Source organism: Nisaea sp. (assembly GCF_040217065.1).
Lineage (GTDB): Bacteria > Pseudomonadota > Alphaproteobacteria > Thalassobaculales > Thalassobaculaceae > Nisaea.
Window position 1 is genome coordinate 56,553 of the sequence record NZ_JAVJNX010000011.1, and the last position, 57,671, is coordinate 114,223.

51 protein-coding genes (1 of these 51 only partly in view) are annotated in these 57,671 nt (G+C 62.4%); 29 read left to right on the forward strand and 22 right to left on the reverse strand.

Annotated elements, in window-relative coordinates; all coding sequences use genetic code 11:
* The first annotated feature begins 11 nt into the window (after positions 1-11).
* Positions 12-683 (forward strand): TRAP transporter small permease, encoded by a 672-nt coding sequence (locus RH950_RS18515; RefSeq protein ID WP_350059229.1) that lies wholly within the window; start codon positions 12-14, stop codon positions 681-683.
* A 3-nt stretch (positions 684-686) separates the two neighbouring features.
* Positions 687-2,063 (forward strand): TRAP transporter large permease, encoded by a 1,377-nt coding sequence (locus RH950_RS18520; protein WP_350059230.1) that lies wholly within the window; start codon positions 687-689, stop codon positions 2,061-2,063.
* Between the two features lie 43 nt (positions 2,064-2,106).
* Here RH950_RS18520 and pseB read toward each other — a convergent pair whose 3' ends face one another.
* The 5 genes from pseB to RH950_RS18545 form a co-directional block, all read right to left on the reverse strand.
* The gene (gene pseB / locus RH950_RS18525) at positions 2,107-3,135 is read right to left on the reverse strand and encodes a UDP-N-acetylglucosamine 4,6-dehydratase (inverting) (RefSeq protein ID WP_350059231.1); all 1,029 of its coding nucleotides are present in this window, start codon (positions 3,133-3,135) and stop codon (positions 2,107-2,109) included.
* An 84-nt stretch (positions 3,136-3,219) separates the two neighbouring features.
* Entirely contained in the window at positions 3,220-4,431 is a 1,212-nt protein-coding gene (gene pseC, locus RH950_RS18530) for a UDP-4-amino-4,6-dideoxy-N-acetyl-beta-L-altrosamine transaminase (RefSeq protein ID WP_350059232.1), read from the reverse strand.
* 4 nt (positions 4,432-4,435) lie between these two features.
* The gene (locus tag RH950_RS18535) at positions 4,436-5,773 is read right to left on the reverse strand and encodes an HlyD family type I secretion periplasmic adaptor subunit (protein ID WP_350059233.1); all 1,338 of its coding nucleotides are present in this window, start codon (positions 5,771-5,773) and stop codon (positions 4,436-4,438) included.
* A 42-nt stretch (positions 5,774-5,815) separates the two neighbouring features.
* Positions 5,816-8,128, reverse strand: a complete 2,313-nt coding sequence (locus tag RH950_RS18540) for a type I secretion system permease/ATPase (protein ID WP_350059234.1) — start codon at positions 8,126-8,128, stop codon at positions 5,816-5,818.
* Between the two features lie 161 nt (positions 8,129-8,289).
* Positions 8,290-8,580, reverse strand: a complete 291-nt coding sequence (locus RH950_RS18545) for a hypothetical protein (RefSeq protein ID WP_350059235.1) — start codon at positions 8,578-8,580, stop codon at positions 8,290-8,292.
* A gap of 163 nt (positions 8,581-8,743) precedes the next feature.
* Here RH950_RS18545 and RH950_RS18550 point away from each other — a divergent pair, with 163 nt between their 5' ends.
* Both RH950_RS18550 and RH950_RS18555 read left to right on the forward strand, forming a co-directional pair.
* Complete coding sequence (locus RH950_RS18550) at positions 8,744-9,562, forward strand: sulfotransferase (RefSeq protein ID WP_350059236.1); 819 nt, start codon at positions 8,744-8,746, stop codon at positions 9,560-9,562.
* Between the two features lie 113 nt (positions 9,563-9,675).
* Positions 9,676-13,212: a glycosyltransferase gene (locus tag RH950_RS18555; protein ID WP_350059237.1), complete on the forward strand. Its 3,537-nt coding sequence runs from the start codon at positions 9,676-9,678 to the stop codon at positions 13,210-13,212.
* A 1,419-nt stretch (positions 13,213-14,631) separates the two neighbouring features.
* Here the strand turns inward: RH950_RS18555 and gmk are convergent.
* Both gmk and RH950_RS18565 read right to left on the reverse strand, forming a co-directional pair.
* Entirely contained in the window at positions 14,632-15,285 is a 654-nt protein-coding gene (gene gmk / locus RH950_RS18560) for a guanylate kinase (RefSeq protein WP_350059238.1), read from the reverse strand.
* Positions 15,282-16,196, reverse strand: coding sequence for a YicC/YloC family endoribonuclease (locus RH950_RS18565; protein WP_350059239.1), 915 nt, complete (start codon positions 16,194-16,196; stop codon positions 15,282-15,284). The genes gmk and RH950_RS18565 overlap by 4 nt, the downstream gene beginning before the upstream one ends.
* Positions 16,197-16,279: 83 nt before the next feature.
* Between RH950_RS18565 and RH950_RS18570 the strand changes: the two genes are divergently transcribed.
* Positions 16,280-17,047, forward strand: a complete 768-nt coding sequence (locus RH950_RS18570) for an SDR family NAD(P)-dependent oxidoreductase (RefSeq protein WP_350059240.1) — start codon at positions 16,280-16,282, stop codon at positions 17,045-17,047.
* Positions 17,048-17,084: 37 nt separating this feature from the next.
* On the opposite strand, the gene mltG is transcribed toward RH950_RS18570, so the two are convergent.
* The 5 genes from mltG to fabD form a co-directional block, all read right to left on the reverse strand.
* Entirely contained in the window at positions 17,085-18,053 is a 969-nt protein-coding gene (gene mltG, locus RH950_RS18575) for an endolytic transglycosylase MltG (RefSeq protein ID WP_350059241.1), read from the reverse strand.
* A gap of 6 nt (positions 18,054-18,059) precedes the next feature.
* The gene (fabF, locus tag RH950_RS18580) at positions 18,060-19,325 is read right to left on the reverse strand and encodes a beta-ketoacyl-ACP synthase II (RefSeq protein ID WP_350059242.1); all 1,266 of its coding nucleotides are present in this window, start codon (positions 19,323-19,325) and stop codon (positions 18,060-18,062) included.
* 72 nt (positions 19,326-19,397) lie between these two features.
* The gene (locus RH950_RS18585) at positions 19,398-19,634 is read right to left on the reverse strand and encodes an acyl carrier protein (RefSeq protein WP_028465581.1); all 237 of its coding nucleotides are present in this window, start codon (positions 19,632-19,634) and stop codon (positions 19,398-19,400) included.
* Between the two features lie 245 nt (positions 19,635-19,879).
* The gene (fabG, locus tag RH950_RS18590) at positions 19,880-20,620 is read right to left on the reverse strand and encodes a 3-oxoacyl-[acyl-carrier-protein] reductase (RefSeq protein ID WP_350059243.1); all 741 of its coding nucleotides are present in this window, start codon (positions 20,618-20,620) and stop codon (positions 19,880-19,882) included.
* A 38-nt stretch (positions 20,621-20,658) separates the two neighbouring features.
* On the reverse strand, positions 20,659-21,606 hold the full coding sequence (fabD, locus tag RH950_RS18595; protein WP_350059244.1) for an ACP S-malonyltransferase: 948 nt from the start codon (positions 21,604-21,606) through the stop codon (positions 20,659-20,661).
* A gap of 304 nt (positions 21,607-21,910) precedes the next feature.
* Between fabD and rpsF the strand changes: the two genes are divergently transcribed.
* The 16 genes from rpsF to RH950_RS18675 all read left to right on the forward strand — a co-directional run bounded on the left by rpsF (position 21,911) and on the right by RH950_RS18675 (position 38,920).
* A complete protein-coding gene (gene rpsF / locus RH950_RS18600; protein WP_350059245.1) occupies positions 21,911-22,390 on the forward strand; it encodes a 30S ribosomal protein S6 in 480 nt (159 codons plus the stop codon).
* Between the two features lie 3 nt (positions 22,391-22,393).
* Positions 22,394-22,648, forward strand: coding sequence for a 30S ribosomal protein S18 (rpsR, locus tag RH950_RS18605; RefSeq protein WP_350059246.1), 255 nt, complete (start codon positions 22,394-22,396; stop codon positions 22,646-22,648).
* Positions 22,649-22,709: 61 nt separating this feature from the next.
* Positions 22,710-23,690, forward strand: a complete 981-nt coding sequence (locus tag RH950_RS18610; RefSeq protein WP_350059247.1) for a DUF2232 domain-containing protein — start codon at positions 22,710-22,712, stop codon at positions 23,688-23,690.
* A gap of 67 nt (positions 23,691-23,757) precedes the next feature.
* Positions 23,758-24,351 carry a 50S ribosomal protein L9 gene (gene rplI, locus RH950_RS18615; protein ID WP_350059248.1) on the forward strand — a complete coding sequence of 198 codons (594 nt, stop codon included), beginning with the start codon at positions 23,758-23,760 and terminating at the stop codon, positions 24,349-24,351.
* 215 nt (positions 24,352-24,566) lie between these two features.
* Positions 24,567-26,078 (forward strand): replicative DNA helicase, encoded by a 1,512-nt coding sequence (locus tag RH950_RS18620; protein ID WP_350059249.1) that lies wholly within the window; start codon positions 24,567-24,569, stop codon positions 26,076-26,078.
* Positions 26,078-27,214: an alanine racemase gene (alr, locus tag RH950_RS18625; RefSeq protein ID WP_350059250.1), complete on the forward strand. Its 1,137-nt coding sequence runs from the start codon at positions 26,078-26,080 to the stop codon at positions 27,212-27,214. Before RH950_RS18620 ends, alr begins: the two co-directional genes overlap by 1 nt.
* A gap of 46 nt (positions 27,215-27,260) precedes the next feature.
* A complete protein-coding gene (locus tag RH950_RS18630; RefSeq protein ID WP_350059251.1) occupies positions 27,261-28,034 on the forward strand; it encodes an MlaE family ABC transporter permease in 774 nt (257 codons plus the stop codon).
* A 16-nt stretch (positions 28,035-28,050) separates the two neighbouring features.
* Positions 28,051-28,854 (forward strand): ABC transporter ATP-binding protein, encoded by an 804-nt coding sequence (locus RH950_RS18635; protein WP_350059252.1) that lies wholly within the window; start codon positions 28,051-28,053, stop codon positions 28,852-28,854.
* Positions 28,855-28,868: 14 nt separating this feature from the next.
* On the forward strand, positions 28,869-30,275 hold the full coding sequence (gene radA, locus RH950_RS18640; protein ID WP_350059253.1) for a DNA repair protein RadA: 1,407 nt from the start codon (positions 28,869-28,871) through the stop codon (positions 30,273-30,275).
* A 3-nt stretch (positions 30,276-30,278) separates the two neighbouring features.
* Entirely contained in the window at positions 30,279-30,947 is a 669-nt protein-coding gene (locus RH950_RS18645) for a CvpA family protein (protein WP_350059254.1), read from the forward strand.
* Between the two features lie 58 nt (positions 30,948-31,005).
* A complete protein-coding gene (gene purF / locus RH950_RS18650) occupies positions 31,006-32,478 on the forward strand; it encodes an amidophosphoribosyltransferase (RefSeq protein ID WP_350059708.1) in 1,473 nt (490 codons plus the stop codon).
* A gap of 25 nt (positions 32,479-32,503) precedes the next feature.
* Positions 32,504-33,208: an SDR family NAD(P)-dependent oxidoreductase gene (locus RH950_RS18655; RefSeq protein WP_350059255.1), complete on the forward strand. Its 705-nt coding sequence runs from the start codon at positions 32,504-32,506 to the stop codon at positions 33,206-33,208.
* A complete protein-coding gene (locus RH950_RS18660) occupies positions 33,186-34,145 on the forward strand; it encodes a glycerophosphodiester phosphodiesterase (RefSeq protein WP_350059256.1) in 960 nt (319 codons plus the stop codon). The genes RH950_RS18655 and RH950_RS18660 overlap by 23 nt, the downstream gene beginning before the upstream one ends.
* An 81-nt stretch (positions 34,146-34,226) precedes the next feature.
* Positions 34,227-35,219, forward strand: coding sequence for a zinc transporter ZntB (locus RH950_RS18665; RefSeq protein WP_350059257.1), 993 nt, complete (start codon positions 34,227-34,229; stop codon positions 35,217-35,219).
* Positions 35,220-35,244: 25 nt separating this feature from the next.
* The gene (locus RH950_RS18670; protein WP_350059258.1) at positions 35,245-37,725 is read left to right on the forward strand and encodes a mechanosensitive ion channel family protein; all 2,481 of its coding nucleotides are present in this window, start codon (positions 35,245-35,247) and stop codon (positions 37,723-37,725) included.
* 16 nt (positions 37,726-37,741) lie between these two features.
* Positions 37,742-38,920 carry a BaiN/RdsA family NAD(P)/FAD-dependent oxidoreductase gene (locus RH950_RS18675; RefSeq protein WP_350059259.1) on the forward strand — a complete coding sequence of 393 codons (1,179 nt, stop codon included), beginning with the start codon at positions 37,742-37,744 and terminating at the stop codon, positions 38,918-38,920.
* Here the strand turns inward: RH950_RS18675 and RH950_RS18680 are convergent.
* Positions 38,917-40,137 carry an MFS transporter gene (locus tag RH950_RS18680; RefSeq protein ID WP_350059260.1) on the reverse strand — a complete coding sequence of 407 codons (1,221 nt, stop codon included), beginning with the start codon at positions 40,135-40,137 and terminating at the stop codon, positions 38,917-38,919. The two genes, RH950_RS18675 and RH950_RS18680, sit on opposite strands and share 4 nt — an antisense overlap.
* A gap of 265 nt (positions 40,138-40,402) precedes the next feature.
* On the opposite strand from RH950_RS18680, the gene RH950_RS18685 reads away from it, so the two are divergent.
* Positions 40,403-41,140: an SPOR domain-containing protein gene (locus RH950_RS18685; RefSeq protein ID WP_350059261.1), complete on the forward strand. Its 738-nt coding sequence runs from the start codon at positions 40,403-40,405 to the stop codon at positions 41,138-41,140.
* 47 nt (positions 41,141-41,187) lie between these two features.
* Here the strand turns inward: RH950_RS18685 and RH950_RS18690 are convergent, their stop codons facing one another.
* From RH950_RS18690 to RH950_RS18710, 5 genes are all read right to left on the reverse strand, one after another.
* Positions 41,188-41,502, reverse strand: coding sequence for a hypothetical protein (locus RH950_RS18690; RefSeq protein WP_350059262.1), 315 nt, complete (start codon positions 41,500-41,502; stop codon positions 41,188-41,190).
* An 87-nt stretch (positions 41,503-41,589) separates the two neighbouring features.
* On the reverse strand, positions 41,590-43,029 hold the full coding sequence (locus RH950_RS18695) for an amidase (RefSeq protein ID WP_350059263.1): 1,440 nt from the start codon (positions 43,027-43,029) through the stop codon (positions 41,590-41,592).
* 83 nt (positions 43,030-43,112) lie between these two features.
* Positions 43,113-44,528 carry a ribosome biogenesis GTPase Der gene (der, locus tag RH950_RS18700; RefSeq protein WP_350059264.1) on the reverse strand — a complete coding sequence of 472 codons (1,416 nt, stop codon included), beginning with the start codon at positions 44,526-44,528 and terminating at the stop codon, positions 43,113-43,115.
* 90 nt (positions 44,529-44,618) lie between these two features.
* On the reverse strand, positions 44,619-45,962 hold the full coding sequence (locus RH950_RS18705; protein WP_350059265.1) for an outer membrane protein assembly factor BamB family protein: 1,344 nt from the start codon (positions 45,960-45,962) through the stop codon (positions 44,619-44,621).
* Between the two features lie 13 nt (positions 45,963-45,975).
* Complete coding sequence (locus tag RH950_RS18710) at positions 45,976-46,620, reverse strand: tetratricopeptide repeat protein (RefSeq protein ID WP_350059266.1); 645 nt, start codon at positions 46,618-46,620, stop codon at positions 45,976-45,978.
* A 259-nt stretch (positions 46,621-46,879) separates the two neighbouring features.
* On the opposite strand from RH950_RS18710, the gene RH950_RS18715 reads away from it, so the two are divergent.
* From RH950_RS18715 to RH950_RS18735, 5 genes are all read left to right on the forward strand, one after another.
* Complete coding sequence (locus RH950_RS18715) at positions 46,880-47,218, forward strand: DUF2794 domain-containing protein (protein WP_350059267.1); 339 nt, start codon at positions 46,880-46,882, stop codon at positions 47,216-47,218.
* Between the two features lie 4 nt (positions 47,219-47,222).
* Entirely contained in the window at positions 47,223-48,608 is a 1,386-nt protein-coding gene (locus RH950_RS18720; protein WP_350059268.1) for a CoA transferase, read from the forward strand.
* A gap of 99 nt (positions 48,609-48,707) precedes the next feature.
* The gene (locus tag RH950_RS18725; RefSeq protein WP_350059269.1) at positions 48,708-48,989 is read left to right on the forward strand and encodes a hypothetical protein; all 282 of its coding nucleotides are present in this window, start codon (positions 48,708-48,710) and stop codon (positions 48,987-48,989) included.
* Positions 48,990-49,216: 227 nt separating this feature from the next.
* Positions 49,217-49,573, forward strand: a complete 357-nt coding sequence (locus tag RH950_RS18730) for a hypothetical protein (RefSeq protein ID WP_350059270.1) — start codon at positions 49,217-49,219, stop codon at positions 49,571-49,573.
* Positions 49,574-49,583: 10 nt separating this feature from the next.
* Positions 49,584-50,144: a hypothetical protein gene (locus tag RH950_RS18735; RefSeq protein WP_350059271.1), complete on the forward strand. Its 561-nt coding sequence runs from the start codon at positions 49,584-49,586 to the stop codon at positions 50,142-50,144.
* A 77-nt stretch (positions 50,145-50,221) separates the two neighbouring features.
* Here the strand turns inward: RH950_RS18735 and RH950_RS18740 are convergent, their stop codons facing one another.
* On the reverse strand, positions 50,222-50,977 hold the full coding sequence (locus tag RH950_RS18740) for an SDR family oxidoreductase (RefSeq protein WP_350059272.1): 756 nt from the start codon (positions 50,975-50,977) through the stop codon (positions 50,222-50,224).
* Positions 50,978-51,203: 226 nt separating this feature from the next.
* On the opposite strand from RH950_RS18740, the gene RH950_RS18745 reads away from it, so the two are divergent.
* Both RH950_RS18745 and RH950_RS18750 read left to right on the forward strand, forming a co-directional pair.
* Positions 51,204-51,980: an SDR family oxidoreductase gene (locus tag RH950_RS18745; protein WP_350059273.1), complete on the forward strand. Its 777-nt coding sequence runs from the start codon at positions 51,204-51,206 to the stop codon at positions 51,978-51,980.
* Between the two features lie 3 nt (positions 51,981-51,983).
* Positions 51,984-52,886: a DMT family transporter gene (locus RH950_RS18750; protein WP_350059274.1), complete on the forward strand. Its 903-nt coding sequence runs from the start codon at positions 51,984-51,986 to the stop codon at positions 52,884-52,886.
* 87 nt (positions 52,887-52,973) lie between these two features.
* On the opposite strand, the gene RH950_RS18755 is transcribed toward RH950_RS18750, so the two are convergent.
* From RH950_RS18755 to glnT, 3 genes are all read right to left on the reverse strand, one after another.
* The gene (locus RH950_RS18755) at positions 52,974-54,887 is read right to left on the reverse strand and encodes an O-linked N-acetylglucosamine transferase, SPINDLY family protein (RefSeq protein WP_350059275.1); all 1,914 of its coding nucleotides are present in this window, start codon (positions 54,885-54,887) and stop codon (positions 52,974-52,976) included.
* A 445-nt stretch (positions 54,888-55,332) separates the two neighbouring features.
* The gene (locus tag RH950_RS18760) at positions 55,333-56,655 is read right to left on the reverse strand and encodes an amidase (RefSeq protein WP_350059276.1); all 1,323 of its coding nucleotides are present in this window, start codon (positions 56,653-56,655) and stop codon (positions 55,333-55,335) included.
* A 48-nt stretch (positions 56,656-56,703) separates the two neighbouring features.
* Positions 56,704-57,671: the 3' portion of a type III glutamate--ammonia ligase gene (gene glnT, locus RH950_RS18765; RefSeq protein ID WP_350059277.1), read on the reverse strand. 340 nt of this gene lie beyond the right edge of the window; 968 of the gene's 1,308 nt are visible here — the last part of the coding sequence; the start codon falls outside the window, past its right edge; its stop codon occupies positions 56,704-56,706.

Sequence of the window (57,671 nt, forward strand, 5' to 3'; positions counted from 1 at the left end):
GGCTTGCACAAATGATGAAACCCCTCTCCGACCGGATCGAGGAACTCGCGATAGCGGTCATCCTCGGATCGATGACCGTGATCACCTTCGCCAACGTGATTGCGCGCTATGTATTCGACTCGGGCATCCTCTGGGCGCTTGAAGTCACCGTGTTCCTGTTTGGCTGGCTGGTACTGCTTGGCGCCGCATATGCCGTCAAGGTCCGCGCCCATCTCGGTGTCGACGTTGTCACTGCGGGTCTGGCGAAGCCGGTGCGCCGGATCACGGCCCTGATCGCCTGTGCCGTCTGCATTGTCTACGCCTTCCTGCTGCTGAAGGGGTCCTGGGACTACTGGGCGAATTTCGCCAACCTGCCGGCCACGGACGGCCGCTGGTTCCCGACCGGCTTCGAGGACAGTTTCCGCGAAAAGGGCTGGTACGAGACAGAAGACACCCCGATGCCGGACATCCTCGGTTTTCGCCCGCTCGACTGGCTGCAGGACGTGTTCAACGAGGGCGAGACCTACGAGAAGATTCCCCGCCTCGTGCCATACATCATCCTGCCATTCGCAATGGCGCTGCTGCTGTTCCGCTTCGTCGTCACCGGCATCGCCATCTGGCGCGGCCGGGTGGAAGGGCTGATCGCCAGCCATGAAGTCGAGGATGCAGTCGAGGACGCCGCCAAAAAGCTGAAGGATCTCTGATCCATGGAAGTCGCCCTTCTCTTCCTCGCCATTATCGCGTTGCTGCTGATCGGGGTTCCCATCGCAGTCGCCCTTGGCCTGTCATCCGTTCTTTTCCTGCTGGCCTTCTCCGACTCGTCCCTGGCCTCCATCGCGCAGACCCTGTTCAGCGCGTTCGAGGGACACTACACCCTGCTGGCCATCCCGTTCTTCATTCTCGCCTCTTCCTTCATGTCGACGGGCGGGGTGGCGAAACGGATCATCCGGTTCTCCATCGCCTGCGTCGGGCATTTCCCGGGCGGCCTTGCCATCGCCGGCGTCTTCGCCTGCATGATGTTCGCCGCGCTGTCCGGCTCATCCCCGGCGACCGTGGTCGCGATCGGCACCATCGTCATCGCCGGCATGCGCCAGGTCGGCTACACGAAGGAGTTTGCCGCCGGTGTGATCTGCAATGCCGGCACGCTCGGCATCCTTATCCCGCCCTCCATCGTCATGGTGGTCTATGCCGCCGCGGTGGAGGTCTCGGTCGGCCGCATGTTCCTGGCCGGCGTGCTGCCGGGCCTGCTGGCCGGATGCTCGCTGATGGCCGCGATTTACATCATGGCCAAGTGGAAGAACCTGCCGAAAGGGGAATGGGCCGGCTGGCGGGAAATCTACGCCAGTGCCAAGGACGCCTCCTGGGGCCTGCTGCTGATTGCGATCATCATGGGCGGTATCTATGGCGGCGTCTTTACACCCACCGAAGCCGCGGCTGTGGCGGCCGTCTACGCCTGGATCATTGCCACCTTCGTCTATCGCGACATGGGCCCGCTGGCGACGGAAGGCGAGACACGCAACGTCTCCCTGTTCCGGCAGCCCAGTGCCCTGCTGACAGCGCTCTATCATCCGGATACCCGAAAGACGCTGTTCGCGGCCGGCAAGCTGACCGTGACCCTGCTGTTCGTCATCGCCAATGCGCTGATCCTGAAGCATGTCCTGACGGACGAGCAGATCCCGCAGCAGATCACCGAGGCCATGCTGGCCTTCGGCTTCGGTCCGGTGATGTTCCTGGTCGCGGTGAACATCATCCTGCTGATCGGCGGTCAGTTCATGGAGCCCTCCGGTCTGCTGGTGATCGTGGCGCCGCTGGTCTTCCCGATCGCCATGGAGCTCGGCATCGACCCGATCCATCTCGGCATCATCATGGTGGTGAACATGGAAATCGGCATGATCACCCCTCCGGTGGGACTGAACCTGTTCGTCACCTCCGGTGTCGCCGGGATGCCGATGATGTCGGTGGTGCGCGCAGCTCTGCCTTTCCTGGCCGTGCTCTTCGTCTTCCTGATCGTGGTGACCTACGTGCCGTGGATCTCGACGGTCCTGCCGAACGCAGTGATGGGGCCGGAGATCGTTACAAACTGAAAAAGGCAGGCCGCGCCGCTCACCGGTGCGGCCTGCGGAACACTCAGATCGCCGGCATCAGCTTGCTGAGCTCATTGCCGGACAGCCAATCCGTGTTGGTATCGCTTGCATACCGGAATTCGGCGGGCACCATCTTGGCGCCTTCCGACAGATAGGCCTCCATCACCCGGTCGCTCTGGGCCGGGAGGATGACGTAGCGATCCTCCAGCTCCACCGTGGTCCGGGAATCATCTTCCGAGATCATCACCTCGTGCAGCTTCTCGCCGGGCCGGATGCCGACATTGCGCAGCGGCAGGCCGGGCGCCATGGTCTTTGCCACATCGGTGATCTTCATGCTCGGGATTTTCGGCACGAAGATCTCGCGGCCCTTCATCATCTGCATGCTGGACAGCACGAAGTTCACCCCCTGCTGCAGGGTGATCCAGAACCGCGTCATCCGCTCGTCGGTAATCGGCAGGTCCGGCGATTGTTCGGCAATCAGCTTGCTGAAGAACGGAATCACACTGCCGCGCGAGCCGATCACGTTGCCGTACCTGACCACGGAAAACCGGCAACCGTCCGCACCGGAAAGATTGTTCGCAGCAACGAAGATCTTGTCAGATGCCAGCTTGGTCGCACCGTAGAGATTGATCGGGTTTGCCGCCTTGTCGGTCGACAGCGCGATGACCTTTTTCACACCGCTGCGGAAGGCGGCCTTCACGATATTCTCCGCGCCGTAGATGTTGGTCTGGACACATTCGAAGGGATTATATTCGGCCGCAGGCACATGCTTCATTGCCGCCGCATGCACCACGTAGTCGACGCCGCGCATGGCCATCTCCAGCCGATCCACGTCGCGCACATCGCCGATAAAGTAGCGGATCGCCTTGCCCGGGACAGACGGATAGTCCTGCCCCATGTCATAATGTTTCTGCTCGTCCCGCGAGAACACGATGCACCGGCGCATCTCCGACGAGGCCAATGCGGTACGGACGAATTCCTTGCCGAAGGATCCAGTGCCGCCGGTGACCAGAACCGTCTTGCCGTTGAGATCGATATGATCGTCATCGAATGAGAATGGTTGATAGCTCATGCGGTCCAGAGCCTCCCGCTAAGATATTCGAATCACTTTATTTTGCCCTGTTTCCAGCCCGTGTGGAAGGGCCGTCGCACGGGCTCAGATTCCGAGCACTTCCGACAATTCCGCCACCACCCGATCCACATCACTCTCGGCCATTGCCGGGAACAGAGGCAGACTCAGGCAGCGGGCGTAATAGGCGTCGGCACCCGGCAGGGATTGGGTCTGGTACCGGTTCGCGTAATAGGGCTGGCGGTGCACCGGAATATAATGGACCTGGGTGCCGATGCCCCGTTCCTTCAGGGCTGTCATCACCTCTGTCCGGGTCGTGCCGAGCGCCGCGAAATCGATCAGGGCCACGGCGAGATGCCAGGCGGGGTTACATCCGGACGCGACCCGCTGCATCGCCACATGGGGCCCAAGTCCGTCCAGCAGCTCCTGATAGCGTGTCCGAAGGGCGCGGCGCGTTGCGACGAATCCATCGAGCTTGTGCAACTGACTGAGGCCGAGGGCGGCGTTGATGTCGGAGAGCCTGTAATTGTATCCCGGCTCGTGCATCTCGTAATACCAGGGAGCCGGAACGCCGTTCTCGAACCCCATCCGCTTGTTCAGGAACCGGTCGGGCTCACGGACCAGTCCGTGGTTCCGGGCCTGCCGCAGGGACTCCGCAAACCGGTCGCTGTTGGTTGTCAGCATGCCGCCCTCGCCCGTTGCAATGGTCTTCACCGGATGGGTCGAAAACATCGTGATGCCGCCATGCGGGCATGACCCGACCGGAACCATGCCGCCGCCGATCTCATACTCGGCGCCGATGGCATGACAGGCATCTTCCACAAACACCAGCTCCGGGAATTCTCCGGCCAGCTCGTCGATATTCACCGTATGCCCGGTCAGATGCACGGGAAAGATCGCCTTGACGGTGCCCTTGGTCATGCCGGCAATCGCGCGCTTCACGTCTTCAACGCGCATCACGCCGGTTTTCGGATCGACGTCAGCGAAGAGCACATCCGCTTTCACGTATCTGGCCGCATTCGCCGTGGCGAGAAAGGTCACACTCGGGACAACGACGATGTCGCCGAAATCCAGATCAAGCGCCAGCGCTGCCATGTGCAGGCCTGCGGTTCCGCTGGAACAGGAAATGGCATGTTTCGCCCCGACGCGCTCGGCGAATGCCGCTTCATAGGCGTCCACCGTCGGTCCTGTTGTCAGCCAGTCGCCGCGCAGCACCTCGAGAACGGCCTGTTCGTCGGCCTCGTCAATCTGCTGTCTGCCGTAGGGAAGAAAGGATCCGTTCTCTGGCACTTTATTCATCTGATCAGTTTTCCCTCAATCCGAGCTCGAAACTGCGCACCAACGGGGCAAGCAGATATTCGAGCAAAGTCTGGTCACCTGTCGAAATTATCACGGTAGCCGGCATGCCCTGCACAAGCTCGAGCTTTGGCTGTTTTGCCAGGCTTTCCAGGCTGAGAACGATCCGTGCCTCGTAGAAGGGGGGCCCCTGTTCCGGCTGCACGATATCAGCCGACAGGCTGACGAGCTCGCCGTCGATCGGCTGGGTCGTCCGCTGGCTGAAGGATGTCAACCGCACGCTGGCAAGCGCCCCGACTTCAACCACATCGATATCGGTCGGGTCGATCCGCGCCTTGACCACCAGCGTATCGTCCTGGGGCACGATGCCCATGAGCGGCTCGCCCGGGGCGACGACACCGCCGACAGTATGAAACCGCAGGCCGTAAACCCGGCCGTCCTGGGGCGCCCGGATCCTGGTCCGGTCCAGCGCGTCCCGGGCCCCGGTCAGGCGGTCCTTCAGGTCGATCATCTGATCCTGTACCTGACGCAGATTGGTCTCGACTTCCGTCTTGAACCTCTCTTGCGTGTTCAGCAGCTGGAACTCGGTTTCTGCAATGGTCTGTTCGGCCCGTGCAATCAGCGCGTTGCGGTTGCCGATACTGCCTTCCAGCTGCACCGCCGTCCGCTCGAGGGACAGCAGACGCGGTTTGCGCTCCAGACCCTTCTCATACAACACGCGGACATCCGCGATCTCTTCCTGGATCAGCTCGTACTGCCGCGCATCGGCCCGCTGCTGCGCCAACAGCGCGGTAATTTCCTCACGGGTCTTCTGGATGCGGCGGCGGAGCAGTCCGAACTGGCTGTCCCGGGCACTGATACGGGTCTCGAACAGGCGGCGCTGTCCGGCAATGACTTCAGCGACATCCGCGTCCGCCGCCTGCGCCAACAGCTCGGCCGGAAAATTCACCTCGGCCAGATCGTCCCGCTCGGCAACAAGCCGTGCCTGGCTGCCAAGATGTCCCAGGAACTGTTTGTGGAGCAGCTCGTACTCGACGCGCACCCGCGTATCGTCCAGCTTGATCAGGACCTCGCCTTCATGAACCACGTCTCCGTCGCGGACATTGATGGCCTCGATGATGCCGCCTTCCAGATGCTGCAGGGTCTTCTGGTTCGACGACACCTGCAGCTGGCCCTGCGCAATCGCGCCGCTGCCGAGTGGCGCCAATGCGGCCCAGATGCCGAAGCCGCCGAAAAACAGCATCAGAACCATGAACCCGACCCAGACGACCGGCCGCCAGGCTTTCGGATTTTCGGCCTCCGACAGGTCGAAGGCATCGCTCAGGTCGTTTGCGGCATTCGACATCTATGGTTCCTGACAACGGTCATTCGTCTTGGGTCTGACCTGTTATGGCTTGGCGCGAGGGCGCGCCGAAATGGATTGTATGTCCTCGATATTGAGGGCTGCGACCGGTTTCACGTTCGGCGGCGGTGGCGGCGCCAGCGGACGAGCGGCTTTGGGCTGCTCGACGATTTTCTCCGGGCGTGGTCCCTGGGTATTGGCCGGAACCGGCGCCGGGCGCGCAGGACCCGTCGGCGGCGGTTGCAGGTGCACCGTTGTCTCCATTTTCGGCGGCCGCACCATCGGACCGGACTCGTCGACCGGTGTCGCCGCGCTGGCCCCGGCAGCCGGACGTGCCGCCAGAATTTCCAATGCCTGTGCCGAACCCTGACCGAGTTTCGGGCGCACTCCGTGACCGGTGCCCGGGTGCAGTGTCGGCGGCGTTGTCTTGCCGGACCGGGCCCGGCGGGCGGACGGCAGGTCCTCGACACGCGGCGGCGGCGGCAGGTTCGCCCGGCCGGGCACGCCACGCTGCGCGGGTCCCGGGCCGGCCGGCGGCGGTGCCGCTTCTGATTGCTTCGGTTCTGCCGATCCCGGCATGCGGCGCCGTTCCACCGGCAGATCGCCTTGCCCGGTCTTATCCGTGGCCTGAGGTGCGGCCGGCGGTGGCGCGGCGGATGCAGGCGCCCCTCCTCCCATTCCGGCACTGGCCAGGACCTCGTCGCGGGAGCCGTATTTGTTGATCATGCCGTCCTGCAGCACCAGCAGCTTGTTCATGTTCGCCAGGGTCTGCACCCGGTGCGTGATCATGATGACGGTCGCGCCACGCGCTTTCAGGACGTTGACCGCATTCGCGAGAGCTTCATCCCCCTTGGAGTCCAGGTTCGAGTTCGGCTCGTCCAGAACCACGATCGACGGATCACCGTAGAGCGCCCGGGCAAGGGCGACGCGCTGTCTCTGACCGCCGGACAGAATCGCCCCGGCATTGCCGATATCGGTGTCATAGCCGTTCGGCAGTTGCAGGATCAGCTCATGCAGCCCGGCGAGTTTGGCCGCCTCGATCACCTTCTCCGGTTCCGGATCCGAATCGAGACGCGCGATGTTTTCCGCAATGGACCCGCCGAACAGTTCGATATCCTGCGGCATGAAGCCGACATACTTGCCGAGGCTGCCCGTGTCCCAGTTGAAGATATCGGACCCGTCGAGCCGGACATGCCCGACATGCGGCTTTTCCACCCCGACGATAAGGCGGGCCAGAGTGGACTTGCCGGCGGCGGACGGGCCGACGACGCCGAGCGCCTCGCCCGGCTTCACCTCCAGGGTGATGCGTTGGAGGATCGGTCGCGGCGCACCGCGCGGCTGATAACCGACATTTTCGAGGACCAGATGCCCTTTCGGAGCCGGCAGTTCCATACGATTCATGCCGGACTGGGCATTGACCAGCGCCGCTTCGATGGTCTTGTAGGCCCCAATCGCATCGACCAGTTGCCGGGCCTGACTGATCCCCATTTCGACCGGCTGCAAGGCGCGCCCGAGAATCAGCGAACAGGCAATCATCATGCCCGGCGTCATGTCGACCTCTGGATCGATAATCTGCAGGACCGCGACGGTCATGATGACCATCTGGATCAGCATGCGGGCGGATTTCGACATCGAACTGAGGATGGCGGCCCTGTCGCTTGCCCTACCCTGCAGGGTGAGAACCTTTTCGTTTTCCCGGTGCCAGCGCGCCATGACGTTCCGGCGCATCCCCATACTCTCGACAACGGCGGCATTGCGCACAGCGGATTCCGCTGCCGAATAGGCCTTGGAGGAAAATTCCTGTGCCGCGTTCAGTGCCGGCCGGGTCACCCGGTCGTTGATGATGCCGAGCACCAGCATGACCACCGCACCGCATATTGCCGCAATCCCCATATGGGGATTGATGAAAAAGATCAGGGCCATGAAAACCGGCACCCACGGCACATCCAGCATGGTCAGCATGCCCGGACCGGTCAGAAACATGCGGAGCGTGCTGAGCGAGCGCAGCGGGTTGCTGTTCGGCTGGCTCCCCCGATCGAGTGCATCGGTAATGATCGAGGACAGCAGGATCGGGCCGATTCGGCGATCGATCCAGCCACTGATCCGGACAAAGGCATAGGCGCGAATCGTGTCGAGCGTCGCCTGGATGCCGAGCGTGAAGGCGGCGATGCCGAGCAGCAGGTACAGCGTCGCCTCGCTGCGGCTGGCCAGAACGCGGTCAAACACCTGGAACATGAAGACCGGCAGCGTCAACATCAGCATGTTGACGGCAAAACTGAACACACCAGCCGACGCCAGGGCCGTGTAGCAGGCTCGCATCAACCGGTTGATGGTTACGGGCTGATCCGCCCCTGCCATTGAGTCACCTCGGTATTGAACGTTCGAACACAACCGCGGGGATCACCACGCGGCTTTTGCCTCAAAATCAATCAATACCATACATGATTCTTCGACGCGAAACATGAAGTTAAGCGCCTAGTTTTTTGATTTTCCGTCAAAAAGGCCGAATGGCGCCGACATCAATCCTCGGTAAATTTCGCGAGGTCGATTTCACCGTGGCGGAACGGCACCCAATATTTGGTTTCCGGGTTGTATTGCAGCCCGTAAATATTCGTGCAGAAAACCTTGGTCGGCGGGGTCTGGCCTTCGCTCTCGGTCCTGGCGGCGTCAACCAGCTCGGCCGGCTTGAAATAGGTTTCCCACGCTGCGGACACATCAGAGCGCTCTTGCTCGGAAAGATCATTCACCTGCATGGCGAGATCCCAAGTCTGCTCAAGGTCGTTCCAAAGGTCGTCGAGATACTTGCCCATCGATCGAAAATCCACAGTTTCATGTGCGGTCTGGCTTATTGGCCTTATATCGGATCGCTTTCAGTAGGTGAAGGCGTAATTTACAGCTTGGCGAGGAGCTTGGCCTTGGCCTATCTAGGCACTCTCCGATCAACCGACAGCCCGTGAGGGTGCCGGAGCAGGTGTGCTCGACAGGATCATCGACAAGTTTTTCGCGCAGCGGGACACGCGTGCGCCGTTGCTGATCGGCGCCACGGGCGGGTCAGGCACGAGGGCGCTGCACGGCGCTTTGCAGGAGGCCGGTTTTTTCGTCGGCACCCGGCTCAACCATGCCGGCGATGCGATGGATTTCGAGCCGTTCCTGGACGACATCATCAACCCGATCCTGCGGGAAACGCGCTCTGTCGATTACCGGCTCGACCACTTGTCCGACGGAATCCGCGCCGCCGCCGAACGCGGCTTCGGCGATGCCCTGAAGAAATACACCGCCGAACTGCCGAAACAGGCCGGGCACTGGGGCTGGAAGAATCCCCGCAGCATGTACATCCTGCCGATCATTGCCGCCGCCTGCCCCGGCATGCGCTTTCTGCATCTGGTGCGTGACGGGCGCGACATGGCGCTGAGCGACAACCAGAACCAGCCCAACAAGCATTACGAGGCCCTGTTCGGGGAGCGCTATGACGGCGCGGCGCCCGCTTTCGCCATCCGGCTCTGGGCGCGTGCCAATACCCAGGTGGCGGACTGGGGCGCGCGGGAACTCGGCAGCCGCTATATGTGCATACGATTCGAGGATCTTTGTGCCGCACCGGGAGCCGTGCTCACCGATGCCCTGACTAGGAGCGGCATCGATCCCGCCCTTGCCGGCCGCGTCGGTGCCGGAGCCGATGCCGTCATCCGCACCCCGTCTTCCGTCGGCCGCTGGCGCACCCTGCCGGAAGACCAGTCCCGGACCCTGACGGAAACGGCTGCCGATGCGCTGGAGAGATTTGGCTATCTGTCCTGAGCCGGGACAAGCGCCGGACGGGGCGGGCAATATCGCCGAACCACACGGTTTGTGATATCCAGACGACCGAGCAAGCGCACCGCGAACAAAGTTCACTGACGAGTCCCTGATCCATGGCATCCAAGTCACCGGCCTCCAGGTCCAAGACCGCCGAGAAATCCACCGCCGTCGTTATTCTCGGCATGCACCGGAGCGGCACATCCGCGCTGACCCGGGTCTGCAACATTCTCGGGGTCGATCTGAGCGACAATCTGCTGCCGCCGGCCGAGGGCAATAACGAGACCGGGTTCTGGGAACATCTCGACGCCGTCGTGACCAACGAGGACCTGCTGGTCGCCTTCGACATGTTCTGGGACGACCCGCGCGCCCTGCCCGACGGCTGGACGGAGACGACGGCGGCCGAGGCCGCCCGCGAGAAGATCCGCGCACTCCTGAAGACGGATTTCGGCACGGCCGGGCTCTGGGGCATCAAGGATCCGCGCATGTGCCGGCTGATGCCGCTCTGGGAGCCGGTCATCGAGGAGGCCGGCGCCGAGCCCGCCTACATCATCATGCAGCGCCACCCGCTCGAGGTTGTCCGCTCGCTGCACCAGCGCGACGGCCTGTCGAACGGCCGCGGCATGGTGCTCTGGCTCCGGCATGTCATCGAATCGGAGCAGGCGACACGCGGCAAACGGCGCGCCTTCATCAGCTACGATGCGCTGATGCAGGACTGGCAGCCGGCGATCGAATCCGTCGCACGCCGGATCGAACTGCCCCTCGACACGGTGACGGACGAGTCCCGCGCCGAGATCGAGACATTCATCCGCCCGGGCCTGCGCCACTTCGCCTTCAACGACACCGAGCTTTACGGCTCCGCCACCCTGGCCCGCTGGACCGGCCGCGTCTTCGCCGCCTGCCGCGCGCTTGAGCAGGACCCGCAGGACGCGGCGGCCCTTGCCGATATCGACATGGTGGCGCGCGAACTGGATCAGGCCGGCCGCTATTTCGACGATATCGTCGCCGAGGCCGCGCCGCGCGAGAAAAAGCAGCGCGCGGAGATCGTCGACCTGCACCGCAAGGTGGCCGAGCGGGAAGCCTGGGCGACGGAGCAGCTCAGCCGCGTCGAGGAACGCGAGACACGGCTGATCGAGCGCGACGCCCGTCTGGTGCAGCGCGACGCCCAGATCGCCAGCCTGTCGAGAGAGCTCGATGCCGGGCTGGAGGCGCAGCGGCAGACCATCAGCGCATTGCGGATCGAGAACTCCCGGCTGCACCGCGAAATCCAGTTCATTGCCCGGACCTGGTCCTGGCGCCTGACCCGGCCGTTCCGCGGCCTGTCCCGCCTCGCCCTCCGCAGCCTCGGCGCGGTCCGCGTCATGACCCACGACATGACGGTCAGCGCCCCGGTTAACGCGGAGCCCCTGGGCGACAACAGGTTCCGGGCCCTGAAGCCCAATCCGCAGCTCGTGCTGGCCTCTCCCTGGCGCTTCTTCCCGCGGGGCTGGGTCGAGATCACCTACGAGATCGACGCCAACCGCATCGCCGCCCCGTTCCTGTTCGCCGATACCGGACAGGGCTTCGAGGAAGCCAACCGGTTCCGCCTGCCGCCGACGCGCAACGGTTTCGGCCGGGCCATCGTCCGGCTGCCGAACCATGTCTTCTCCCTGCGCCTCGATCCGGTGCATTTCGTCGGCCCCTTCAGGATCAAGTCGTTTCGCGTCCGCGAGGTCAGCCGCATCGGGCTCGCTCTGAGCGTGCTCGCCCGCCGGCTGCGCCAGGTCGCCAGCGACCGCGATACCCGCAAACGCGTCTTCGAACGCCTGCGCGAGGTCGTGCGCAAGCGGGACGGCACGGCCCTCTGGCAGGGTCTGGCCCGCGAGGCGACAAACCCGCTGGCGAGCTATACGCACTGGTACGAGACCTATGCCCAGCTTGGTCCGGACGATATTTCGGCGATCAAGCGCCATATCAAGGCGCTCTCGCACCAGCCGCTGATCTCCATCGTCATGCCGACCTACAACACGCCGCCGGCCCTGCTGGAAGCGGCAGTCAAATCCGTCCGCGATCAGCTTTACGAGAACTGGGAGCTGTGCATCGCCGACGATGCCTCGACCTCGGAGGAGACGAAAGCCACCCTCGCCCGGCTCGCCGCCGAGGACGACCGGATCAAGGTGACCTGGCGCGAGAAGAACGGCCATATCTCCGCCGCCTCGAACAGCGCCCTCGAACGCGCGACCGGCGACTATATCGCCCTGCTCGACCATGACGACGAGCTGACGGTGCACGCGCTCTACATGGTCGCGGTCGAGATCAACGAGCATCCGGACGCGGACATCCTCTATTCGGACGAGGACAAGATCGACGGGAACGGCGCCTATTTCGCGCCCTATTTCAAGACCGACTGGGCCCCGGACATGTTCCTCGGCCAGAACCTGATCAACCATCTCGGGGTCTATCGCCGGGCGCTGGTCGAGAAGGTCGGCGGCTTCCGGCTCGGCTACGAGGGCAGCCAGGATTACGATCTCGCCTTGCGTGTGATCGAGCAGACCGAGCCGGAAAATATCCGGCACATCCCGCATGTGCTCTACCACTGGCGCGCGGCCGAAGGCTCGACGGCGCTGGCCGAGGACGAGAAGACCTATACCGGCGACGCCTCGCTCCGGGCCATCCAGGACCATCTCGACCGCTGCGATATCAAGGGCAAGGTCGTGCAGGGCCGGGACGTCTACAGCCAGCGGGTGATCTACGATCTGCCCGAAGCGCTCCCGAAGGTCAGCCTGATCATCCCGACCCGCAACCGGGTCGAGCTGCTGCGCGATGCGGTCGAGGGCATCCGCTCGAAGAACGATTACCCGAACTGGGAAATCATCATCGTCGACAATGGCAGCGACGAGGAAGAGACCCTCGACTATTTCCGCGAGATCGAAAAGGACGACCGCATCCGGGTGCACCGGGACGACGGGGAATTCAACTATTCCCGCCTGAACAACGACGCGGCCCGGCTGGCGACCGGCGAGATCATCGGCCTGGTGAACAACGATATCGAGCCGATCAACGAGGACTGGCTGTCCGAAATGGTCCGCCAGGTGATCCAGCCCGGCGTCGGCGCGGTCGGGGCCAAGCTTTATTACGACAACGACACCCTGCAGCATGGCGGCGTGATCGTCGGGCTCGGCGGCGTCGCCGGGCATTTCGACAAGCGGCTGGACCGGGAAAGCCGGGGCTATTTCGGCCGCGCCATGCTGGTGCAGAATTTCTCCGCCGTCACCGCCGCCTGCCTGCTGGTGCCGCGCGCGATCTTCGAGGAGGTCGGCGGGCTGGACGAGCAGAAGCTGGCCGTCGCCTTCAATGACGTGGATTTCTGCCTGAAGATCCGGCATGCGGGCCACCGCATCGTCTGGACGCCCTATGCCGAGCTGTACCATTACGAGTCTATCAGCCGCGGCGACGACGAGGCACCGGAGAAGAAGGCCCGCTTCAACCGCGAGGCGGAAGTCATGCGGGAGCGCTGGGCGACCGACTGCGAGCACGACCCGTTCTACAACCCGAACCTGACCCTCGACTTCGAACGCCCGGTCCTGGCCGACCCGCCGCGCACGACACGGCCGTGGAACGCGTTTTACGATCCCGAGGATCTGGAAAACGAGGTGAGCAGCGGGGCGGCCTGACGGCGCTCACGCAGGAGCTTCGGCCGTCTGCCCGGCAGCCGACGGTATCCTCCGGGGAAGATCGCCAGCCATGCTCCCCGGCCGGCAGAAAAGACGTCATCCCGGCCAGGGAGCCGGGATCTTCATGATCATCACGCCCAACCTGCCGCCGGGAGATCCCGGATCGGGGTCCGGGATGACGATTGAAAATTAAGGTGTGTGTCCCCGAGATTCCGCCGTCACCGACATCCCTGGCACCAGGCGCACGTCCCTGCCGTCGACATTCAGATGCTCCCGTTCGATCTCGATCCGTGCCGTAAAATCAAAGGGACACGTAAAAATTAAAGGAAAATTAAAGGGACGCACTACTTTTCTTTCCAGAGCAGAACAATCAGAGCGCCATCCCGCGCTCGACCATAGCGAAGGTTTTCGGGCCGGGGAAAATCAGGAGATCCAATTAAGGTGTGCGTCCCTTTAATTGCTCGCAATTAAGGTGTGCGTCCCTTTAATTGCTCGTCCCTTTAATTGCTTTAATTGTGACGCCGGACTTCGAACGCCCGGTCCTGGCCGACCCGCCGCGCACGACACGGCCGTGGAACGCGTTTTACGATCCCGAGGATCTGGAGAACGAGGTGAGCAGCGGGGCGGCCTGACGGCGCTCACGCATGAGATCAGCCAGGGCTCAGGCACCGGAGGGACCCTCAACGAAGGCCTGCCGGCGATGATTGCCGGCCGGCGGAAGTCCGTCATCCCGGCCAGGGAGCCGGGATCTTCACGATCATCAAGCCCGGCCTGCCGGCCGAAAGATCCCGGATCGGGGTTCGGGATGACGATTGGGGAATTAAGGTGTGTGACTCCCTAAATCCAAATATTATATATATAAAATTATTATATAAATAACGAATCCTACCAAGAAAGAGGTTAATACATAAAACAGCGTTGCAATTTCCCACTTAAATTTTTTACCAATAGATTTTTTATTTAACAAATCTACGAAAAACTCTCTCAATAACCAGACACCCCACAGGACAAACAAAAAAAGAAAGAAGTAACCTACATCCCCATGAATTCCACCAAATATTGATTTTTGAAGGTACAATTTTTTAAATGTTAGTTCATGATAAAATTTATTCAAAAAAACAATAACTATCGTTTTTGACGGATCCCAAAAATAAAACGCAGACATGAGAACAAAATAGCGCAATCTAATGCTTTTGCTTAGCAACCAAAACTGGGAAGTTTTGCACCTAAATTCTTCAGTCACCTCTCTTGCCCCCTTCACTTGCATAGCGCAGCACCAGCTGCAGTACGTACTGCAGCACACGCCTGTCCCCCACCAGCAAGTCTGCTGTCACGGACATGCCTGGCATCAGGCGCACGTCATTTCCGTTCACCTGCAGGTGAACGTGGTCCGTTGCGATCTATTGGAATAGGCGCCGCCTACCGCCCTTCCCGCAACAACTTCACGAAATCCGTCAACCCGAGCCGCCGGTCCCGCTTCAGGCGTTCGGCGGTCAGGATGGCGCGGACCTTCGCGACGCTCCTGTCGAGATCGCGGTTGATGATGATGTAGTCGTATTCCCGGTAATGGCTGATCTCGTCCGCCGCCTTGGACATGCGCTGGGCCACGACCTCGGCGCTGTCCTGCGCCCGGCTCATCAGGCGGCGTTCCAGCTCGTGGGTCGAGGGCGGCAGGACGAAGACGCTGACCAGATCGTCCCGGGCCGCGTCGGCGACCTGCTGGGTGCCCTGCCAGTCGATATCGAACAGCACGTCCCGGCCCTCTGCCAGCACCGTGTCGACCGGGCCGCGCGGCGTGCCGTAGTAATTGTCGAACACCTTGGCATATTCCAGGAATTCGCCCCGGTTGATCATCAGCTGGAATTCGGTCTGGTCGATGAAATGGTAGTCGACGCCGTCGACCTCGCCCGGCCGCCGGGGCCGCGTGGTGGCCGAGACGGACATGGTCAGCTCGTCCTCACACTCCAGCAGGCGGCGGGAGATCGAGGTCTTGCCGGCACCGGACGGGGAGGACAGCACCAGCATCAGGCCGCGGCGCTGCATCTCCGGGTAAAGCTCGCTGGAGGCGCTCATTCGACGTTCTGCACCTGCTCGCGGAACTGCTCGACCGTCGATTTCAGCTCGAGGCCGATATTGGTCAGCGCAAGCGAGGCCGCCTTGGAGCAGATCGTGTTGCTCTCCCGGTTCAGCTCCTGGCAGATGAAATCGAGCTTCCGGCCGATCACGCCGCCGGCAGTGACGAGGTCCCGGCAGGCGGCGACATGGGCGTCGAGCCGGTCGACCTCCTCGCGGATGTCCGCCTTGGTCGCCAGCAGGGCCAGCTCCTGTCCCAGCCGCTCCTCGGAGACCGGCGGGGACTGTTCCAGGATCTCGGCGATCTGCTGCTTCATCCGCTCGCGCTGCTGGCCCGGCTGCAGGTCCGCCGTGTCCTTGGCCGCCCTGGACAGCTCGGCCAGCTTGTCGAGATGGGTCGTCAGCATGGTGGCGAGGTGGACGCCTTCTTCCCCGCGCATGGCGGCGAGCGGCTTCAGCACCGCGTCGAGGCCCGCCATCAGCGCCGCGATCAGCGCCTCTTTCTGCGCCACGTCCTGGGCCGGCTCGTCGTCGGCCTCGAGGATCCCGCGCACGGACAGCAGGCTGTCGAGACGCGGCGGCGACGGGTAGATCTTGCCCTCGGCCTCAAGCGTGCTCTGCAGCTCGAGGATCTGCTCGATCAGCTCGCGGTTCACGGTCAGGGCGCGGGAGCTGGTCTGCCGCGACAGCGTGAGCGTCACCGAGAGCGAGCCGCGGCCGATTTTCGCGCCAACCAGCTTGCGGGCCGGAATCTCCAGCGCATCGAAGCCGCCGGGCAGGCGGAAGCGGACATCGAGGCCCTTGCCGTTGACCGACTTGGCCTCCCAGCTCCATTGCCAGGTCGCGGCGCCGCCGTCGGTCTCATGGGTTCCCTCGACACGGGCGTAACCCGTCATGCTGTTGATCGACACGCGCACCACCAGATCTTTGCTATAGGTTCAGGGGGCGCACTATATCCGCGCCCCGTTACGGCAACAAGACACGGAGCGGCCCGATGCGTGCGCCCAGATCAATTCTCATTACCGGTGCGTCCAGCGGATTGGGCAGCGCGCTCGCCGATGCCTACGCGGCACCGGGCAAGACCCTGTTCCTCGGCGGACGGGACAAGGCCCGTCTGGAAGCGGTCGCCAGGGCCGCCACGGCAAAGGGCGCGGAGGTCCACATTGAGACCATCGACGTGACCGAACGGACGCATATGGATATCTGGATCGCCGCGGCACACAGCACGGCGCCCCTCGATCTGGTCATCGCCAATGCCGGGATCTCGGCCGGGACCGGCGATGGCGGGCCGGAGCCGGCGGATCAGGTGCGGCGGGTCTATGCGGTGAATGTCGACGGCGTGCTGAACACGGTGCTGCCCGCCCTCCCCCTGATGCAGCAGCGGGGCGCGGGGCAGATCGGCATCGTCAGCTCCCTCGCCGGCTTCCGTGGGTTTCCTGGCGCGCCGGCCTATTGCGGCAGCAAGGCCGCGGTCAAGGTGTTCGGCGAGGGATTGCGGCCGACCGCCGCCCGTTCCGGCATCGGGGTCTCCGTCATCTGCCCCGGCTATGTCCGCACGCCGATGACCGATGTGAACAGTTTCCCGATGCCGTTCCTGATGGATGCGACCAAGGCGGCAGGCATCATCCGGCGCGGGCTTGACCGGAACAAGGCACGGATCGCCTTCCCCTGGCCGATGCATGCCGTCGTGCAGCTGCTGCAGATCATCCCGCCCTCCTGGATCGACGGGCTGATGGGGCGCCTGCCGACGAAAGCGGGCTGACCGGAGCGCCGCCACCCCTTTGGCCTGCGCATGCCGCTCAGTTCGCGTCGCGGATCTTGCGCCATTTCCGGACATTGCGATTGTGCTCGGCGAGGGTGCGGGCGAAGGCATGGCCGCCCGTCCCGTCGGCAACGAAATAGAGATAATCCGTCTGCACCGGGTTCATCACCGCCCGGATCGATTCTATGCCCGGATTGGCAATGGGCGCCGGAGGCAAGCCCTTGATCACGTAGGTGTTGTAGGGTGTCGGCTCTTTCAGGTCGGCCCGGGTGAGCGGCCGGTCGAGGCCGTCGGGAGCAATACCGTAGGCCACGGTCGGGTCGGATTGCAGACGCATGCCGCGCCGCAGCCGGTTGACGAAGACACCGGCGACCAGGCCCCGTTCCTGCGGCACGCCGGTCTCGCGCTCCACGATCGAGGCGAGGATCACCGCCTCCTCCCGGGTCTGGAACGGCAGGTTCGGTGCACGCATGCCCCACAGCCGGCCGACCGCCTCCGCCATGGAAGACTGCATGCGCTCGACCAGCTCCTGGCGGCTGTCGCCGTAGGAGAAATGGTAGGTTTCCGGCAGGAGTGAGCCTTCTTCCGGCCTGCCGCCATCCCCCGTCAAACCCTCTGTCAGATTCAGCCGGCTCATGACTTCTGCGACGGTCAGTCCTTCCGGGATGGTCAGCCGGCGCACGACGGTCTTGCCGGACGACAGGATTTCCATCACCTGGCGCGGGCTCGCCGATGCCGGGATGAGATATTCCCCGGCCTTCAGACTGCGCGCCTGCCGTGAGGCCCTGGCACCGATGACAAAGACGAAATCACGCCGGATGGCGCCCGCGCGCTTCAACGCCGACGCAATGCCTTCCAGGCCCGTTCCGGACGGAATCACGATGGCGGTGGATACGGCAAGCGGTCCCGGCCCCGTGAACTGGGCATAGAGCCAGCCGCAGCCGACAGCGCCGACAATCGCCAGCGTAAGCAGTCCCCAGAAAGCACGCAGCAGGGCCCGGCCCATGCTGCGTTAATCCACGGCGGAGAAAATCAGGGACGCGTTGGTGCCGCCGAACCCGAAGGAATTGGAAAGCGCATGCTTCACCTTGCGTTCCTTCGCCTTGAGCGGCACGAGATCGACCGGCCCGACATTCTCGGACGGATTCTCGAGATTGAGCGTCGGCGGTATCATGCTGTCGCGGATCGCCAGCACCGAATAAATGGCTTCAACCGCACCCGCCGCGCCGAGCAGATGCCCAATGGCAGATTTGGTCGACGACATGGACGCACCGCCCAGATCGTCGCCCATCAGGCGCTTCACGGCACCAAGCTCGATCATGTCGCCAAGCGGCGTGGAGGTGCCGTGCGCGTTGATGTAATCGATCTGGTCGGTCGCCAGATTGGCCCGCTTCAGAGCGGCCTTCATCGCGCGGAAACCGCCATTGCCGTCGGCGGCCGGGGCCGTGATGTGATTGGCGTCACCGGAAAGACCATAGCCTGTTACTTCGGCGTAGATCTTGGCGCCGCGGCGTTTGGCATGCTCGTATTCTTCAAGAACGACGCAGCCGCCACCTTCGCCCATGACGAAGCCGTCCCGGCCGTCGTCCCACGGACGGGACGCCGTCTCGGGGGCATCGTTGAAATTGGTCGACAATGCGCGGGCCGCGGCAAAGCCGGCAATGCCGAGCCGGCTGACAGCCGCTTCGGAGCCGCCCGCCACCATGACATCCGCATCATCCAGCATGATCAGCCGCGCGGCGTCGCCGATCGCATGGGCGCCGGTCGCGCAGGCCGTGACGACCGCGTGGTTCGGACCGCGGAACTTGAAGCGGATGGAAACATGACCGGAAATGAGATTGATCAGTGCCGCCGGAATGAAGAACGGGCTGATACGGCGCGGGCCGCGCTCCTTAATCAGGTCCTCGGTCTCGGCGATGCTGCTCAGACCGCCAATGCCGGAGCCGATGAGAACGCCGGTACGATCCTGGCTTTCCTCATCCTCCGGCATCCATCCGGAATCGCGCACCGCCTGATCGGCAGCCGCCACGCCGAGAAGGATGAAACGGTCGACCTTGCGCTGTTCCTTCGGCTCCATATAGGCGGACGGATTGAAAAGACCGCCTCCACCTTCGCCTTCCCTGACGATACCGGCGATCTTGGCCGGAAGATCGGAAACGTCGAAAGTATCTATGCCCCCGATACCGGACTCGCTGTTCAGGAGCCTGGACCAGTTATGTTCGACCCCATCGCCGAGGGGCGTAACCAGACCGAGGCCGGTGATTACGACACGTCTCATGCCTTGCACTTTTCCAGACTGCAAACGGGACCCCGGGCGGACGACTCCGCCCGAGGGCATTCGTCGGCTAAATTACTTGGAGGATTCCTCGATGAAGGAAATCGCGTCCTTCACGGTCAGAATCTTCTCGGCGGCATCGTCCGGAATCTCGACGCCAAATTCTTCTTCGAACGCCATGACAAGTTCAACCGTGTCGAGGCTGTCGGCCCCGAGGTCGTCGATGAAGCTCGCGGAATCGACCACTTTGGCCTCATCAACGCCGAGATGTTCGACCACGATCTTCTTCACGCTAGCGGCGACGTCACTCATTTTTGTATTCCTCGAATCTTAAGCTCAACGGTTTGTCAGCGAAACGACTGCGTTCACCGACCTCAATATACCCCATGAAACCAGCGTTTCGTTATGGAGTTCGAAAAAGTTTGGCAGCACGTCTGTAAGCGGCGGCGGGATACCACACTTTTTTTTACTTGCCTAGCATCAGAAACACCAGACACCGGCCCTGCGAACCCCGCCAGGGACAGCCGAATCGGCAACCCCGGACCGGTCCACGGGACCTATAGCATCGCCATACCGCCATTCACATGAATGGTGGCACCGGTCACATAGGCCGCTTCCTCGGATGCGAGATAGACCACCGAAGCGGCAATATCTTCCGGCGTGCCGAGCCGGCCGGCAGGTACCGCAGTCAGCAGCTTTTCATGCTGCGCCTCGTCCAGCGCATCGGTCATTGCAGTCTTGATGAAGCCGGGCGCCACGACATTCGCGGTGATCCCGCGGTTGGCGATTTCCTGGGCCAGGGACTTGGTAAAGCCCACCATGCCCGCCTTGGAGGCGGCATAGTTCGCCTGCCCCGGATTGCCGGTCGCGCCGACGATGGAGGAAATCCCGACGATCCGGCCCCAACGCCGTTTCATCATGCCGCGCATCAGGGCGCGGGACAGGCGAAAGCCGGAGGTCAGGTTGACGTTCAGCACGCTCTCCCAGTCCTCGTCTTTCATCCGCATCATCAGACCGTCACGGGTCACTCCCGCATTGTTGATCAGGATGTCGATTCCGCCGTCGGCGATTTCTTCCGCGGTCTTGGCGAGCGCGGCGATCGAGTCGGCATCGGCGAGATTGGCGGTGACGACGTGGGCGCGTTCACCCAACACGCCCGCGAGAGCCTGCAGCGCCTCCTCACGTGTGCCGGACAGGACGACTTCGGCCCCCTGCGCGTGCAAAGCCTTGGCAATGGCACTGCCGATGCCGCCGCTCGCCCCGGTCACCAGGGCTGATTTTCCATCCAGACGAAACATATGACTTCTCCCTCGCCCACATCAGGGCCGATTGGATCTTAGAGGCTTTCAAGAAATGCCGCGATCTCTTCCGGTGTGCCGACGGCACTGCCCTTGAGCGAGCGATCAATCCGCTTGGCCATACCGGTCAGCACTTTTCCGGTACCGAGTTCGACGATATCGGTAACCCCATGCGCCGCCATCCACAGCACAGATTCGCGCCAGCGCACCATCCCGGTTACCTGTTCGACCAGGCGGATGCGGATCGCGCTCGGATCCTCGAGCTTGTCCGCCAGCACGTTCGCCACCAGCGGGACGACCGGCTCGCGCAGGTCCGTGATCGCCAGGGCCGAGGCCATGGCATCGGCTGCCGGGGCCATCAGTCCGCAATGGAAGGGCGCGCTGACAGGCAGCATGATGCTCTTTCGCGCCCCCTTGTCCGCCGCCGCCGCGACAGCGCGTTCGACCGCCGCCCTGGCGCCGCTGATCACGACCTGTCCGTCGGCATTGTCATTCGCGATATCACAGACGCCGGCGGCACGTCCTTCAGCCGCGATCTCGCGCGCCGTCTCGAGCGAGACGCCGAGCAATGCCGCCATCGCACCCTCGCCGACCGGAACCGCGGACTGCATGGCGTCCCCACGAAGCCGGAGCAGTTTTGCCGCATCCGCAATGTCCAGGGCGCGGGCCGCGGCAAGCGCGGAATATTCACCCAGGGAATGGCCGGCCACGTAACTGGCCAGATCGCTGATCGACTTACCGCTTTCGGCCTCCAGAACGCGCACGACGGCGAGACTGACGGCCATGAGAGCCGGCTGTGCATTGCGGGTCAGGACCAGTTCCTCTTCCGGACCATCAAACATGAGCCGGGACAGGGACTCGCCCAGAGCCTCGTCAACCTGTTCAAATACGGCGCGGGCCTCGCCATAAGCATCGGCAAGCGCCTTGCCCATGCCGACCGTCTGGGAGCCCTGACCCGGAAAGGTAAATGCGCGAACCGTCGTCATATGTGAGATCCTTGTTTTTCGCGGCGTTTCAACACCCTCGCTCACGGCCCGGCCCCCGATCGGGGGATGACTGGTGACGAGAAAGCACCATCTTATTAGCGGCGCCAAAGAGAACGACCCGCCAAAGCTGTGTCAAGCGGAACCGACTGTAGACGTTGCACCCGCTGCGGATTTGTGTATATTCCGCCGGTCTCGCGCTAAGGCACGACGTGCCGGGGCGGGATTTTTACATAACTCCTTGCCGGTTTGTGCCGGCTTAGCAGCGTTCCATGAGGAACGTTCTGATTATCCGTAAGGAGCACAAATGCCTCTCTATGAGAGCGTGTTTATCGCACGCCAAGACATCTCGACTGCGCAAGCCGAGCAGCTGACAACCGAATTCTCCGAGATCATCACCAACATGGGTGGCGAGATCAAGAACACCGAATTCTGGGGTCTCCGCTCCCTGTCGTACAAGATCAAGAAGAACCGCAAGGGCCACTATGTGATGTTGCACATGGATGCCCCGGCCGACGCCATCAAGGAGATGGAACGTCTGATGCGTCTGAATGAAGACGTGCTGCGTTACATCACCCTGCGTCTGGAAGAGCTGCCGGAAGGCCCGTCTGCAATCGTTCTTGCCAAGTCCGAACGCAGCGACCGTGGTGGCCGCGGTGGCCGCCCGGGTGGCGGACGCGACCGTTTCGAACGCGGTGACCGCCCGGAACGGGGCGACCGTCCGGAACGCAGCGATCGTCCGGAACGCGCCGAGCGCGAGTCCATCAGCGAAGCCCAGGGAGACTGATCCATGAGCACTCTTACGATTTCCCGCGCCGCTGTTCGCAAGCCGTTCATGCGCCGCCGCAAATCCTGCCCGTTCGCCGGCCAGCACGCGCCGACGATCGACTACAAGGACATCAAGCTGCTGCAGCGTTTCCTGTCCGAACGCGGCAAGATCGTTCCGAGCCGCATCACGGCCGTTTCGGCCAAGAAGCAGCGCGAGCTGGCGAAAGCCATCAAGCGCGCCCGCTTCATGGCTCTGCTGCCTTACGTGCTCAGCTAACGAGCGTGCCCAGCGAACGGGATTAACGCCAATGCCCGCATTGCGGGCTTGACGAGGCAAGATGTGGTCCAGGTGGTTTCCCATTGGAGCGGCGGCAATCGCAGGCGCGCTCATGTATCTCTCCACGATCCTCGGATCGCTTGGGGCGATTCTGCTTGCGTTTCTGTCTCCGCTTCCATTGTTCGCCCTCGCCTTCGGGCGCGGGTGGCAAGCGGCCATGGTCGCCGCCCTGGCAGCGAGCGCAATTGTCATGCTCGCCGCCAATGCACTGGCCGCCCTGTTCTTTCTGGTCTTCTGCGGCCTGCCCGCAATCCTGCTTTCACGGCAGGCAATGCTGGCACGTCCGCTGAACGACGATCCGAAGAACACGGATCTCGAATGGTTTCCTGCCGGTATGTTGGTCATGTGGCTGACGGCGCTCCCCGCTGCGGGGTTGCTGACAGCCATTGTGGTCACCGGCCTGCAGGGACCCGGTCTCGAAGCCATCGTCAGGATGGAAGTCGAGGCGCTGTTCGAGACTATGGGAACAGCCTTCGAAGGATCACTGGCTCTGCCTCCGGAACAGCTTGCCGCTGCCCGGGAGTTGACCATCGCTGTGTTTCCCGGCGTTGCCGGGTTGCAATGGGCAGCGATGATCCTCGTCAATGGCCTGTTGGCGCAGGGGGTGCTCGCACGCTTCGACGCCAATCTCAGGCCGTCGCCCGACATGCGGGACATCCGTCTGCCGAACTGGGCGCCCTTCCCGCTCGCCGCTGCGGCTCTGCTGGCAGCGCTGACGGACGGCACGCTTGGATATCTCGGATGGAACGCGGTGCCGATTCTGTGTCTTCCGTTCTTCCTCTCCGGACTTGGGTTGGTGCATGCCCTCGCCTTCGGACTGAGCGGCAAGCGCTGGCTTCTGCACGTGACCTACGCGCTGATGATCCTGTCCTTTCTGTTACCCGTCCTGCAATTCGTCTGGATCCTGCTGGTTTTCGCGGGGCTGGTCGATCACTGGGCGGATCTGAAGGGCCGGATCGCACGGAATTCGAAATCAACGTGACCCTGGCCGGAACCGGCCTGCACCGCGGCAACGCGGCAACGGCTTCGGCCTCAAAGGAGTAAGAAAAATGGAAGTCATTCTTCTGGAGCGTATCGAACGTCTCGGCCAGATGGGCGACGTCGTGACTGTAAAGCCGGGCTTCGCCCGCAACTTCCTGCTGCCGCAGGGCAAGGCTCTTCGGGCCAACAAGAGCAACCTGTCCCACTTCGACGGCCAGCGCGCCCAGCTCGAAGCGGAAAACCTCGAGCGCAAGGCGGAAGCCGAGCAGGTCGCCAAGAAACTCGAAGGCCTGGTGGTTCCGATCATCCGTGCCGCCGGCGACAGTGGTCAGCTCTACGGTTCTGTCACCTCGCGGGACATTGCCGAGGCCGTGACTGCGGCTGGCGTCACCGTCAGCAAGCGCCAGATCATCCTCGACCGCGCGCTGAAGACCCTCGGCCTCGAGGAAATCCGCGTCCTGCTGCACCCGGAAGTTTCGGTCAACATCACCGCGAACATCGCCCGCAGTGCGGATGAAGCCGAGCAGCAGAAAATTCTCGGCCGCGCTGTCGGAAGCGAAGAGAACGAGTATGACGACGAGGATGAAGTCCAGGCCGTCGCCGAAGTGACCGAAGAGGTTGCCGAAGAGGCTGCTGAGGAAGAAAAGACCGAAGAGGCCTGATCCTCCCGATTCTGCGGCATCAAGCATTTTCCGAAACGGCCGTCCCCTGGGGCGGCCGTTTTCTTTTTCACAGCTGCAAGCCATTGAAAGGTGGGCCCTCGACAGGACTTACCCCCATTATCCTGCCTTATCCACAGGCTTAACCCTTTGATATTTCACACCTTGGGGATAAGATTGCGGAAGACGTCCACAGCCCTTCTTGGTATGTGTAATCAATGTCTAATCCAGAATCCTTGACCACCATTACCGCGCTCCCTCGCGTCGAACCGCAAACCAGCGAGTATCGAGAGCCGCCCCATAACATTGAAGCCGAACAGGGCCTGCTTGGCGCCGTTCTGGTGAATAACCGCGCCTATGAGCGGGTCAGTGAATATCTCGCGCCCGACCATTTCGCCGATCCGGTTCATGGCCGGATCTTCGCGGCCTGCGGACGGCTCATCGAAAAGGGGCAGATCGCCAATCCGGTAACGCTGAAATCCCTGTTCGATCAGGACGAGGCCCTGCAGGAGGCCGGTGGCGCCCAGTATCTCATCCGCCTCGCCGCTTCCGTCGTCACGGTCATCAATGCCGATGACTATGGCCAGGCGATTTACGATACCTTCCTGCGGCGCGAGTTGATCGATCTCGGCGGCGAGATCGTCAACGAGGCCTATCAGCACGATCTGGAACTGCCCGCGACGGAACAGATCGAAGCGGCGGAGTCGAAGCTCTTCGGCCTTGCCGAACGCGGCTCCAGCCAGGGCGGCTTCCAGGAATTCGGGCTGGCTCTGACGAACTCCGTGCGGATGGCCGAGGAAGCCTTCAAGCGCGACGGCGGCCTCGCCGGTGTGTCATCCGGCCTGACGGACCTCGACGCCAAGCTCGGGGGCCTGCACCCGTCGGACCTGCTCATCCTGGCCGGACGGCCTGCGATGGGTAAAACGGCGCTGGCCACGAACATCGCCTTCCATGTCGCCACGGCATCCCTGAAGGACCCCGAGCTGGAGCGGCAGGTCGTCGCCTTCTTCTCCCTGGAAATGTCCGCCGAGCAGCTCGCCACGCGTATCCTTGCCGAGCAGACCGAGATCTCCTCGGAGCATATCCGGCGCGGCGAGCTGACCACCGAGGATTTCCAGAAACTGGTCGCTGCCAGCCAGAACCTGGAACGCGCACCGCTTTATATCGACGACACCCCGGCCATCACCATTGCAACAATGCGGGCCCGTGCCCGGCGCCTGAAGCGCCAGCAGGGCCTGTCGCTGATCGTGGTCGATTACCTGCAGCTCATGCGCCCCTCCGCCGGCGTGCGCGCCGACAACCGGGTGCAGGAGATTTCCATGATCACCCAGGGCCTGAAGGCGGTCGCCAAGGAGCTGGACGTTCCCGTGATCGCCCTGTCCCAGCTTTCCCGTGCGGTCGAGCAACGCGACGACAAGCGTCCCGTGCTCGCCGACCTTCGCGAATCCGGGTCGATCGAGCAGGACGCCGACGTGGTCATGTTCGTGTTCCGCGAACAATATTATCTGGAAAAGGGCGAACCGGCCCAGCGCATCGAGGAATCCGACGAAAAGTTCCACGACCGGCATGACCAGTGGAAAGAACGCTGCGAGAGCTCCTACGGCAAGGCCGAAGTCATTATCGGCAAGCAGCGGCACGGTCCGACCGGCACGGTCACGCTGCACTTCGAAGGCGCGACGACACGCTTCTCCAATTACATCGCTCCAGATCATATTCCGGACGGTTTCTAATGCTCGACACACCGCCGTCGGTCAACGGCGCCGTCGCCGCGTCGGAACTTGTGGTGGATCTTGGTGCGATCAGACGGAACTACCACGATCTGAAAGCGCGTCTCGGCGGTGTCGAATGTGGCGCGGCGGTAAAGGCCGATGCCTATGGAATCGGCGTCGAACGGGTCGGCCCGACATTGTTCGATGCAGGGTGCCGGACCTTCTTCGTCGCCACGATCGATGAAGGTATTGCCCTCCGGGAGATTCTTCCGCGTGCCCGCATCGCCATCCTGAACGGTCTGCTGGATGGTACGGAAGACGTGTTTCCGGAATTCGGCCTGATCCCGGTGATCAACGATCTGGAGCAGATCGCCCGGATCCGGCGGATGTGCGCCCGGGCTGACCGGGCCCTGCCCGCCATGCTGCATATCGACACCGGGATGAGCCGGCTCGGTCTGACAGCAGAGGATATGAAATGGATTGCCGACGAGCCGGATGTGCTTGGCGGCCCCGATTGGCTTTATGCGCTTTCCCATCTCGCCAGCGCCGACGAGCCGGGCAATCCGTGCAATGCCATCCAGCTCGCCCGTTTCCGGGAGCAGTTGCCGCGCTTGCAACAGAGAATGCAGGCCAGTCTTGCCAATTCCGCCGGGATCTTTCTCGGACCAGACTACCATTTCAATCTCGCCAGGCCGGGATTTGCCCTTTATGGCGGACGCGTGAAGGACGGCGAGCCGAGCCCGATGGCTCCCGTCGTTCGGCTGGCAGCGCGCATCCTGCAGGTCCGTACCGTGCGCGCCGGCGAAACGGTTGGTTATGGCGGCACCTATACGATGGGCAAGGACGGACGCGTTGCCACCGTTGCCGCCGGATACGCGGACGGCTATCTGCGCTCTCTGTCGAATCACGGTGCGGCCTATATCGGCGACCGTCGGCTGCCCGTCGTCGGACGCGTTTCGATGGATATGCTCGCCGTCGATGTCAGCGATGTCGACAGGGCCGAAATTCATCCCGGCGGGTTTGTCGACCTCCTCGGACCGCACTTCACGGTGAACGACGCGGCCGATGCGGCCGGCACAATCGGGTATGAGATATTGACAGGTCTCGGTCATCGCTATACCCGACGCTACATTGACGCGGGGAGCGCAGAGACCTGATCATGCCAACAGAAATGCCCGCGTCCCACGCAGGAAACCCGCACGCATGAATTTCCTCGCAGCTGTCGGACGCACTTTTCTCGGCTTTCTCGCCGCCACCGGGCGTCTGGCGATGTTCACCGGCATCACGCTCAGCCACTGCGTGCGCCCGCCTGTCTACTGGCGCCTGCTCGGCCGCCAGCTGGTGGATATCGGCTACTATTCCCTGCCGGTCGTCGGACTGACCACGCTCTTCTCCGGCATGGTTCTGGCCTTGCAGAGCTATACCGGGTTCGCCCGCTTCAATGCCGAAAGCGCGATCGCGACCGTCGTCGTGCTTTCCATGACCCGCGAGCTCGGGCCGGTCCTGGCGGGTCTCATGGTTGCCGGCCGGATCGGCGCCTCCATGGCCGCCGAAATCGGCACCATGCGGGTCACCGAACAGGTCGACGCACTGACGACCCTGTCGACCAACCCTTTCAAATACCTCGTCGTTCCGCGTGTGCTCGCCGGCATCATAAGCCTTCCCTTTCTCGTGCTGATCGGCGATGTCATCGGCGTGTTCGGCGGCTATCTCGTCGGCGTCCACAAGCTCGGCTTCAATGCCGGGACGTACCTGAAAAGTACCTTCGACTTCCTGGAAACCCAGGATGTTGTGTCGGGCCTGGTGAAGGCGGCCGCCTTTGGCTTCATCATTGCCATCATGGGCTGCTATCATGGCTATCATTCCGGACGCGGCGCCCAGGGCGTCGGCCGGGCGACGACCAACGCGGTGGTCTCGGCGTCGATCCTGATCCTGATTTCGAACTATCTCATCACCGAACTCTTCTTTGCCCGCTAGACGGCAGGAAAGCGCAATGGCCGAAAAAGCGATGGCCGAAACGATGGAGGCACTTCCGAAGATCCGGATTCGCGACCTCCGCAAATCTTTCGGCTCCAATCATGTCCTGCGCGGCCTCGACCTCGATATCGCCGATGCGGAGTCGGTTGTGGTGATCGGCGGATCCGGCACCGGCAAGTCGGTGCTGATCAAGACCATTACCGGCCTGATGGATGCCGATGGCGGCTCGGTTTCCATTGACGGCGCCGATGTACTGAAGATGTCTTCCAGCGAACGCCATGGCATGATGAACCGGTTCGGGCTGCTGTTTCAGGCGGGGGCGCTCTTCGACTCGCTGACGGTGCTCGACAATGTCGCCTTCGGGCTGGTCGAGGCACAGGGCATGCCGCGCAAACAGGCCCACGAACTCGCCCTCGACTTCATGGCACAGGTCGGACTCGAGCCGGCTGTCGGTGCCATGTATCCGGGCGAGATCTCCGTCGGCATGCGCAAGCGCGCCTCTCTCGCCCGCACCATCGCCACCCGCCCCGACGTGGTCTTCTTCGATGAGCCGACCACCGGCCTCGACCCGATCATGGGCGACATCATCGACGAGCTGATCGTCAAATGCGTCGAGGAGTTCAAGATCACCGCGCTCACCATCACCCACGACATGGACAGCGCCCGCCGGATCGGAAACCGTATCGCCATGCTCTATGACGGAAAGATCATCTGGCAGGGCCCGACCACAGAGATCGACCGCTCCGGCAATCCCTATGTGCACCAGTTCATCAACGGCCTCGAAGAGGGTCCGATTGAACTGCTGGCACGGCAAGCCTGAGCGGGACGCGAGTCATGGCGAAAACCCAGGCCCGCTACGTCTGCCAGGAATGCGGCGGCGTGCATCCCAAATGGGCCGGAAAATGCGACGCCTGCGGCGCCTGGAACAGCCTGATCGAAGAGGTTGTCGAGAATGCCGCCCCCAAGGGACTCGGGGGCGCGAAGGGCCGGAAGATCGATTTCGTCAGTCTCGGCGGCAGCTCCAAGAAATCGCCGCGACGGGTCACGAACATCGCCGAGTTCGACCGGGTCGCCGGTGGCGGCCTGGTTCCGGGCTCCGTCGTGCTGATCGGCGGCGATCCCGGCATTGGCAAATCCACCCTGCTGCTGCAGGTCACAGCCAAACTTTCCGAAAGCTGCCGCTGTGCCTATGTCTCCGGCGAAGAGGCCCTGGATCAGGTGCGGATGCGCGCCCAGCGTCTCGGCGTCGTCAGCGCGCCGGTGCAACTGGCGACGGCCACCAGCGTGCGCGATATCGTCACCACGATGGACGGCGAGGATGCGCCTGACGTCCTGGTCATCGATTCCATCCAGACCATGTATGTGGATGCCATCGACAGCGCTCCGGGGACGGTCTCCCAGGTCCGGGCCTCGGCACAGGAACTGATCCGGGTCGCCAAGCGGCGCGGCATCGTGCTGTTGCTGGTCGGGCACGTGACCAAGGAAGGCACCATCGCCGGCCCCCGCGTGCTGGAGCACATGGTCGACACGGTGCTTTATTTCGAAGGCGAGCGCGGTCACCAGTTCCGTATCCTGCGGGGTGTGAAGAACCGTTTCGGGCCGACCGACGAGATCGGCGTCTTCGAGATGACCGAGACCGGCCTTGCCGAAGTCAGCAACCCGTCCGCCCTGTTCCTCGGCGACAGGCAGGACAATGTCTCCGGCGCCTGCGTCTTCGCCGGCATGGAAGGCACGCGGCCGCTGCTGGTCGAGATCCAGGCCCTGGTCGCCCCCTCACCCTACGGCACGCCACGCCGGGCCGTGATCGGCTGGGATTCCGGACGGCTGGCCATGGTGACGGCGGTTCTGGAAGCACGCTGCGGCGTCGTGCTCGCCGGCAGCGACGTGTTTCTTAATGTCGCCGGCGGGCTGAAGGTCAGCGAGCCTGCGGCCGACCTCGCCGTTGCCGCCGCCCTGCTCTCCTCGCTGACCGGCAAACCGGTACCGTCGAATTCGGTGGTGTTCGGGGAGATCGGCCTCTCCGCCGAAATCCGCGCCGTCGCCCATGCCGAGGCACGCCTGAAAGAAGCAGCCAAACTCGGTTTCGAGCGGGCCATCCTGCCGGAGCCGCGCCGGGCCTCGGGGGAAAAGAAGGCCTCCCGCAATGCCAGCCTCTCTCTTGCCACGATCCGGCATTTGCATGATCTGGTCGCCATGTTCCAGGACGAGGCAAATATCGGCCGCAAAGCGGGAGAAGCGTGAGCCATGGATAACCTGCCGGTCAATGTGACCGACATCGCGATCATCGCCGTGGTTCTGATCTCGGGCATATTCGCGTTTGCACGCGGGTTTTTCCGCGAGATATTGTCGATCGGATCCTGGGTCGCCGCCTTTTTCGCCGCCCTGTATCTTTACCCCGTCGCCGCGCCCTATGTGCGTCAGCTGCTGGGCTGGGGCGACATGGCGGACCTGGCAGCCGGTATCGCCGTTTTCGTCGTCTCCGTCATTGTAATGTCGCTGGTCACTCATTATGTTGCAGCCGCGTTACAAGGCAGCGGTCTCAGCGCCATCGACCGGTCTCTCGGCTTTCTTTTCGGGATCGCTCGCGGTGCGGTACTGGTTTGCTTGCTCTATCTCGGACTGAACTGGTTGATCGAGGATGATGGCTATCCGCAATGGGTAACCGAGGCGCGCACACTGCCGCTGGTCGAACAGGGAGCGGAAACCCTGGTCAGCCTCGTGCCGCCAAAATTGCGGCCGCAACTTCGAAATGCCGCCGGCACCGCCGGCGCGAAAGCCCGCAAGCAAACAGAACAATTGCTCTACGAACGTCTGATCAGCCCGCCGGCAAAATCCGATGCGCCGAAGGACGGCGACGGGTATACTGCCGAACAACGCCGGGGACTGGAAAAGGTCATCGAGAGCACGGATTGATGCTTTCGATGAAAGTGCCAAGGACAGCAACCGGCAGGAGGATGTCGCCGTGACGGACATGAAACAACCGTTGGACCGATCCCCCGACAGGGATGACGATCACCTCCACGAGGAATGCGGCGTCTTCGGCGTCTTCGGCGCTCCGGACGCGGCGGCGCTGACCGCCCTTGGACTGCACTCCCTGCAGCATCGCGGCCAGGAATCATGCGGCATCGTCTCCTGGGACGGCGAGCATTTCCACGCCCACCGTGCGCTCGGTCATGTCGGCGAGAATTTCGGCGACGAGTCTGCGAAAATGGTCAGCCAGCTCAAGGGCCATGCCTCGATCGGGCATAACCGCTACGCCACGACCGGCGCCACCAACCTGCGCAACGTGCAGCCGCTGTTCGCCGATTTTGAGTTCGGCGGCATGGCGCTCTGTCACAACGGCAACCTGACCAACGCCATCGACCTGCGCGACTCCCTGGTCCGCCAGGGCTGCCTGTTCCAATCCACCTCCGACACCGAGACCATCATCCATCTGGTCGCCCGCAGCCCGCAGCACACGGTGATCGACCGGGTCGTCGATGCCATGCAGAAAATCGTCGGTGCCTATTCCCTGGTCTGCCTGTCGCGGGATTCCCTGATCGGTATCCGTGACCCATACGGCGTGCGCCCGCTGGTGCTCGGCAAACTCGGGGATGCTCATATCCTCGCCTCGGAGACCTGCGCGCTCGACATCATCGGCGCCGATTTCGTGCGCGATGTGGAACCGGGCGAAGTCGTGGTCATCACGGAACAAGGTGTGCAGTCACTGAAGCCCTTCGCCAACAAGCCAAGCCGCTTCTGCATCTTCGAATATATTTATTTCGCCCGGCCCGACAGCGTGATGGAAGGCAAGAGCGTCTATAACGCCCGCAAGGAAATCGGCGCGGTTCTGGCCAAGGAAAGCCATGTCGAGGCCGATGTTGTCGTCCCGGTGCCGGATTCCGGCGTCCCGGCAGCGATCGGCTATGCCGCGGCGGCCGGTATTTCCTTCGATCTCGGCATCATCCGCAATCACTATGTCGGCCGGACCTTCATCGAGCCGACGGATCATGTCCGCCATCTCGGCGTGAAGCTGAAGCACAATGCGAACACGGCCCAGCTTAAGGGCAAACGCGTCATTCTTGTGGACGATTCCATCGTCCGCGGCACCACCTCGACCAAGATCGTCGAAATGGTCCGGGCCGCAGGGGCCAAGGAAGTCCATATGCGGATCGCCAGCCCGCCGACGACCCATTCCTGCTTCTATGGCGTCGACACCCCGGAACGGGAAAAACTACTCGCCGCGCGCATGACCGTCCCGGAAATGGCGGAACTGATCGGCGTCGACAGCCTTGCCTTCATTTCCCAGGACGGCCTTTACCAGGCAGTCGGTGAAGCCGCGCGCAACAATGAGAGCCCGCAATATTGCGATGCCTGCCTGACCGGCGATTATCCGATTGCGCTGATCGACCAGAACGACGGATCGAACGTCCGGCAGCTGTCCCTGCTGGCCGAGGCTTCCTGACCAAACCAGATTTGCTGAGAGTTCCATGACCGGCATCCTCGACGGCCGCATTGCGGTGATCACCGGCGCATCCCGCGGCATTGGCGCCGCCGTGGCCAGGGCTTTCGCCCGCGAAGGCGCACATGTGGTTCTTGTTGCCCGTACCGTCGGCGCGCTCGAGGAACTGGATGACGAGATCACGGCCGCCGGCGGCAGTGCCAGTCTGGTGCCAATGGACCTGAAGGACTTCGCCGCTATCGACCGGCTCGGTGCGGCGCTGCACGAGCGTTACGGCAAGATCGACATTCTGGTGGCCAATGGCGGCATCCTCGGCAAGCTGATGCCGATGCACCAGTATGAAGCGAAGGTCTGGGAAGAGGTCATTGCGATCAATCTGACGGCGAACCAGCGCCTCGTGCGCAGTCTCGACCCCCTGCTCCGTCAGTCGGACGCAGGCCGGGCGATCTTCGTCACCTGCGATGCCGCCCACGGCGAGCGGCCGTTCTGGGGCGCCTACGCCGTCAGCAAGGCGGCGCTGGAAGCAATGGTGCGCAGCTATGCGGCGGAGAACGCCAGGAGCAACATCCGCGCGAACCTGCTGAATCCCGGCCCGACCCGGACCAATCTCCGGGCCACCGCCTATCCGGGCGAGGATCAGGCATCGGTCAAACCGCCGGAAGATCTCGTGCCCCTGTTCCTTGAACTTGCAGCGCCGGAGTGCCGCCGCAATGGCGATCTCATCGATGCTTGAGCGCCTGACCGATCGCTTCTGCCTCACCGCCATCCTTGTCGCCGGGCTCGTCGGCCAGGCGTCGGCGGTTGAAATCCAGGGTCATCGTGGCGCCCGCGGCCTGCTTCCGGAAAATACCCTACCCGCTTTCGAGAAAGCCCTCGATCTGGGTGTCGACGTGCTGGAACTGGACACTGTGGTGACCGCGGACGGCATTGCCGTGATCCATCATGACCGCGCCCTCTCGCCGGACAGGACCCGCCTGAACGGTGCCTGGATAGACCGCAAGATCCCGCTGAACAAACTGACGGCTGCGGAGCTCGCGGCATATGACGTCGGCCGGATTCGTGCCGGCAGCCGCTACGCAAAGCGCTTTCCCGATCAGGTGCCGGTCGACGGCACCCGGGTGCCCGCGCTGTCTGACCTCTTCGCCATGGTGGCGGCGCGTGGAAACAAGATGGTCCGCTTCAATATCGAGACCAAACGTTCGCCGCTTGAGCCCGGGGAGACGCCCGGGCCGGACGCCTTCGCCCAATTGCTGATCGAGACCGCGCGAAACGCCGGTGTCGCGGATAGGATTACGCTGCAGAGTTTTGACTGGTCCACCCTGATCGCCGCCAAGCGGATCGATCCGGCCATCCCGACCGCCTGCCTCACGGCCGAGGCCCGATGGCTTGATTCGGCGGAAATGGGCAAGGACGGTGCCTCGCCCTGGCTCGGCGGGCTCGACGTGGACGATTTCGGCGGCTCCCTCCAGAAAGCGGCCAAGGCTGCGGGCTGTGCGATCTGGTCGCCCTTTCACCGCAACGTCACGAAAGAGGCGGTGCAGGCGGCCCATGCCGAGGGCCTCAAGGTGATCGTCTGGACCGTTAATGAAATCGACGACATGACACGTCTCGTCGGACTCGGCGTCGACGGGTTGATCACGGATTATCCGGATCGGGCGGCCGGTTTCTGATCCGGCAGAGCGGCATTGCCCGGCAGCGACGCCCACCTATACTGGAGTCCGGAGATTTCGCGACAGGGACGAACGCGACAGATGGATGCAGCAGCGGATAGCGACGGCGGATTGATCGCCGGTATCGGCCTCGGCGATGCAGCGGAGCCGCAAACGCTTGGCTGGGACGCCATGGCCGACGGCCGTCCCGAAGGGTTCCGTCTCTGTTGGCTGCATCTGAGCCAGCTTGAGGAGCGGTCCCGGAACTGGATCACGCAGCAGGCCGGCATTCCCGACATCGCCGCCGCAGCCCTGATCGCCCAGGAGACCCGGCCCCGGGTGCAGCGATTCGACAATGGCGTGCTGATCGTGCTGCGCGGCGTGAATCTCAACCCCGGCGCCAATCCCGAAGACATGGTCAGCCTGCGGATCTGGATCGAGCGCGGGTTCATGATCACGGTCCGCCTGCGCCGCCTGCTGGCGGTCCAGGACACCCTCGCCGCCATTCAGAACGGCTACCGCCCCGAGGATACCGACGAGCTGCTGGTGCAACTCGCCGAACGCCTGTTCCGGCGCATGGAGCCGGTGATCGACGATCTGGAGGAGCGCATCGATCTGGTCGACGAGGAACAAACCGCGAGCGATGCAAACCAGCCAACCCGCGAGCTCCAGACATTGCGGCTCCGGACCATCATTCTGAGACGCTATATTCTGCCACAGCGCGATGCCCTGCGGCAGCTGACATCCGACCCGCCATCCTGGTTTTCGCGGCAGACGCTGAGCGGGCTCAGCGAAGCGGCGGACCGGGTCATCCGCTATGTCGAGAGTCTGGACGAAATCCGCGAACGCGCCATGGTGATCCAGGACACCATCCAGAACCGCAGCAGCGAAGAGCTGAACCGACGCCTGTACATTCTGTCGATCATCTCCGCCATCTGCCTGCCGATCGGCCTGCTGACCGGTCTGCTCGGGATCAATGTCGCCGGCATGCCGGGAGCCGACACGGCCTGGGCATTCTGGGCGGTCACGATCATCATGGTACTGATTGTCGGGCTGGAAGTCTGGGCACTCAGAACGCTCAAATGGTTCAAGTAATCCAGAGGACCGGACCCTGAAACTCATGCCAATTCGCATCAAGGCCATTCTTGCCTGTCTGACGGTCGCGCTCGTGCTCCTCGGGGGAACCGCAGCGCAGGTCAGAGCCCAGGACACGTCCGACAGCACGGCCGCCGGCAGCCCGGCCATGGCCGGGCCGGAACGGCTCCAGTCATTGCTCGATACCCTGAAGGACGAGGGCAAACGCGACGCCCTGATAAAGGATCTGGAAACCCTGCTGGCGGCGACCGAGGAAGAGCAGGCCGAAGACCCCACAAACCTCGCCTCCGCCATGTCCGACGTGGTGACCGGGATCAGCAATTTTCTGCAGCAGGCTGTCAGCAGGCTGTCAGACACGGCGATCGCCCTGACCGACGTGAAGAGCCTGATTCCTGCGCTTTCGGCCCTTGCCGCCGGTCCGGACAATTTGCTGCAGATCGGCGAGTGGATCGCGATCATTGCCGGGATCGTCCTTCTCGGCCTGCTGGCCGTCCGCCTGACCAGCAGGCTGCAACGCCGCCCGATCGACCGGCTGGAAGCCTGGGTCATGGAGGGGACGCTGCTGCGCAGTCTTGCCGCCACCGGCCCGTTGCTGTTGCTGCGCGGTATCCGGGCGGTGATGTTCTTCATCATCACCCAGGGCATCCTGACGACGGTGAGCAGCACCAATGTCCAACTCGCCGGGCGGGCCTTCGTCTTCGCGGTCGCCGCCCACCTCGCCTGCCTTGCCCTGTTGCGCACCCTCCTGAAACCGGCCGGGCTGGTCAGCCGCTCCCTGGACCTCACCGAAGCAACCAGCGCCTATCTCGGTGTCTGGTCCAACCGCGTGTTAGCAACCGGGATTTACGGCATTCTGGGCCTGCAGAGCGTCTATATCCTCGGCCTGCCCGTCACCACATTCCTGTTCCTGGAAAAGCTCGTCTACGGCGCTCTGTGGGCCCTGCTGACGGCTTTCATCCTGCAGAACCGGGCAGGTTTCGCCCAGGCTATCGCTGGCACGGACAAGACGGGCGCGAGCAAGACCTTCTGGTCCATCCTGTCCGCCGTCTGGCACCTGATCGCCATTGCTTACGTGACCGCCGGTCTGGTCATCCTGATGTCCATGGGCGATGCCGGTTTCCGGCGGTTGGGCGAGATCGCCGCCTTCATGGTCGCCATCGCCATCGTCTGGCGGCTCGCCTGGCTCGCCGTCGACACGGCCGGCCGCCATGCCTTCTCCATCTCGCACGAGATGACCGACCGCTACCCGTCCCTGGAACGGCGGGCGAACCGCTATGTTCCCCATCTCCTGGCCGGCGCGCGCTTCCTCATCTCCCTCGTCGCGTTCGGCGCCCTGATGGAAGTCTGGGGTGTCCAGCTTTCCGCTTTCCTGGCGTCGGAGAATGGCGGCCTGCTGATCCGGGCAATCGCGACCATCATTGTCGTCGGCGGCGGTGCGGTGGCCATTTCGGAAATCGTCAGCCTGTTCGTCGAACGCCGCCTGTTCGTGCTGGAAAGCGCGGGCATCCTGAGCGGGCGCGAACGCACCCTGCTGCCGTTGCTGCGGCGCGCAATCATCATTGTCACAAGCGTGGTCGCCCTCTTCGTCATCCTGTCGGAAATCGGCATCGACATCACACCGCTGCTGGCCGGTGCCAGCATTATCGGTCTGGCCATCGGTTTCGGCTCGCAGTCCCTGGTGAAAGACGTGATCTCGGGGATATTCCTGCTGATCGAGGACACACTGAACGTCGGAGACTATGTCAATGTCGGCGACAAGGCCGGCACGGTCGAGGCCCTGAGCATCCGCACCCTGCGCCTGCGCGATGTGAGCGGCGACGTGCACACGATTCCGTTCGGTACGGTCGACGTCATCACCAACCTGACGAAAGACTATGCCTACGCCGTCGTCGATGTCGGTGTCGCCTATCGCGAGAATGCCGACGAGGTCATGAAACTGCTGCAGGAGATCGGCACCGAGCTTGCCGAGGATGAGGCCTTCAAGGACGGTGCCGACGGTCCGTTCGAAGTCTTCGGCGTTCAGGATCTTGCCGATTCCAGCGTCAATATCCGGACCCGACTGAAGACCAAACCCGGTCGGCAATGGTCTATCCGGCGTGAATTCCTGCGCCGCGTGAAGCGCCGGTTCGACGCCGAGGGCATTGAAATCCCGTTCCCGCACCAGACGCTCTATTTCGGCGAGGACAAGGAAGGCGGTGCGCCGACAGCCCATGTCCTGGTATCCCAGGCCAAGGCGCAGCCAAGTGGCAAGGAGACGACCCAGGACGATCCGGACTCGAAGGATTATTTCGAGCCGGCCAACCCGGAGATGGCCGATGCGGAAACCGCCCGCAACGCGGAGAAGAACGCCCAGGAAGCTGAACGGCGACGGCTTGTCGAAGTGCGGGAACAGGCGGCTGAAGAGGCCAGGGAAATAGAGGAAGAGCTGATCGGGCCTGACAGCGACGACGCGGATGCCGGCACGGCCCCATCCGGCAAGCCGCCCTCAGAGAAAAAGCCGGGCTAGGCCCGGCTGCCGCGTCATGCGCAAGATCGATTGTCTGATCATCGGCGCCGGTGCCGCCGGCATGATGTGCGCGGCCGGAGCCGGCAGGCGCGGCCGCTCGGTGCTGCTTGTCGATCATGCCGGGGCGCCGGGCGAGAAAATCCGCATCTCCGGCGGCGGCCGCTGCAACTTCACCAATCTGCGGACCGCGCCGGAGAACTTCCTCTCCGATAACCCGCGCTTCTGCATTTCCGCACTGCGGCGCTATACACAGCGTGATTTCATCGCCCTCGTCGAGAAGCACAACATCGCCTACCACGAGAAGACGCTCGGCCAACTGTTCTGCGACAGCTCGGCCAAAGCCATCATCGACATGCTGTTGACGGAACTCGGTGAGGCTGGTGTCGGGATGGAACTGTCGACGCAAGTTGACGGTATCGAACGGCAGGGAGAGGTGTTCCGCGTCGCGCTCTCTTCCGGCCCGGTTGAGGCCGCGTCACTGGTCATCGCCACCGGCGGCAAGTCGATCCCGAAAATGGGGGCGACCGGTTTCGCATACGCGGTCGCGGAACAGTTCGGCATCAAGGTGATAGAGACCCGCCCGGGCCTGGTGCCCCTCACTTACGATAACGCCATGCTGGACCGGCTCAAGCCCCTCTCGGGCATCTCCGTCGATGCCGTCGTCGCCGCCGGCAAGACCCGCTTTGTCGAAGGGCTGCTTTTCACCCATCGCGGTCTCAGCGGCCCCTCCATCCTGCAGATCTCGTCCTACTGGAAAGAGGGCGGGGAAATCACCGTGAACCTCGCGCCGGGAACGGACATCGCCGCCGGGCTGATCGCGGGCAAGGCATCGCATGGCAAACAGGCCGTCCAGACGGCGCTGTCAGAGCATCTGCCGAAACGTCTGGCCGCGGCCATCGCCGAGGAGGCAGGCATGGCACGTCCGCTCGGCGATACCAGCGACAAGGCGCTCCGCCAGCTCGGCGAGCGGGTCAACAGCTGGCGGGTGAAACCTTCCGGATCGGAAGGCTACCGCACGGCCGAAGTCACGCTGGGCGGTATCGACACCGCCGCGCTCAACCAGAAGACCATGGAGGTGAAAGACCAGCCCGGCCTCTATTTCATCGGTGAGGCCGTGGACGTGACAGGCTGGCTCGGCGGATACAATTTCCAATGGGCCTGGTCCAGCGGCTGGAGCGCCGGACAGGCCGTTTAAGTACCTCTCCTCGCCGCTGGCTTCTGGATTCCGAACACAAGCCCGAGCAGAAGCAGCGCGCACACGCCCGTCAGCACCCAGAGACTTGCGGTGAAGCCACCGGTCACATCATGGATCACCCCAATGGCGACCGGACCGGAGACGCCGCCGATTTCCGCCGCTGAAAAGAACAGCCCGCCGGCCGACCCCGCATTCTTCGATCCCACACCGCGCGCCTCGACCAGGAACAGGAGGGCAATGGTCATCATCGAGCCGCGCGCCAGCCCCTGGAAGATCAGCGCCGGGATCAATCCCGGGCCCTCGCCGAGCTGCAGCAGCAGGGTGCAGAGGCCGGCAAGCACGAACAGGCCGCCGAGGATCGCGCCGCGCCGCTCCGGGGTCGCCAGACGCGGAATGGTCAGGGAGCCGAGCACACCGACCATGGTCGGCAGCGCCGCCCAGTAGCCTGCATCGACGGCGCTCATCCCGGTCGATTTCAGGATCTCCGGCAGCCAGTTGTTGGTGCCGTGATTGAAGAAGAAGATGCCGACGCTCATGGCGAGGATGACGCGGACCACCGGGTTGGCCATCAGTTCCCGGAAGATTTCCATCTGGGGCCGCTTCGGCGCGGCTTTCTCGGCGGCTTCGCGGGCGCGGGCCTCCGCATGCCGGGCGATCAGCAGCCAGAGCAGCCCGGCCGCCGCGGTGATCGCGGCATAATCCGTCACCACCATGCGCCAGTCGCCACCGTGAAACGGCAGCACCAGTGCGTTGGTCAGGCTCAGCGAGAGAATGCCGCCAATGGCCGGACCGGTGATGTAGATGCCCATGGCGAAACCGCGCTCCTTGCCCTCGAACCATTCGGCGATGATCTTCGGTGCACCGATGGAAATCAGCGGCCCGCCGAAGCCGAAAATGCCGACCGCAAGGAACAGGGAAAGATGATCGACGGCCAGGGCCCGGCTGAGGCCGGACGCAGCCATGATGCAGGCCGCCAGGAAGAGGGCCCGGCGGGCGCCGATCCGGTCCAGCAGGATGCCGCAGGGCACCGCCGCGCCGATATAGATGAAGGGCCAGGCCCCGAGCACGGTCCCCATGGCGCCGTGGCTGAGGCCGAGATCGCGGGTGATCGGCCCGACCATCGGGGCCAGCGCGCTGATCGTCAGCCCAAAAGCGAAATAGATCAGCCAGACGCCGAACAGCATGGCCCAGCGGTACGGGTGCGGCGAGTATGACAAACTGATATGCTTTGTCCATTCAAGGTCGGCAGATGCGAGCGATCAGCCATCTAGGCGAACTGTATTTCAGAATCATTCTGTATCGAATGTATTCCGCTCCGGAATGAAGATCGACAATATTTAATGCTAAGAATAAAACTCCAAAAATCTCATTTCCCGAATTTGGCGCAATTAATAAGCGCGATAGTCGAGCTTTTCATTGAAATTCGGCACAATCTTAGATAGCATTTATGCTTTCAGATTTATCTCGAATTTGAGGTGCCCTGTGCCAGAAAATGAAAATGTTATATCGACACCAATGCGCATTGCAATTGGCGCAATGTCTGGGATAATTGCTGCAATCGTAAAATTCTACGGAGCAGAATTTAACGATTTATTTGGTCGACACGCGCTTCCAAATGCAGGCCTGCTTATTAATACAGTATTAATTTCTTATTTATTTTTAGCTATAATACTAGCAACAATAGGATCATTTTGCGCTTTCCTTAATTCTGATGAAACCAGTAAAGTAAAGCTCGTTGCCATTGCAATGTCTGCACCTGCTGTTTTTAATAGTTATTACAGCGGAGGTTTTGAAAATAGCAATACTCAAAAAAACGTTGAATCAGGATATATAGAATTCAATAATGAAAAAAATTTGAGTTTAATTGATATTTTTTCTATAAAATATGCTATTGCGGATACAGGTCAAATCAAAGACTACTCTAAAAGAAATAGAATCGACGACTTAGCATCTGGATTTTCATATATTCTTCGAATCGGAGAACGAAAATGTTGGATTGTGGTTGGTTCTCTTAAAAAATATGATGATGCAGTTCGTTTTAGCGAAAAAATTCAAGAAAAAGATCCGAAATTAGGTTCCTTTGTTGGAATAAAAAGCAATGGATTCTATCCTGTTTTGATTGGCGGCTTCCTTCCTGAAACGGAAGCAAAATATCTTCTTTCTAGAGCTAGTAAAATTCCACTAATTTCTAATCAAAAACCGTTCCTGTCAGGTTGTTAAATAATGATGATACTTAAAAAGGCAACCATGTAAAAACACTTACTATCTTACTTCTCCGTAATCTTCTTCATGCCCGCCGCCGCCAGCCTGAGATTGCGGGCCGTCTGCTCCATTTCCTTGCGCTGGCGCATGGTCAGGTCCTCATAGCGCAGGGCGTATTCGATGCCGTCGGCCCGCTCCTGCAGGCGCTTCAGCCGAACCTCGTCCTGCACCACCTCACGTTTGCGTTTGGAATTGAACACTGGCGTCTCGACTTTCCAACGGCGGTAGTAGCCCCTCTTCTGGCATTCCAGAAGCGTGTCATAGAGGGCGGCAATATCCTCGACCGTCAGCTGGTGACGGGTGATGCGGCGATGGCTCATGCCATGAAGTATGGCGGGGAAGCCGTCGCGCGAACAAGGGCGGATCGCCGCCCTGACGGACTCGCGATCCGGCGTGACCGCAGATGCCTAGAGCAACCCTTTCCGGCGCCAGAGTTCGTGCACCTGGATACCGTTCACCCGCTCGAGGCACTCCGCCGCGTCCAGCGTCAGGTCCTCGCGGAAGCGCCGGCCGATGATCTGAACCGAGAGCGGCAACCCCTCGTGATATCCCGCGGGCGCGATGGAAGCTGGCAGACCAAGGAAGTTGATCAGCCAGCTGTAAACGGATGAATCGAAGATATCGCGCACACCTGCCGAACTCTCCGCATCCTCGTTCCAGGTGAAGCCCGGCCGCATCATGAAGGGCGTCAGGACCAGCGGATACTCTTCCAGAAACAGGTTCCAGGCCCGCAGGTAACGGGTCCGTAGGGACATTGCCCGCAGCAGCCCGACCGCGTCGGTCGGCGGATAGTTCTCGAAATAGAAGTCGAAGACTTTCTTGATGTCGGCGCTGCCGTATTTCTGGATCGCATCGCCGATGAAGATCTCGCAGTCGGCATACAGCGCCGGCAGGGCTTCGGCGGCCGCTTCCCGGATCATCGGCGGGCTGGCCTCCTCCACCACATATCCGGCCTTCTCCAGTGCGGACGCCGCATCCTCCAGCGCCGTCTGAACGGCGGGATGGATCTTGTAGCCGTTGGTCTCGCGGCAGAACGCGACCTTGATCGGCTGCGCCACCGGCGGTCCGTCGAACGGCACGGGAACCTGCAATGGATCGTGCGGATCGTGCTGCATCAGCACCCGGGTCGCCAGCCGCACGTCCCGCACCTCGCGGGCAATGATGCCCTGGACGGACATCAGCTGCGCCAGCAGGGAGCGTTCCTCGGCGCCGGACGGATTGTAGGCAGGCACCCGGCCCTGGCCCGGCTTCACGGTGACCGTGCCAGTCTGGTAGGCCGGGAAGCGCAGCGAGCCGCCGATATCGTTACCATGGGCGATCGGGCAGAAGCCGGCGGCCACGGCGGACGAGGCACCACCGGACGAGCCGCCCGGCGAATGATTGTCGTCCCAGGGATTGTAGGTCCGTCCGTGCAACTCGTTCACGGTCGTGGCCCGGAAGGAAAATTCCGGTGTGTTCGAGCGGCCGACGATGATGGCGCCCGCATTGCGCAGACTGCGCACCACCGGGGCATCGTCCGGCGCAATCAGGTCCTTGAAGGCCGTCACGCCGTTGCTGTTCGCGGTACCCTTCTGATCGAGATTGATCTTGATGGTCACCGGGACGCCATGCAGCGGACCGATCGGGCCATCCTGCTTCAGAATCTCGTCATAGGACGCGGCCTGTTCCAGCGCGGCATCCGTCTGGTCGACGACAATGGCGTTCAGATGGCCATTCTCTGCACGGATCCTGTCGACGACAGAGCTTACGGCATCGGACGCGCTGACGCGCGCGTCCCGGATCGCTCCGGATAGCGCCACGGCGCTCCATTGCCATAGCGGAGCGGGATTCTTCGGGGCAGCTGACATGGCGGGACCTCGGTTTGGTAAGGCGGGGCCACCATGATGTCCCCTTCCCCACTGCTTGCCAAGACCGCACCCGGAACCCCGGGTCAATCGTCGTCGACGTAGGGGTTCTTGCTGCCGCGCAGATAGAATCGGATCGGCACCGCCGTGAGCTGGAAGCTCTCCCGCAGGCCGTTCACAAGATAGCGCGTATAGGCTTCCGGCAATTCCGTCGGCTGGCTGACGAAGGCAGCGAAGGTCGGCGGGCGTGTCTTGACCTGCGTCATGTAGCGCAGCTTGATCCGGCGCCCCTTGGCCAGAGGCGGCGAATGCTGGGCGGTCATGTCGGCGAGCCAGCGGTTCAGCCGCGATGTCGAGACCCGGCGGTTCCAGGTGTCGTATGTCTCGACGATGGCATGCAGCAGCTTGTCGAGATTGCGGCCGCGCTCGGCGGAGATGGTGATGTAGGGAATGCCCTTGACCTGCGGCAGCGAGGTCTGCAGCCGGTCCCGGAGATGGCCAAGCGCCTTCTCCCGGTTCTCGACGATGTCCCACTTGTTGGCGGCGATGACGAGGGCACGGCCTTCCTCGACCACCATGCGGGCGATGGTCAGATCCTGCTTTTCCAGCATCGTGCTGGCATCCACCATCAGCACCACGACATGGGCGAACTGGATGGCCCGGCGGGTATCCTCGCCGGAAAGATGTTCCAGCCGCTGGGAGACGCGTGACCGGCGACGCAGGCCGGCCGTGTCGAACAGCTTGAACGGCTGGCCTTCGAATTCCCATTGGCTCTCGATGGCGTCACGCGTGATCCCGGCTTCCGGGCCGGTCAGCATGCGGTCTTCGCCAAGCAATGCGTTCACGAAGGTCGATTTGCCGACATTCGGGCGGCCGACAATGGCCAGCCGGATGGTGTCCGGCGCCTTGGCGTCGCGCCAGGTAACGGCACCGTCGGGCGCTTCCTCGATGATATCGTCGTCGCTTTCAGCACCATCGTCGAAGTCGCTGTAATCGTCATGCGCGCTTTCCGGCGCAAAGGCGGCAAGCGCGTCATAGAGCTCGCTCAGGCCTTCGCCATGCTCCGCGGAAACCGGCACCGGCTCGCCCAGGCCAAGCCCGTAGGCCTCGTACAGGCCAGGCCGTCCGGCCTTGCCCTCGCATTTATTGACGACCAGGATGACTTTCTGTTTCTCGCGGCGCAGCCAGCGCGCGAAATAGTCATCCAGCGGGGTAACACCGGCCCGGGCATCGATCACGAACAGCACGGCGTCGGCTTCGGTGACGGCCGCCTCGGTCTGCAACCGCATGCGGCCTTCGAGACTCTCGTTCTCGGCATCTTCCAGACCGGCCGTGTCGAACAGGCGGAAGCTCAGGTCACCGACCCGTCCCTCGCCCTCACGGCGGTCGCGCGTGACTCCGGGCTGATCATCGACAATCGCCAGGCGCTTGCCGGCGAGCCGATTGAACAGGGTGGATTTGCCGACATTCGGGCGGCCGATAATAGCGACTGTAAAACTCATGGCTGTTCCGTAGTCCCGAGACATGCCCAGATCAAGCACCGTTGCGGCATAGCCGCCATGCGGGAGCACCGCGTCCACATGGCGCGGAGTCTAGCGGTAGGCCTCGAGCTCGCCGTCATCCGTCAGGAAAAACACCGTTCCGCCCGCGACGATGGGCGGCACGAAGACCGGCGCCCCGATATCGATCTTGCCCAGAATGTCCCCCGTATAGGGCGAAATCGCATAGACATCCCCGGTCGAAGCGCCCACCAGCAGGCGGTCGCTGACCAGCACCGGACCGGCATAGGTGATGATGCCTTCCTTGTCTTCCGGGTTCTCGAACACAGGCAGCTGCTGGATCCACCGAATCTGACCGCGGCGCTTGGTCAGCGCCAGCACTTCCCCGAGATTGGAGACAACGAACATATAGTCACCCGCGACCCACGGGGTCTGCACCCCGCCAACCCGTGCCTCCCAGATTCGCCGGCCGGAATTCAGATCTGTCGCCAGCAGGCGGCCTGCCTGGCTGATGGCGATGACCAGACCGTCATCCACCACCGGGTTGCCGCGAATGTCCGACAGACGGGAAACCGCATTGGCGCTTCTCAGCGCACTCAGATTGTCACTCCAGAGCAGGCGGCCATTCTCGAGCCGGAGAACGAATAGCTCGCCGGAGGAATAGGGAATCACCACCGTGCCGCCGCTCACCGCCGGGCTGGCGATACCGAGCAGGGCCGATTCTTCGGAAATACCGACATGCGACCAGATCCGGGTTCCATCCCTGAGATCGAGGGAGAATGACTGGTTGCCGAGAATGCTGACAAAGACCCGCCCCTCCGCGACGGTCGGCGCACCCCGCGCCGGGCCGGGCAGCCTGGCGCGCCAGAGTTCCGTTCCGTCTTTCAGATCGAAGGCGATCACCTCGCCATAGCCTGTGGCCGCAACCAGCTTGCCGTCGCCGGCAGCGATCGCGCCCGGATAAATGGTCTCGTCCTCGTCGTCCGGACGGGTTTCCGCAGACCAGACCTTCTCGCCATTCGCCACGGTCAGCGCCGCAACATAGCCTTCGCTGTCCATCGTGTAGATCAGCCCGTCGACCACGACCGGGCTTGCGATCAGCTGGGTTTCATCGTCCGAGCCACTGCCGATGCCGGTCGACCAGGCACGCTTCAGGACATCCCCGGCCGCCAGATGTTGCATGGCATGCACGGCATTCCCACCGGGCAGCGGCCAGTCCTTGTTTTCAAATGGCCGTGGCAGAACGATCTTCAGCTCGGCAAGCTTCGGGTCCGCGACCAGGGTGTTCTCAAGGGCGAGGATCGGCAGACGCTTGCCTTCCAGCGGCGGACCATCCTTCTCCCCGCCGAAAAACAGGCCGTCGGCGCCGCAGCCCTGGAGCAGAGCAGCGGCAAGGAATGCGAGGCCAAGACCCCGCCAGGAACGCTTACCGGTCATGCAACGCTCCTGGTCACTCGGCACCAATGGCGCTGAGCAGTTCCGCGACCCGGGCGCGTTGCTGCCGCGGCGTTGCTGCATCGGCGCTGAGCACCTGCAGGATCTCTCGGGCCTTCGCCTTGTCGCCGGCCTTCAGTGCGATCATCGCTTCGGTTTCACGGGCGAGCGGGCGCCAGGGGCCGGTGGTGTTGGCAAGTGCAGAAATTTCCCGGGAGAGGACCGCCGGATCACCGCTGTCAATCCGGTGCGAGACGGACAGCAGGCGGGCCAGATCGCGGAGCAAAGCGGGGGCGCCCTGATCATCGGCCATTTTCTTGTAGATCAGCACCGCGCCGTCGCGATCGCCTGCCTCGATCAAGGCAGCGGCCTGGCGCAGGGTCGCGAGAGCCGCGTAGCCGGTACTGCCGTCCTGGGCAAGCGCACCGAACCCGGCGGCCGCCACGGACGGATCTTCCGCCAGGGCTTTGGCTGCGGCTTCGTAGCGCACGGACTGGGCCGCCTGCTGCTTCGCCTCATAGGACTGCCAGAACCTGTATCCGCCTACCGACGCAAGGACCAGGATCGCAAGCGCGATGACGTAGGCGCCATACCGTTTCCAGAGCTTGGCCGCCTTCTCCTGCTGGAGCTCTTCGTCAATCTCGCGAAAAATGTCTGCCACGCGTCTCTCCGTTGCGATGCGCCGCCCCCGTCGCACAAGCGGACGGGCATATCGGCGGACAAGTCCTACCGCCTTGGTTCCGGACAGCATTCCGCGCTGCCGGCATCCGGCGGAAGAGCGCAACCTACATGGCGCGCCCGCCGAAATCAAACCGCTCTCGCACGCGTGGTACTTTCCCGGATCGCGGCCTTTACGCCGGGCGATTTTTCGGGAAAACTGTGTTTCATGAATCGGCAACAAATCCAACGGTGATTGACCCATGGCGGATTTGATTCGGCTCAAAAAAAGCCGATCGCCGCAGCGCGGTCCTTTCTTCACCAAAACGGAACTCGGCCAGCTCCTGGCGCTTTACTCGAGCCGCGTCATCTCCGGCGAGTGGCGAGACTATGCCATTGACCATTCCGAAGAGGGCGTCGCCTTCTCGATTTTCCGGCACAGTCACGAGCTGCCCCTGTTCTCGGTCTCCAAGAAACAGCGCAAGGGCCAGCGCCAACCGACCTTCGAGCTTGTGTCGGGTTACAAAAAGATCACGTCCTCACCATCTTTGATGGACGTTATCGCCAAGTTCGAGAAATTGCCCCGCCTCGTCACCGGTTGAAATCATGTCCTCATTCGATGCCTTTCTTTCCGAGATCCGGAACGCCGCCCGGCTGCCCGACCGACCAGCCCCTATCCCCACAGGGACAGGCGTTCTGCCCTCCGCCTATGCGGTCACGGATCTCGCCACGGCGTCCGTCGCGGCTGCCGGCGAGGCACTTGCCAGCCTGATATCCGCCCGGCACGGCAGCGAGCCCCGGGTCAGCGCCGACCGCCGGCTTGCCTCCTTCTGGTTCAAAAGCTCGCTGCGTCCAGACGGATGGGAGCTGCCGCCGGTCTGGGACCCGGTGGCTGGCGATTATGCCACCCGGGACGGCTGGATCCGCCTGCACACCAATGCGCCGCATCACCGCAAGGCCGCCCTCGCCACGCTTGCTGTTCCGGACACCGCCAACACCGAACGCGCCCAGGTGGCCGCGGCGGTGGCCGCATGGAACGCGACGGAGCTTGAGGCCGCAGTCGTCGGCGCCGGTGGCTGCGCCGGCGAGCTGCGCTCCAGCGCGGCCTGGGCAATGCATCCCCAGGGCAAGGCCGTGAGCGCGGAGCCTCTGCTGCGCCATGAGGCGTTTTCCGGCCCGCAGCCGGCGACTTGGGAAGTGAACCGGGCCCGGCCGCTGGAGAACATCCGGGTGCTTGACCTGACCCGCGTGCTGGCGGGACCGACCTCGACCCGCTTTCTCGCCGGATACGGAGCAGATGTGCTGCGGATCGATCCGCCGGCCGATCTCTGGGAGGAGGCGCTGACCGAGGAAATGACCCTCGGCAAGCGGTCCGCCATTCTCGATCTGCGCAAGGGTGCCGACCGGCAGCACCTGAAGCAGCTGATCGCGGAGGCCGATGTCATGGTGCATGGCTACCGCGCGGACGCCCTCGCCGGTCTCGGGCTCGGCGAGTCTGTCCGCCGGTCCCTCAATCCCGGACTGGTCGATGTGGCACTCTGCGCCTACGGCTGGACCGGTCCATGGGCCGGGCGGCGCGGCTTCGACAGCATCGTTCAGATGAGCAGCGGCATCGCCGAGACCGGCATGCGCCACTATGGCAAGGACAAGCCGACACCGCTTCCGGTCCAGGCACTGGATTACGCGACCGGGTTCATCCTCGCGGCAGCGGTCGTGAGCGGCCTTGCAGAACGGGTGCGGAGCGGTGACGGCAGCAGTTTCCGGTCCTCCCTTGCCCGCGTTGCCTCCCTGCTTGAAAGCCAGAAACAGAATCTGGATGAACCGGCATTCCCCGCCGAGACCGATGCGGATCTCGCGCCGGATATCGAGGAAACCCATTGGGGTCCTGCCCGCCGGCTCGCGTCGCCGGTCACGGTCGCCGGCGTGCCTGTCTCATGGGATGTCCCGGCCGGGCCCATCGGCACCTCAGAGCCTGTCTGGCCGCTGCGCTGAGCGTCAGCGGAACGTAGTCCTCAAGATCCCGTCATCTGCTTGTTCGATCAAAATGTTCTTGTTATGTTCTCATTCTGATATCCAGCATGGACACCACGGATGGGACGTTTCAAAGACAGGGCCCTGCAACGGGACCAGCAACGCAGCCGGCCCGCCACCCTGGCCGACCTGGCCCGCGCCGGGATCGGCGTATTCTGCTGGTGCAACCGCTGCGGCCATAATGCGGAAGCGGCGACGGCGATGCTGATCGCACAGCTCGGTCCCGATTTTGCTGTGCCCGAGATTGGCACCCGGATGCGCTGCAGTTCCTGCGCCTCGAAGGATATCGCAACCCGCCCGGCCTGGCCGACCAGCGATCAGGCGGTGGCCCGGCACAGCTAGGCATACCGGGCCGGACAGGCAGTTTCCGTCCGGCAGAACTTGCCGCTCCCGGCACTGACGTCCGGGAGACCCGCCGGAGAACAATGAAATTTAACCGATTCCAGGGAATTCTCGCGATGGCCGGAAAATGGCACGCGGGTTGCTTACAGAACGGGCATCCACCGCGGGCCGGAACAGAAGGGCCGGGACCGCCAAGAAAAACGGGAACGACAGAAACGAGGCCGCCCATGTCGCAGTCCATCACCCAGCCCACCGCCCAGTCCGACGAGCGCCGCCGCGCACCGCGCGCAACAGCACCGATGACCGCCGTGGTCGGCACGACTCCCTATACGATCGACGACTGGAACGCGCTGGGCATCAAGATCGTCGGCTATTACGGCAATCTGAAACCGGACGACAAGGCGGAACTGCGCGTACTGGTCCCGACGGCCGGTCCCGGCGCCCTCTTCAGCGCCAGGATCTCTGTCCGGCGCTACGATCCGGATACGGCTGCCCTCACCCTGCTGTTCGACCCTGCCGAGCCTGTTGCAACGACGACCCTGAACCGCTACTTGCATGAAATGGTCGCGCAGGGATGCGCGTGAGTTTTCTGCGATGAACAGTTTCAGAGGAGCCGCCAGCCTGATGGCCGACGACCGCACACCCGCCGTGTTCGATCTGCGACGCGACGTCTCCCCTGACGACAAAAAAGAACGCGACAGCGACTCCGCCTTCCCCAGCCTGAAGCGGCGCCCCGCCGAAGAACGGGCGAAGGAGATCGTCGACGACCTGAAAGAGGTGATTCTCAATCCCGGCCGCACCGACGGCAAGACCGGAATGCGCGTCGGCGACTGGACCAAGATCGCCCGTCAGGACATCACCAAGGCGATCCGCGATGCCGAGACCAGCGCCGCCTTTCGCGAGCTGATGTCGGCCAACCGCATCGGCGGGCTCTGCATGCGCATTGGCTTCCTGCTGCTGGCCGCCGTCGCTTCCTTCTTCTCCTTCTGGTACGGCATCGTCTTCATCGGCCGCGAATACGGCCCGCTCTGGGGCTTCGGCGCCACCATGTCCGCCCTCGGCCTCTCCCTCGCCTTCGTCATTGCCGGTCTGGTCTATGGCAGCGAGAACAGGGAACAGGCCCGCGACAAGGCGAAGAGCCGGTTTCAGAAGTAACATCCCAAAAGCATCCGAAGCATAAGGACAGAACCGTCCCCGGTGAGCCACGCCCCCCCCGGGAAAGTCCCGCCTCGTCACGTCAGGCGGATGGACACCCCGCCATCTGCGTCGACGGCGCTCCCCGTGACGAAACTGGCCCTGTCCGACAGCAGAAACAGCGCCGACTGCGCGATCTCGCGCGGCTCCGCCATCCGTTTCAGCGGGTGCAGTCCGGCGATGAAATCCTGAACGGCCGGATCACCTGCCGCCATCCCGGTTTTCGTGCCTCCGGGAAGCAACGCATTCACCCGGATGTTCTGCCCGCCATGCTCCGCCGCGAGCGACATGGTGAGCCCGATCATGCCCGCCTTCGATGCCGCATAGGCTCCCATTCCCGGCATCCCCGCATTGGCATGTCCGACAAAGGAAGAGGTGAAGACGATCGAGCCGCCGCCATTCGCGATCAGCGCCGGGATCTGGTATTTCGCGGCAAAGAACGCGCTGGTGAGATTGGTGCCGATCACCGCGTTCCAGTTGTCCGTTTCCATATCCGGTACCGCCGCAAACGCCCCGATCGTGCCCGCATTGTTGAAAGCGCCGTCAAGCGCGCCAAACTCCTGCAAAGCGCGCGCGACGAGGGCGGCGGCATACTCCTCGTCCGTCACATCCCCCGCCAGCACGACCGCGCGGCCACCGGCCTGCCGGATGGCATCTGCGACACTGTCCAGCTCGGCCTGCCGCCGCGCGCCGAGAACGAGCTTCGCCCCCTCCCCGGCAAAGAGTTCGGCGGCCGCCGCACCGATACCGCTGCTGGCGCCGGTGATGATGAGTGTCTTGTCTCTGAGTTCCATCCGGATCCCCTCCGTTGCGATGGCTTCCAGATAGGACGGGGGCAGTTTGCAGGAACTCCGCTTCTTGCCCCGCAATTCTTTTCATCGCCGTTGCAGTTGAACGGACCGGTGACTCTGTTTCTGTTTCCACCTCGGCTTCTTGCCGTTTTCGCGGATGCCGCACCGCAACATTGCCGCTATAGTCCTCCGTTCGGACCAACGAAAATCCAAAAACAGGGGGGAAATCATGAAGCTCGATCTAACGGGCAAGCGCGCACTGATCACCGCGGGCGCCGGGGGCATTGGCCGCCGCACCGCCGAGTTGTTCAGCGAAGCGGGCGCCAAAATCTTCATCTGCGATATCGACCGGAACCAGCTCGAGGATGCGCGGGACAAGATCCCGAACCTGAACGGCACGATCACCGACGTGTCCGACCCGGACACCATGAAGGAAATGTTCGACGCGGCAATCGACGATCTCGGCGGGCTCGATATTCTGGTGAACAATGCCGGCACGGCAGGGCCGACCGAGCGGGTCGAGAATATCAGTCTCGAGGACTGGCAGACCTGCATCGATATCAACCTGACCAGCACCTTCCTGATGAGCCAGATGGCCGTCCCCTACCTGCGCGACGCGGGCGGCGGGGCGATCATCAATCTCTCCTCGGCGGCCGGCAAATTCGGCTTCCCCCTGCGCAGCCCCTATTCGGCGGCGAAATGGGGCATTGTCGGCTTCACCCGCACGCTGGCCCTCGAACTCGGCCCCGACCACATCCGCTGCAACTGCATCCAGCCGGGTGCCGTCGAAGGCGCCCGGATCGACCGGGTGATCAAGGCAAAGGCGGCAGCGAAGAAGGTCTCCGAAAACGCGATGCGGGACGAGCTTGCCTCCATCACCGCGCTCAAGACTTTCGTCACGGCGGACGATATCGCCTCCATGATCCTGTTCCTCTGCTCGAAAGCCGGCGCCCATATCACGGGCCAGGCTGTCAGTATCGATGGTGGTCTCGAAGGGCTGGTCTGACCCATGCCGAAAGCAGCGCTCTCCAACAACCTCCAGGGCGCGCTGTGGATTATCGCCTCCTGTCTGGCGGCAACGGTGATGACCGTCGGGGTCAAGCTGGCCTCCGACGGTCTGTCCTCCACGCAGATCGTGTTCGTGCGCTGTGTGCTCTCGCTGGCCATGATGGCGCCCTTCGTCATCGGCACCGGCAAGAACGTGCTGTTCAGCCGGCACTGGAAAAAACATCTGGTGCGCGGCGCCATCGGTGCCATCTCGATGAATGCGGGCTTCTATGCCCTGAGCAACCTGCCGATCACCACGGCCTCCGTGCTGTTCTTCTCCACCCCGCTCTTCATGACCGCGCTCGCGGGCCCGATGCTGGGCGAGAAAGTCGGCCTCCACCGCTGGGGCGCCACCCTGGTCGGCTTCGCCGGTATTGTCGTGGTGGTCAATCCGACCCTCGACACCATCGAATTCGCCATGCTTGCGGCGCTGATCAGCGCCGTGCTCTTCGCCGTCCTGCTGATCCAGGGGAAGGTTCTGTCGAAGGAAGATCCGCCCGGCACGCTGATGATCTATTTCATGATGATGGCAACACTGGCCAGCGCCCCGCCCGCACTGTCGGACTGGGTCTGGCCGGATCAGTCGCTCTGGATCATCCTCGGCGTGCTCAGTGTCGGGGCGACCGCGCGGGTTTATTTCGACATCAAGGCCTATGCCGTCGGCGAGGCCAGCGCGATCTCGGTCTTCCAGTATCTCCGGCTGATCACCATCGCCTTCGCCGGCTACCTGGTGTTCGGAGAAGTGCCGGACGAGCGCACCATCATCGGCGCCGGGCTGATCGTCGCGAGTACGCTCTATATCGCCGAGCGCGAGGCGCGGCGCAGAAAGCCAAAACCTGCTTCGGTTGAAAAAATGCAAGAATAATGCCCTGTGATATCAGCAGCCAATTCAACAGAAAATTTCTCATTTTTCAATTTTTAATTGCAAAAAAAGCAAGCACAAACAAACACACTAGAGATCGGTCTCCTGAAAATGCAGCCACATGCGTAAATAAGCATCCTCAATCGCCCCCACGTAGGCGTTAAGGTTTCCGGCTGAGCTGGCTAGAATTCTCTTCCTGAGCCGTCTCCGCAATTGCGCCAACGCAGGAAGATCACCCGCAAGCTTCGTTGCAGCCTCGACGTACTCGCGCTCGTTCTGGGCGACGCACCCGTCGAGGCCGAGCGTCCGCATAATCGAGTCACTGACGCGATGTGAGACGCTCTCACCGGTCATCGTCACGACTGGAACTCCCATGTAGGCTGCCTCCCAAGAGGTTACACCTCCTGTTTGAGGAGCTGTATCAAGACAGATATCGATACGTCCAAAAGCCTGAAGATGATCATGTCTGGATGTCTCACCGTCAAATAGAATGCGTCTTCGATCGATGCCTTGCGCCTTAAGGCGCCCAAGTAACAACTCGCGATTCTCCAAGTAAGACAACTCTCCGGATTTCAGAAAAAAGACAGCGTCAGGCAAAGCTCGCAGGACCGCCCCCCACAGCATCATGGTAGTCTCAGTCAGCTTCGACCATCGATTAAGGCTCCCGAAAGTCACATAGCTGTTAAATTCAGCAGGAAGAGCGGAGACCGGTGGGGCGTCTTTCAAATCAGGACATGGAATTATACATGGCAAATCCAGACACTTCTCCGCAAACAAATGTCTAACCCTAATCGGGATAGCAGCTGGATCAGTAAGTAAATAGTCGATTGTTTGGATCCCAGTTCCATTGGCATAGCCCCATGCTGTCACCTGAACTGGTGCAGCCCGCCGCGCAAAGAGTGGCAAGCGGTTCCGCGGAGAATGGCCCGAAAGATCAACAAGGATATCTATCTTGTCGGATTTTATAAGGTTGAAAACCGCTTCATCCGGAACATTGTGGACATCGCGCCAGCTGAGGTCTTGAGATCTGATCAGGTCTGTAACCAGGTCACGCTTATCATTGTTCGAATAAAGAAAAATATTGAACTTAGTCCGGTCATGATGTTCCAAAATTGAAGACATCACAAAACCGACGGAGTGGGCTGAAAAATCACCTGACACGTAACCAATCGACAATTTCTGCCCTGGCCTGCGATGAGCATCGGTTCTGCCGACAAAAGGCCTCAGTACACTGCCGTAGCGCCGCCACCATTCCCTTCGATCACTCTGCTCTCCAGCGAATCCGCTGGAGCCAATATGGTCTTTGACAAATATACGATGACTGTGAAGCACACTGGGATTCTCAGACAATTCGATCGCGCGTTCTGAACATGCGAGGTACGCGTCCAACCGATGCAGTCCGGCTTCCGCTCTGGAAAGCCATTTCCAGCTTTCTGCACTGTTCGGCTCTAAAATCGTAAGTCGGGCGGCAACAGATTTCCCTAATAAGAAATTTGAGCTGGCCAGAAGGAATTGAACATTGCTGGTCATAGCTTGAACCTTAGATGGCTCAAGGATCAGCGCCTTTCGAAACGACAGCCCTGCGACATGTTGGAATCCAGCTTGATACTTTGAAAGACCAAGATACAAGCAGGAACGGAAGTCTCCAGGCGCAATGACACTGGTCCATTCTGCAGCAGAGCCGTGCTTCTCAAGCGTCTTATCATATTCCTGACAAGCTAGAATTATTAGCATGAACGAGAGATCGCCAGGAGAGAGAGTTGCTCCACGAACCGCCGCACGATGCGCAGAGTTATGTTCCTTTGCGGCTAGCAAAATTTTTGAAGCGGTTTGAGCGATCTTCTTCTCCCACGCGCTTGCCATCAGTGCCCTCAAGCAAATCAGGTTCACGTCGCACGGAACTCCGCCAGAAAGTTGCCTGGCCGCAAATTTTAGATATCCACCTCCCTTATTTGGATTCTCAACGATTTCAATGATGGTATCGCTTGAATTGAACATGGCCATTCACCAAAAACTCAGACTCGTCTCAGGGCAAAATTTTCTATCCATGACTTCGCTCACAAACTCTATCCATGGAAGACTCACTTACCGCTTAGCCCGCTGCACCACGAACTGGATCGGCATTTATCCGGAAACCATCATCTCTATTTCCAGGAATTAACTTGATCAATGTTTACCAAGACTGTTTCCAAAGGATAGACCAAATGGCTTGAACAATTCTTGATTCCAAGCCATTTCCAGAAAAGCCAAAATTGCGCAAGCAAAGCTCGATTACACTCTAAAGAGAAAACTGAACCAATTTCTGCCACTATTCAGACAGATTAATTCAAAATGTTAGGTGGCGCCACTTCACGGGTACTGACATGATTGTCGCCAGCACGCTCTATATCACCCAGCGAAAGGCACTCCGGCGAAATAAGGCGCATTGCCGCAACGACGCGGGCGTGCGTTATTCGGCCAGTTCGCGATCGAGCCAGAGCGCCGAACGCAACAGCTTGCCGTCCTCACCCGGCTTTCCGACAAGCTGAACGCCAAGCGGCAGGCCATCGACGCTCAGCCGCGGCAAACTCACACAGGGCACGCCGAGATAGGTCCAGAGCCCGTTGAACCGGGGCGAACCGGTGGTCGCGAAACCGCGCGGCGCCGGGCCCGCCGCGGGCAGGCAGAGCACAGCGTCATATGAGTCCAGCAACGCGGCCAGAGCCTCGTTGAGCGGCTCGCGTGCAAGCAGAGCCGCTACATAATCGCCGGCACCAACTTCTTTGGACTCTGCCAGCCGTGCTTTCAGCAACTCGCTGACCTTGTCGGGGCTGGCCTCGGCATGGTGCCCGTAATAGGCCAGGATTTCGCCCGCGCTGACGGCCCCATGGAAGTCGATGATGCGGTCGAAGGGGGATGGCAGGCTCTCCCGCACGCATTGTGCGCCCAGCCCGGCGACAACGCCCTCGATGGCGGCGCGGGCACCGGGATCCGCCTCCGGCCAGGCCGGGGTCTCCAGAAAGGCAAAGTGCGGGGCCGGGGCCTCCTGCTGCATGGCCGAGGCCAGATCCGGATGCGGGGCGCCGTATCTGGAGAGATTCGCGGCACCGAAATCGGACAGGCTGTCCGTGATCAGCGCCAGGTCCTCGACGGAGCGGCCGAACACGCCGACCGTATCGAGCGTATGGGACTGCATCAGCACGCCATCGCGCGGGATACGCCCGACGGTCGGCTTGAGAGCATGAATGCCGTTGAAGGAGCCGGGACGGATCACCGAGCCCGCGGTTTGCGTGCCCAGCGCCAGCGGAACATGGAAATCCGCCACCGCCGCTCCGGAGCCCGCGGAGGAGCCGCCGGGCGTATGCTCCGGGTTATGCGGGTTGCGCGTCTTGCTGGGGCAGGTGTTGGCAAGTTCCGTGGTGACGGTCTTGCCCATGATCACCGCACCGGCATTGCGCAGCATGGCAACGCATGCCGCGTCGCGCCCGGTATGCTGCCCCCGGAACAGGTCCGAGCCGTTTTCCGTCGGCATGTCGGCGGTCTCGATGATGTCCTTGATGCCGACGGGCAGGCCATGAAGCGGGCCGGGTGCCACCCCCGCCTTCCGGCGGGCATCTGCGGCCCGGGCGTTGGCGAGGGCGATTTCAGGGTCGAGAAAAGCCCAGGCCTGCACCGTCTGCTCGCGGGCAGCCACGCGATCAAGACAGGCCCGCATGAGCTCCTCGGCCGAGACATCTCCCGCCGCCAGCATGCGTGCAAGCTCTGTTGCAGTCCGTTCGTTCAATGCAGTCATCGGGGGGCCCTCTCCAGTTAACCCGACGACTATCGGCAGCGCCCTAGCCTAGATATCAAGCGTATTGTCCCGCTCCCATTCCGTGAGGTGGGACGCGTAGGAGTTCCATTCGCCTGATTTCAGCTTCAGGAAGGCGGCCGAGAATTCGTCGCCGAGAATTGATTTCAGATCCGTATCCTTATCGAACGTCCGCAGCGCGTCCAGCATGTTCAACGGCAGACGCGGCGCATCGGCAGCAAGTTCAGGCTCGGCATACATGTCATTGTCGTAGCGTTTGCCCGGGTCCGCCTTGGTTTTCAGCCCGTCGAGACCCGCCGCGATAACGACGGCCTGAAGTAGATAGGGGTTCACCGCCCCGTCCGGCAGGCGCAGCTCGAACCGGCCCGGGCCCGGCACCCGGACCATGTGGGTCCGGTTGTTGCCCGCCCAGGTGACCGTATTCGGTGCCCAGGTCGCGCCGGAAAGGGTCTTCGGTGCATTGATGCGCTTGTAGGAATTCACCACCGGATTGGTGATCGCGGTCATGCCCTGGGCATGCTTCATGATGCCGCCAAGGAAGTTCAGCCCCTCCTTGGACAGCCCGAGCTCCTTCTTGTCGTCGGCGAAGGCATTGACCTTGCCCTTCTTGTCCCAGACCGAGACATGGCAATGACAGCCATTCCCGGTCAGGTGCTTGAACGGCTTCGGCATGAAGGTCGCACGCAGACCGTGCTTCTCGGCCACGGACTTGACCATGAACTTGAAGAAGGAATGCTTGTCCGCCGTCTTCAGGGCGTCGTCGAACTCCCAGTTCATCTCGAACTGGCCGTTCGCGTCCTCGTGGTCGTTCTGGTACGGCCCCCAGCCGAGTTCCAGCATGTAGTCGCAGATCTCGGAGATCACGTCATAGCGGCGCATCACCGCCTGCTGGTCGTAGCAAGGCTTTTCCGCCGTATCGTAGGGATCGGAAATTTCGGAGCCGTCCGGCAGGATCAGGAAGTATTCGGCCTCGATCCCGGTCTTCACGCGCAGGCCCT

Bases quoted from the DNA above. Each gene is read 5' to 3' on its own strand.
- RH950_RS18540 (WP_350059234.1), bottom strand. From the start codon at position 8,128: ATGGCAGGGGCGGATCAGCCCGTAACCATCAACCGGTTGATGCGAGCC.
- radA (WP_350059253.1), top strand. From the start codon at position 28,869: ATGGCGAAAACCCAGGCCCGCTACGTCTGCCAGGAATGCGGCGGCGTG.
- RH950_RS18750 (WP_350059274.1), top strand. From the start codon at position 51,984: ATGCCGAAAGCAGCGCTCTCCAACAACCTCCAGGGCGCGCTGTGGATT.
- pseB (WP_350059231.1), bottom strand. From the start codon at position 3,135: ATGAGCTATCAACCATTCTCATTCGATGACGATCATATCGATCTCAAC.
- rpsR (WP_350059246.1), top strand. From the start codon at position 22,394: ATGAGCACTCTTACGATTTCCCGCGCCGCTGTTCGCAAGCCGTTCATG.
- RH950_RS18755 (WP_350059275.1), bottom strand. From the start codon at position 54,887: ATGGCCATGTTCAATTCAAGCGATACCATCATTGAAATCGTTGAGAAT.
- RH950_RS18635 (WP_350059252.1), top strand. From the start codon at position 28,051: ATGGCCGAAAAAGCGATGGCCGAAACGATGGAGGCACTTCCGAAGATC.
- fabF (WP_350059242.1), bottom strand. From the start codon at position 19,325: ATGAGACGTGTCGTAATCACCGGCCTCGGTCTGGTTACGCCCCTCGGC.
- RH950_RS18555 (WP_350059237.1), top strand. From the start codon at position 9,676: ATGGCATCCAAGTCACCGGCCTCCAGGTCCAAGACCGCCGAGAAATCC.
- fabD (WP_350059244.1), bottom strand. From the start codon at position 21,606: ATGACGACGGTTCGCGCATTTACCTTTCCGGGTCAGGGCTCCCAGACG.
- alr (WP_350059250.1), top strand. From the start codon at position 26,078: ATGCTCGACACACCGCCGTCGGTCAACGGCGCCGTCGCCGCGTCGGAA.
- RH950_RS18725 (WP_350059269.1), top strand. From the start codon at position 48,708: ATGGGACGTTTCAAAGACAGGGCCCTGCAACGGGACCAGCAACGCAGC.
- RH950_RS18745 (WP_350059273.1), top strand. From the start codon at position 51,204: ATGAAGCTCGATCTAACGGGCAAGCGCGCACTGATCACCGCGGGCGCC.
- RH950_RS18720 (WP_350059268.1), top strand. From the start codon at position 47,223: ATGTCCTCATTCGATGCCTTTCTTTCCGAGATCCGGAACGCCGCCCGG.
- RH950_RS18660 (WP_350059256.1), top strand. From the start codon at position 33,186: ATGGCGATCTCATCGATGCTTGAGCGCCTGACCGATCGCTTCTGCCTC.
- der (WP_350059264.1), bottom strand. From the start codon at position 44,528: ATGAGTTTTACAGTCGCTATTATCGGCCGCCCGAATGTCGGCAAATCC.
- RH950_RS18740 (WP_350059272.1), bottom strand. From the start codon at position 50,977: ATGGAACTCAGAGACAAGACACTCATCATCACCGGCGCCAGCAGCGGT.
- RH950_RS18730 (WP_350059270.1), top strand. From the start codon at position 49,217: ATGTCGCAGTCCATCACCCAGCCCACCGCCCAGTCCGACGAGCGCCGC.
- rplI (WP_350059248.1), top strand. From the start codon at position 23,758: ATGGAAGTCATTCTTCTGGAGCGTATCGAACGTCTCGGCCAGATGGGC.
- purF (WP_350059708.1), top strand. From the start codon at position 31,006: ATGAAACAACCGTTGGACCGATCCCCCGACAGGGATGACGATCACCTC.
- RH950_RS18695 (WP_350059263.1), bottom strand. From the start codon at position 43,029: ATGTCAGCTGCCCCGAAGAATCCCGCTCCGCTATGGCAATGGAGCGCC.
- fabG (WP_350059243.1), bottom strand. From the start codon at position 20,620: ATGTTTCGTCTGGATGGAAAATCAGCCCTGGTGACCGGGGCGAGCGGC.
- RH950_RS18715 (WP_350059267.1), top strand. From the start codon at position 46,880: ATGGCGGATTTGATTCGGCTCAAAAAAAGCCGATCGCCGCAGCGCGGT.
- RH950_RS18570 (WP_350059240.1), top strand. From the start codon at position 16,280: ATGCGTGCGCCCAGATCAATTCTCATTACCGGTGCGTCCAGCGGATTG.
- RH950_RS18655 (WP_350059255.1), top strand. From the start codon at position 32,504: ATGACCGGCATCCTCGACGGCCGCATTGCGGTGATCACCGGCGCATCC.
- RH950_RS18610 (WP_350059247.1), top strand. From the start codon at position 22,710: ATGTGGTCCAGGTGGTTTCCCATTGGAGCGGCGGCAATCGCAGGCGCG.
- RH950_RS18675 (WP_350059259.1), top strand. From the start codon at position 37,742: ATGCGCAAGATCGATTGTCTGATCATCGGCGCCGGTGCCGCCGGCATG.
- RH950_RS18545 (WP_350059235.1), bottom strand. From the start codon at position 8,580: ATGGGCAAGTATCTCGACGACCTTTGGAACGACCTTGAGCAGACTTGG.
- rpsF (WP_350059245.1), top strand. From the start codon at position 21,911: ATGCCTCTCTATGAGAGCGTGTTTATCGCACGCCAAGACATCTCGACT.
- mltG (WP_350059241.1), bottom strand. From the start codon at position 18,053: ATGGGCCGGGCCCTGCTGCGTGCTTTCTGGGGACTGCTTACGCTGGCG.
- RH950_RS18585 (WP_028465581.1), bottom strand. From the start codon at position 19,634: ATGAGTGACGTCGCCGCTAGCGTGAAGAAGATCGTGGTCGAACATCTC.
- RH950_RS18620 (WP_350059249.1), top strand. From the start codon at position 24,567: ATGTCTAATCCAGAATCCTTGACCACCATTACCGCGCTCCCTCGCGTC.
- RH950_RS18520 (WP_350059230.1), top strand. From the start codon at position 687: ATGGAAGTCGCCCTTCTCTTCCTCGCCATTATCGCGTTGCTGCTGATC.
- RH950_RS18630 (WP_350059251.1), top strand. From the start codon at position 27,261: ATGAATTTCCTCGCAGCTGTCGGACGCACTTTTCTCGGCTTTCTCGCC.
- gmk (WP_350059238.1), bottom strand. From the start codon at position 15,285: ATGAGCGCCTCCAGCGAGCTTTACCCGGAGATGCAGCGCCGCGGCCTG.
- RH950_RS18705 (WP_350059265.1), bottom strand. From the start codon at position 45,962: ATGACCGGTAAGCGTTCCTGGCGGGGTCTTGGCCTCGCATTCCTTGCC.
- RH950_RS18515 (WP_350059229.1), top strand. From the start codon at position 12: ATGATGAAACCCCTCTCCGACCGGATCGAGGAACTCGCGATAGCGGTC.
- RH950_RS18735 (WP_350059271.1), top strand. From the start codon at position 49,584: ATGAACAGTTTCAGAGGAGCCGCCAGCCTGATGGCCGACGACCGCACA.
- RH950_RS18665 (WP_350059257.1), top strand. From the start codon at position 34,227: ATGGATGCAGCAGCGGATAGCGACGGCGGATTGATCGCCGGTATCGGC.
- pseC (WP_350059232.1), bottom strand. From the start codon at position 4,431: ATGAATAAAGTGCCAGAGAACGGATCCTTTCTTCCCTACGGCAGACAG.
- RH950_RS18690 (WP_350059262.1), bottom strand. From the start codon at position 41,502: ATGAGCCATCGCCGCATCACCCGTCACCAGCTGACGGTCGAGGATATT.
- RH950_RS18760 (WP_350059276.1), bottom strand. From the start codon at position 56,655: ATGACTGCATTGAACGAACGGACTGCAACAGAGCTTGCACGCATGCTG.
- RH950_RS18535 (WP_350059233.1), bottom strand. From the start codon at position 5,773: ATGTCGAATGCCGCAAACGACCTGAGCGATGCCTTCGACCTGTCGGAG.
- RH950_RS18670 (WP_350059258.1), top strand. From the start codon at position 35,245: ATGCCAATTCGCATCAAGGCCATTCTTGCCTGTCTGACGGTCGCGCTC.
- RH950_RS18645 (WP_350059254.1), top strand. From the start codon at position 30,279: ATGGATAACCTGCCGGTCAATGTGACCGACATCGCGATCATCGCCGTG.